Genomic DNA, 42,329 nt, shown 5'->3' on the forward strand with positions numbered 1-42,329 from the left:
TCCAGGCATCCGACGGCCACAACCTGGAGCGCCAGCTGGAAGTCGCCGCCGACGCGCTGCGCCTGCCGCCGTGGGACGCGAAGATCGAACACCTCTCCGGTGGTGAAAAACGCCGCGTCGCTCTCTGTCGCCTGCTGCTGTCCGCCCCGGACATGCTGCTGCTGGACGAACCGACCAACCACCTGGACGCCGATTCCGTCGCCTGGCTGGAACACTTCCTCCACGACTTCCCGGGCACCGTGGTAGCGATCACCCACGACCGTTACTTCCTCGATAACGTCGCCGGCTGGATCCTCGAACTGGACCGTGGCCACGGCATCCCGTTCGAAGGCAACTACTCCGGCTGGCTGGAATCCAAGGCCAACCGCCTGGCCCAGGAAGCCAAGCAGGAAGCCTCCCACGCCAAGGCCATGAAGGCCGAACTGGAGTGGGTGCGCCAGGGCGCCAAAGCTCGTCAGTCCAAGTCCAAGGCGCGCCTGCAGCGCTTCGAGGAACTGCAATCGCAGGAGTTCCAGAAGCGCAGCGAGACCAACGAGATCTACATCCCGGCCGGTCCGCGCCTGGGTGACAAGGTCATCGAGCTGCACAACGTCACCAAGGGCTACGGTGAGCGCGTGCTGATCGACAACCTGTCGCTGGCCATTCCCAAGGGCGCCATCGTCGGCGTGATCGGCGGCAACGGCGCGGGTAAATCCACCCTGTTCCGCATGCTGACCGGCAAGGAGCAACCGGACTCGGGCACCATCGAGATCGGCGAAACCGTGCAGATCGCCAGCGTCGACCAGAGCCGTGAAATCCTCGAAGGCAACAAGACCGTGTGGGAACAGGTGTCCGACGGCTTCGAGCAGATCAAGATCGGCAACTACGAAGTCCCGTCGCGCAGCTATGTCGGCCGCTTCAACTTCAAGGGCGGCGACCAGCAGAAGTTCGTCAAGGACCTCTCCGGTGGTGAGCGCGGCCGCCTGCACCTGGCCCTGACCCTGAAGCAGGGCGGCAACGTGCTGCTGCTCGACGAACCGTCCAACGACCTCGACGTGGAAACCCTGCGTGCGCTGGAAGAAGCGCTGCTGGACTTCCCCGGCGCCGCCATCGTGATTTCCCACGATCGCTGGTTCCTGGACCGCATCGCGACCCACATCCTCTCCTACGAGGACGACGGCAAGGTGACCTTCTTCGAAGGCAACTACACCGAGTTCGAAGCCGATCGCAAGAAGCGCCTGGGCGACGCGGCCTCGCAGCCGCACCGCGTGCGCTACAAGAAGCTGGCGTAAGCCACTTCGCCATGAAAACGGGGCCTTCGGGCCCCGTTTTCATTTCCGTGCCTTATTCAGCGACTGCGCTTGAGATCGTCCAGGGTGCGCCGCTGCTCCTCCAGTTGGCGCTGCAGTGTGTCGATTTGCCGCGCCTGGTCCTGCAGCGTGCGCTGCTGTTCTTCCAGCTGCCGCGACATGCGTTGCAGGTCGTCGGTGCTGAAGTTCGACTTGTGGATCACTTCGCTATCGAATGTATCCGCGACCACCAGTGCACCGGACTCGGTGAAGTTGCCCAGTTTCATGGCGGCGTGGGCGGGCAGGGCGAGGGCACAGGTGAGAGCGGCGAGGAGCACGATCGAGCGTATGTGCATCGGGAGCATCCTGAGAGGGTTGCGTTGTTTGAATGCAACTGTCTATTGATTTTGTATACAAAAATCTGGTTTTCTGCTGGTCCGGCAGAAGTGGGATTTATATTTTTGCACCATAAAGATTCATAAAAGCGTCACGCTGCACTATCTGAGTGCGACGTGGGTTGTTAGAGTCTGCCGGCAAAAAGCATCACATAACCAGAAAAGTACCGGTGTAGACATGACGCAATCCGTTGACTCGTTCCTCGAGCGCCTCAAGCGGCGCGACCCCGATCAGCCCGAATTCCACCAGGCGGTGGAAGAGGTGCTGCGCTCCCTCTGGCCCTTCCTCGAAGCCAACCCGCACTACCTGCAGGCCGGCATCGTCGAACGCATCGTCGAGCCCGAACGCGCGATCCTGTTCCGCGTGCCGTGGGTGGACGACGCCGGGCGAGTGCGGGTCAACCGCGGTTTCCGCATCCAGATGAGCAGCGCCATCGGCCCATACAAGGGCGGCCTGCGCTTCCACCCTTCGGTCAATCTCGGCGTACTGAAGTTCCTGGCCTTCGAGCAGGTGTTCAAGAACTCCCTGACCTCGCTGCCCATGGGCGGTGGCAAGGGCGGTTCGGACTTCGATCCCAAGGGCAAGAGCGACGCCGAAGTCATGCGCTTCTGCCAGTCGTTCATGAGTGAGCTGTTCCGCCACGTCGGCGCGGACCTCGACGTGCCGGCCGGTGACATCGGCGTCGGTGCCCGCGAAATCGGTTACCTGTTCGGCCAGTACAAGCGCCTGTCCAACGAGTTCACCTCGGTGCTGACCGGCAAGGGCATGTCCTACGGCGGCAGCCTGATCCGCCCGGAAGCCACCGGCTATGGCTGTGTGTACTTCGCCCAGGAAATGCTCAAGGCCCGCGCGAGCGGCTTCGACGGCCAGCGCGTGGCCATCTCCGGTTCCGGCAACGTGGCCCAGTACGCCGCGCAGAAGGTCATGGAGCTGGGCGGCAAGGTGATCTCGCTGTCCGATTCCGAAGGCACGCTGTTCTTTGAAGCTGGCCTGACCCTGGAGCAGTGGGAAGAAGTCATGGAGCTGAAGAACGTCCGTCGCGGCCGCCTCAGCGAGATGGCCGGCCCCGGCCTGCGCTTCATTGCCGGTGAACGTCCGTGGTCGCTCGCCTGCGACATCGCGCTGCCCTGCGCCACCCAGAACGAGCTGGACGCCAACGACGCGCGCACCCTGCTGGCCAACGGCTGCATCTGCGTGGCCGAAGGCGCGAACATGCCGTCGACCCTGGAGGCTGTGGATATCTTCCTCGAGGCCGGCATCCTCTACGCACCGGGCAAGGCCTCCAACGCCGGCGGCGTCGCCACCAGCGGCCTGGAGATGAGCCAGAACGCCATGCGCCTGGCCTGGACCGCCGGTGAAGTGGACCAGCGCCTGCACGGCATCATGCAGAACATCCACCATGCCTGCGTTGCCTACGGCGAGGAGAATGGCCGGATCAACTACGTGAAGGGCGCCAACATCGCCGGCTTCGTCAAGGTTGCCGACGCCATGCTGGCCCAGGGCGTCGTCTGACCGCTCCGCCAGTATGAAGAACGGGCCCGATGGGCCCGTTTTTCATTTCAGCTGTCGTATCGGTTGCCCTTGTAGGAGCGAGCTTGCTCGCGAATCTCTCGAAGCTGGCTTGGGGCTGTTTGCGAGCTGGCTTGCTCCTGCAGGTTCGTCGTCGAACCGCTCAGTCCACCGGTTTGGGGGTAGTCGCCGTGCTTGGCGGCAGCAGCGGGTACTCCACCTTCGGCTGCTTGCCGGTGGCGGTCTTGAGGAAGGCGACGATGTCGCCGACTTCTTCCGCGTTGAGCTGCTTGCCGAGCTGTGCGGTACCCATGATCGCTACGGCTTCCTCCAGATTCCAGACCTGCCCGCTGTGGAAGTACGGCGCGGTCAGGGCGATGTTGCGCAGCGGTGCAGCGCGGAACACGTACTGGTCATTCTGCGTCTTGGTCACCTCGAAGCGACCCAGGTCGCCGGTGGGCAGGATCTTGCCGTCCGGCTTCTTCACCAGCCCGAACGGGAAGTACGCCTGGCCGCCCAGGTTCACGCCGTTGTGGCAGCTGATGCAGCCGGCGCTCATGAAAGTCTGCAGGCCTTTCTTCTCCTTCGCGTCGAGGGCGGTTTCGTCGCCCTTGAGATAGAGGTCGAAGCGCGAGTCCGGGGTGATCAGGGTCGATTCGAAGGCCTGCAGTGCACGGGCCATATTGTCGAAGCTGACTGCCTGCTTGTCGCCAGGGAAGGCCTTGCCGAAGGCGGCGACGTATTCCGGCATGCTCTGCAGCGTGGCCTCGACGTTCTTCGGCGTGTTGTGCATCTCCACCGGGTTCTGCACCGGGCCCTTGGCCTGTTCTTCCAGGTCCTTGGCGCGACCATCCCAGAACTGTGCGACGTTGAACACCGCGTTGAACACGGTGGGCGAGTTGCGTGCACCCTTTTGCCACGCGTGGCCGCTGGACGCCGGTACGTTGTCCGCGCCGCCGGTGCCGATGTTGTGGCAGGTGTTGCAGCTGATCACGTGGCTGGCGGACAGGCGCGGCTCGAAGAACAGCTGCCGGCCCAGCTCGATCTGGTTCGGGTCGAGCTTGTCGCTGGGCTGCTCGGGGATTGGCTTGAAGATGCTGTTGGCCTGGTCGCGCAGGGCGTCGGCATTGGCGTGGGCCGCCGCCGTGCTCACCGCCAGCAACAGGCTGCCCAGGGCCAGTTTGAAGGGCTGCATGTGGAGTCTCCTTGTCTCAGGCTTTATTGGTTTTTTCTGAGTTCAAGAAGAGGCCACTACGGGATGGTCCGGCTTGACTGAAATCAACCGGCGGAGCCTTGCAGGTGCGGGAGGTTGCCGCAGCGGTCAGTTGCCGCGCAGGGCGTGGGACAGCGCACGGTCCTTCTGCTGTTCCCAGTCACGGTCCCGGTCGCTGTTGCGCTGCTCTTCGTACTGCTGGCGCTCCTGGCTCACGCGCATCGCCTGGCATTGCTGGAAGCCGTCGTTCCAGCCCAGGGCGTACTTCGCCTCACCGAGGTAGCGCGGCACGTTCTTGCGAAACTCACCGGTGATGGCGCCCGCGGCCTGGCGGCCACTGCCGCAGCCATCGTCGAAGCCATCGGCATAGGCTGGCGGATAGCCCTGGGCGATCAGGGATTCGTGGGTGGTTTCGCAGCCGGCGAGCAGCGCGGCGCAGAGCAGGACGAGGGCGGCGCGTGGCGCCATGGAGACTCCCGTGTGCCGGGGAGGCGGGCACACGCGCCGGGTAGGGTGATTGGGCGGCACTCTATCCGGCGTTTGGTGAGAAAAGCGTCAAGCTGGCGTGATACGGATGTGCTGGGCGGTTGTCGCCCGTGCCGTGCAGTCGATGCGCACCGGCAGGAAGGCTTCGACCACTGCGCGGTTGCTCAGCAGGTGATCGCTCAGCACCGGCGTGGTGAAACTGCCACCGCCGGCCAATGCCATGGGTAGTAGCAGCTGGTCGGCGAGATGTTCCTCGACGCTGGTGCCGCTGCGGCGCCAGTCATCGGCCTGGCGCAGTGCCTGGCTGGCGACTCGCTCGGCGCTGACGCCGGACTGGCCGAAGGCGCAGAACACCAGGCTCAACTGCTCGCACTCGATTTCCAGCAGCAGCGCATTGCCCGGCCCCTGGTCCTCCGGCAGGCGGACGACCTGAACGGAAGCGGCGTGCCAATCCTGATGCCGCTTCACTTTCTCCAGTTCGCGGTCCGCCACGTGGCCGGGGATGGCGGCCAGCACTGCACGGGCCGAGCGTGAGCGTTCGGCCCCCGCATCCGGCAGATGCAGCGGTTGCAGTTCACCTGGCATCACGCGCACCGCCAGTTCACCACCGCCCGCCGGCATGAAACCATGGCGCAGCAGTTCGAAGTCCACCTTCGCCCCCATGCGCCGCAGCAACGGCAACCAACTGCGCTCGATGAAATCCGCCGGCGGTGCCAGCGGGTTGTGCGTGCCGCCGCTGATCGCCAGGCTGCTCGGGCCATCGGCGAACAGCAGGGCGGGCAGCAGCGTCTGCAGTACCAGCACGGCACTGCCCGCGCTGCCGATGGCGAAGCGGTAGTCGCCGCCGCGAATTGCGCCAGGGCGGAAGATCAGGCTGCGCGAGCCCAGCTCGTCGCCTTCTACCGCCGCGCCGCAGATTTCCGCCGCCGCGCGCACCGCCGTCAGGTGCTGGCGCAGCAGTCCCGGCCGCGAGCGCCGGCCACGGATATTGACGATGCGCAGCGCCTTGCCGGTGATCATCGACAGGCTCAGCGCGCTGCGCAGGATCTGCCCGCCGCCTTCGGCGCCGTCGAGTTCGATCAGGTCGCTTTTCATCTTTCGTGTTTCCTTACCTGCTCGCGCAGGAAGCGATCCAGGCGTTCAGTGTCGTGGCAACCGCCGCGGGGCGCACCGAGGTTTTCCGCACGCTGCAGCTCTTGCTCGATCAGCCGGTGCAGGACCGGGCGCGCCGGGCCGTATTCGGCCTCGACCGCCTGACGCTTGAGCACCAGCAGTTCCTCGACTTCGGCGCGCTGCGCGGCATCGTCGAGAGTTGCTTCCATCAGTGTCTCGAAGACCATGGGCGGCATGCCCAGGCCCTGGTCGATCCATCGCACCGCCAGCAAGGGCCGCAGCACGTAGAGGTACTTCTTGTAGCGAACCTCCTCTCCCTGCAGGTAGCCACGGAAATTCTTCTTCGCCATCGACAGGTAGTGCGCCCGTGCGGCTGCGGGCGAGTAGAAGTCCCGTGCCAGTTGGCGCAGGCCGTCGGATGTCGCGGATTCACAGCGATACACCAGCGGTGAGTCCAGCCACTCCAGCAGCGTCGGGTTGGATTTGCGCAGCAGGCGCAGCGTCTTGCGCAATTCCCAACCGCTGAGGTCCAGCTCGTCGGTCAGTGGGCGCTCCAGCACGTCGCGCGGTTCGTCCACGCGCAGGTACCAGTCCGGTTGCTGCACATAGACGAAGCGTACGTCGTAGTCGCTGTCCGGAGAGGCGAAGCCCCAGGCGCGGCTGCCCGATTCGCAGGCGTAGAGCACGGTAACGTCGTGCTCCTGTTCCAGCCTTGTCAGTTCCTCCAGCACTCGCTCGCGCATGGCGTCGGGTAGTGGATGGCGGTCTTCCTTGTTCATGTCCTTGTTCCTTGTCTTGCAGTCGAGGTGGGCGGTTTGCGCCCGACTCGCTTTATCCCTTCACGCACACCACCTGACGCAGGGTGTGCAGCACTTCCACCAGCTCGCGCTGGGCGTCCATCACGGCGTCGATGTCCTTGTAGGCCATGGGGATCTCATCGATCACGTCCTTGTCCTTGCGGCATTCGACGTGGGCGGTGGCACGCACCTGGTCTTCTACGCTGAACAGCTTCTTCGCCTTGGTGCGGCTCATGGTCCGGCCGGCGCCGTGGCTGCAGGAGCAGAAGGCTTCCTCGTTGCCCAGGCCGCGGACGATGAAGCTCTTGGCGCCCATCGACCCCGGAATGATGCCGAGCTGGCCCTTCTGCGCTGACACCGCGCCTTTGCGCGTTACCAGTACCTCCTCGCCGAAGTGGCGTTCCTTCTGCACATAGTTGTGGTGGCAGTTCACCGCTTCCAGGCTGGCCTCGAACGGCTTGCGGATCACCTGCCGCGCCGCTGCGATCACGGCGCGCATCATCAGTTCGCGGTTCTGCCGGGCGAAGTCCTGGGCCCAATCGACGGCTTCCACGTAGTCGTCGAAGTGCTGGCTACCTTCCTCGAAGTAAGCCAGGTCGCGGTCGGGCAGGTTGGCGATGTGCTGGCGCATATCGGCCTGGGCCAGTTCGATGAACAGGTTGCCGATGGCGTTACCCACACCGCGCGATCCGCTGTGCAGCATGAACCAGACGCGGTTGGCTTCGTCGAGGCAGACCTCGATGAAGTGGTTGCCGGTCCCCAGGGTTCCCAGGTGCTTGCGGTTGTTGGTCTTCTCCAGCTTCGGGTACTTGTCGGTGATCGCCTTGAAGCGCCTGGCCAGTGCCTTCCACGCATCGTCGGCGTGCTCGGGCACGTCTTCCCAGGCGCCCTGGTCGCGGCGGCCGAAGGTCTTGCCGTGGGGCACCGCCTTCTCGATGGCGGTACGCAGCCCGTGCAGGTTATCCGGCAGGTCCGAGGCCACCAGCGAGGTGCGCGCGGCGATCATGCCGCAGCCGATGTCCACGCCTACGGCCGCCGGGATGATGGCGCCCTGGGTGGGAATCACGCTGCCGATGGTCGAGCCCTTGCCCAGGTGCACGTCCGGCATGACCGCCATGTGCTTGAAGATGAAGGGCATCTTCGCGGTGTTCATCAGTTGCTGTTTGGCGTCTTCTTCCACCGGCACGCCCTGGGTCCAGAGCTTGATCGGTTTGCCGTTGGCGACTTCCAGCAGTTGGAAGGTTTTCTCTTTCATGTCCATTTCCTTCGTTGCCGAGCAGGCCCTTGTCAGGCCTGCTTCAGCGTTACCAGTCCATTCAATACCTGATCCAGGCCGCCGAATACCGAGATGCGGTCGATTCGTTCGGCCACCCGTTCCAGGGTTTCCAACTCCTTCAGGCGCAGGGCGGTGGGGTTGTCTTCCATCACCTTGGCCGTGTTCAGCAGCGAGCGGGTCGCCGAGGTTTCTTCGCGGCGACGGATCACGTTGGCCTGCGCCGCTTTCTCCGCTTCCACCACCTGGGCCAGCAGGGTCTTCATCTCGCCCGGCAGGATGATGTCGCGCACGCCCAGGCCGCTGACTTCGATGCCGGTGCCTTGCAGCCGCTCCTTCAAGTAGGCGCCGACCGATTCGTCGATCACCTGCTTGTTTTCCAGCAGTTCATCCAGCGTGCGCGTTCCCACCGCCGCCCGCAGGCCGAATTGCAGCTCGCGGTAGAGGTGCTCCAACGGCTTGGACAGGCTGGAAAACGCCTTCAGCACATCGCTGTAACGCCAGTTGGCGGCCAGGTTCAGGCGCAGGCTCACCTTGTCACGGGTGAGGATTTCCTGCCCGCTGACCTCCAGCGCCTGGATGCGTGTATCGATCAGCTCCACGCTCACCTGGCGGTTGTAACGCCAGAAACCATACTGGCCGGCCGGCAATAACTCGACCACCGCGCCGTCGACCTTCAGCACGCCGACCTGGTAGGCCGGCACCAGGGTTACCAGCAGCGCCTCGGCGCCGATCACGCTGCGGCCGCGCAAGTTGCCCTGTATCTGCTGCAGCAGCGACGGTGCGACGCGGTACTCCTGGCTCAGGTCGATGCGCTCCAGGCGCTGCTCGGCCTGGCCCTTCCAGTACAGTTGGCGGCTGTCGGGTGCGAGGATCTCCACCAGCACACCGTCCTCGAAACGCAGGCCGGCCTCGTTCTCGGCCAGGTCCATGCGGGTGAAATAGCGTTCGACCAGCGCAGGTTCGGACTGGCGCAGGTAACCGGCCAGGCGGTGCTCGAACAACGGGGTGTTCAGGCTGAAGGTTTCCACGCTCAGGCGGTTGTACAGGTCCAGGTGGCGGTGGATACCCGGCTCGAGGATCGCCAGGAAATCGCCCTCGGAGTACAGCAGGCCACGTTCGTTCTTCTTCACGGTAAAGCGCTTCAGCAGTTTCATCTCGTTCTCTTCCTTCTTCTCTTTGTCCTTGGGTGCCGGTGTTCGCCGGCCCGTCGGGTGGCGAGGAGGGAGCCTGCGAGAGCCAGGTACTGCGGACTTCCTGTCCATTGCGCCGAATCCATCGGCCAGCACGTGTCTTGTCGCAGGCCCGGTCCTCGTACCGGGCGGGCCGGCGGTGGCTTCGGGTCCCTGGCATATCCGGCCTTCCTGGCCGCTTTGCGCCTGTCCCATCGCCCACCGGCGGGGTGTTGCCTTCATGAGTAGCTGCCTTGACAGGGCAGTGTTCGAGCGGGAGTCGAACCCGCGACAGGCCATTCCTTCGATGGCTGCTCTACCGGACTGAGCTATCGAACGGCGCGGGCAGGATTCGAACCTGCGACGGTTCCCTCGAAAGGGAGTGCTCTACCAGGCTGAGCTACCGCGCCATCGACCGTGACTGCTGCAGCGGCATGCACGAAGCCGACACCAGGGGTGGGCTCGGGCACCGGCGGGAGTGAAAGTCCCTGCCCGTGGGCTGCATCAGCGATGCGGTCGAGGGAGATATAGCGAGGGGCGTGCCAGGTTTGTTTTTGGTGGGTGAAGTATTTTTATAACTTTTTGATAAATAACGATTTATTTATTTTTATCACATGTGTTTCTGATTTCTCTGGTTGGTCGATATAGATGTTTATGGATATTGTGAGATCGTTATTTATCTTGATGGATAAAAGATGAAAGCCAAGAAAACGGTCGCCATCGGCTTCCTCGGTTCAACCCTGGACCGCGTCGGCAAGGGCGCGGGGCGCTGGCAGAAGTGGCGGCCCACGGTCGGGCTGTGCCAGCAGCAGGACCTGCTGATCGACCGCCTGGAACTGATCCACGGGTTGGATGCGCGGGATGTCAGCCTGGCCGAGCGCATCGCCGCCGACGTGCGGCATATCTCTCCGGAAACCGAGGTGCGCCTGCAGCCGATGGCGCTACGCAACCCGTGGGACTTCGAGGAGGTCTACGGCGCACTGCATGATTTCGTCGGCGGCTATGCCTTCGATACCGAGCACGAGGACTACCTGGTGCACATCACCACCGGGACCCACGTCGCGCAGATCTGCTGGTTCCTCCTGACCGAGGCGCGCTACCTGCCTGCGCGGCTGGTGCAGGCCTCGCCGTCGCGGCGCAAGGACGAGGCGCGGCAGCCGGAAGGGACGGTCGCGGTCATTGACCTCGACCTGTCGCGGTACGACCGCATTGCCACGCGCTTCCGCCGTGAGCAGGAGGAGAGCCTGGCGTTCCTCAAGTCCGGCATCGCCACGCGCAACGCCGAGTTCAACCGCTCCATCGAACAGATCGAGCGGGTTGCCGGGCGCTCCCGTGCGCCGATGCTGCTGATCGGCCCGACCGGCGCCGGCAAGTCGTTCCTCGCTCGCCGTGTCTACGAACTCAAGCGTGCGCGGCACCAGTTCCAGGGGCGTTTCGTCGAGGTGAACTGCGCCACGTTGCGCGGTGATGGCGCGATGTCGGCGCTGTTCGGTCACATCAAGGGCGCCTTCACCGGCGCGCAGAACGCCCGTGAAGGCCTGCTGCGCGCGGCGGACGGCGGCATGCTGTTCCTCGACGAGATCGGCGAGCTGGGCCTGGACGAGCAGGCCATGCTGCTCAAGGCCATCGAGGAGAAGCGCTTCTTCCCGCTCGGCTCGGACCGCGAGGTGGGCAGCGATTTCCAGCTGATCGCCGGTACCCACCGCGACCTGCGCGAGCGCGTCGCCGAAGGGCTGTTCCGTGAGGACCTGTTCGCCCGCATCAATCTCTGGACCTTCGACCTGCCTGGCCTGGCCGGGCGCCGCGAGGACATCGAGCCGAACATCGATTTCGAGCTGGAGCGCCACGCTCGCGAGCAGGGGCGGCTGGTGCGCTTCAATCGCGAAGCGCGCATGCGCTACCTGGCCTTCGCCAATTCGTCGCAGGCGCTGTGGAGCGGCAACTTCCGCGAGCTGTCGGCGTCCATCACGCGCATGGCGACCCTGGCCGACAGTGGGCGGGTCGACGAGGCGCTGGTCGAGGAAGAGATCGGCCGGCTACGCCGCTCCTGGGGCGCCACTCAGGCGGAAAGCCTGCTGCGGCCTTTGCTGGGGGAGGGCGCCGAGGCGCTGGACCTGTTCGACCGCCTGCAACTGGAAGCGGTGATCGGCGTCTGCCGGCAGGCGCGCAGCCTGTCCGACGCCGGTCGTCAGCTGTTCGCCGTTTCGCGCCAGGAGAAGCAGAACCCCAACGACGCCGACCGCCTGCGCAAGTACCTGGCGCGCTTCGGCCTGGATTGGGCGTCGTTGAGGGACTGAGGCGCAATGCGCCTCAGTAGTGGTACCAGCGCAGTTCCAGCATCACCTCGTTGCGCGGGCTGGCCTCGTGGCTGAACTCGCGTTGGGCGGATAGGCGCAGCCCCAGGTTGCGGCCCAGTTCGACCTGTTGGCCGAAGCTCAGGGTGCGGCGCACTTCGCCGTTGTGGAAGTAGTCGCCCTTGCCTTCCAGGCTGAGGTTGCCCAGCGGGTTGCTCCAGAGCACGCCGGTGTCGAAGCCCATGGCCGGGGCGATGGTGGCGGCGAAGTCCGGGTTGTTCTCGATGCGCGCGGTGCCCAGGGCATAGGCCTGCAGGTCGTCAGTCAGCTTCCAGCTACCGCCGGCGCCGCCGTTCAGGTGGCCGACCAGGGTGTCGTGGTCGTTGTCGCTGTGCTTGCCGATCACCCGCTCCCAGCCGCCGGCGACCTGCCAGGAGAGCGGTTGCAGCAGCTCGTTGCGCGGCGTCATGGAGCGGATGGTGACCAGGTCCAGTTGCTGCAGTTGCCAGCGGTTGCCTTCGTACTGGCGCAGTTTGAGCTGGCCGATCTCGATCTGCGCGCCCAGCGGGAAGCCATAGGCGTTGTCGTCGAGGTCGTGATAGGCCATGCGCAGGCCGTACTGGGCGAAGGCTTCGCCGTCACGGCTGCCGGCGCCCAGTTGCCAGGTGCGCGACTCGTGGCCGTTCTCCGGTTGGCCGGGACGTTCCACGTCCAGCGCTGGCGGCGGGTTGCGGTTGATCGCCTTGAGCAGGTTGTAGCTGCGCGAGGCGGTGGACTGGTCGCGTTCCTGGCCAGTGGCGCGGTAGCGCACCAGGCGGAAGGCGGTGTCCTGCACCAGGGCCTGGCGGTCAGGGGGCAGGGCGGCGAATTCGGAGCTCTGCAGCTGGCTGTCGTCATCGGCGATGTGTCGCGCCAGTACTTTCTCGTCGTGGCTCAGCGGTTCGCCGCGGGCCAGCAGTTCGCGTTCGCGGGAGGGGCGGTAGTCCACACGATCGATCAGCCCGGCGTCCTTCACCGCGCGCACGGTGTCGGTGGGGATTGCCGTCAGCGGGAAGTGGTCGGTGAGTTCGGTGCCGGGGCGGGCGATCTCCAGCAGCTCCAGCAGGCGGAAGGAGCAGTTCTCGTCGAAGAAGTAGTACTTGAAGCGGATCTGCTTCAGCTCCCAGACGTGCTCGACCATGCGCGCGGTTTCTTCCGGCGTCAGGTTCAGGCGGTATTCCCAGAGGTCGCGATTCTCCAGGCGGCTGTATTCCGAGAGCTTCTCGCGGTAGGGCACCAGGGCGAACAGGCCGGGGTAGCCGCCCATCAGGCCTTTCCAGGCGTAGAGGATGCTGTTGTCCATGCCCTCGATGTAGGCGCCGAAGTTGAGCGCGTAGCTGAGCAGGGCGGTGTTGTCGGAGTCGACGTCGGCCTGGTCGATGCGCAGCAGGGTGTGGCCGAACATCGAGGACGGGCTGTTCAGGTAGGCGGCGGGGAACACCAGCACGGCGCTGTGCGGGTTGATGTCGTGGTACCAGGTGGTGAATTCCTTGCACTCGACCGCCGGCAGGTCATCGAGTTGCAACTGCTGGCGCAGCCAGCGGGTGCGCGCCGGGTAGACGCACTGGGCATGCTTGTCGCCGAGGCTGGCCGGGGCGTAGAGGGCCTTCACGGTGGCGGCCAGTTCCGACTGCGGATGGCGGTCACCGTCCTTGGCGAGGAAGAACTTCGGGTCGTCGACGAAGCTGCGCCAACCGCCGAGCTTGGCGTGTTCGTAGTGACCCAGGGCCAGCCAGTAGGGTTCGTCAGCCAGCGTCTGCAGGCGTTGTGGGTCGATCGCCGGCGAAGCCAGCAGTGGGGTGCAGGCGCACAGCGCCATCCAGGGCAACAGGCGTTTGGGCATCGAGTGGGCTACTGGAAGGGAAGGGTGAGCCCGCCCGGAGCGGGCGGGCTCGCGTTGGCCATCAGGCCTGTTCGGCGTACTTGGCCAGGGTGCTGTCCTGTTTCAGGACAGCCTGGGTGTTGGCGTAGACGTCCTCGGCAGTGACGTCGGACTTGTTGAAGATCTGGGCGAAATGCTCGTGGGTGACCTGGGCGAAGTGCGCACGGTCCTCGGGCTTCACGCCCAGTACCACGGCGTAGGTGGTCAGCGCTTCGCCGTCACCCTTGGCCATGTCTTCGGACAGCTCGTCCATCATGCTGCTGAGCACGATCATCGGCTTGCCGCCATAGGTCAGCGCGCCATTGGTGTGGCAGCCGTTGGTGCCGGTGGTCATGCCGAAGGTGTTGTTGCCGCTGGTGCCGTTGGTGGTGGCGGCGAGGACGTGGGTCGCAGTGCCGCGCTGGCCCTTGAACAGCATGTTGCCCCAGCCGCAGCCGTCGCTGCCGGGGGCATCGGCGAGAGCGCTCAGGGAGGCGGTGGCGAGGAGGGTACCGAGCAGAATCCTTTTCATCGTTTTTCTCTCTTTTTGAGGTCGGGGACCGTTGAACAGTCGCTGACAGCAAAACAGCGCCTGCCAGAGCTTTTCTCCAATGCCTTGCGGGTGTCAAGGCAACCGCTGCCGCAGTCAGTATGGCCGGGGCCGGCTGAAGGGCCTGGATGACTTGCTGTTGATCGGCATCAGCGGCGGAAGTCTTGGAACCGACCACACTTGAATCAGTTCCCCTTGCGAGGATGTAGTCATGGTCGATTTCGATCCGCGGCCAGCGCTGGACCAGTTGGCGGCCGAGTATTCCAAGCGTGCCGAAGCCATTCGCCGCGATCTCGGTCGCAGCCACTCGCCGGACTTCGCCGAGCAGGCCCAGCAGCGGCAGAACGACGATGTCCTGCGCGCTCTGCTGGCCGAGGCGGAGGCGGGTATGCGCCTGGTGGGCATGGCGCGCCTGCGCCTGGCCGACGGCACCTACGGCGAGTGCGCGCGCTGCGGCGAGGCCATCGAGGAGCGGCGCCTGCGTGCCCTTCCGGCCGCCGAGCACTGCCTGCGCTGCGCCGACGCAGTGGACTGAAACTGTCACCAATACTGCCTTGCCAGTGGCGCGCGGGCGGCGCGAGAATGCGGACGAATCTCCGCGGCCTCGCGCCGCTCGAAGCAAGGACCTCCAATGCCCGATTCCGTTGCTGCCGGCCTGCGCCTGGCGCCCGATGAACTGACCCGCCCCTTCACTCCCGAACAGTTTCCCTTCAAGACCACCGAAGAACTGGAGCCTTTCCTGGGCGTGCTCGGACAGGAGCGCGCGGTCGAGGCGCTGCAGTTCGGTGTGGCGATGCCGCGTCCGGGTTACAACGTGTTCGTCATGGGCGAGCCCGGTACGGGCCGCTTCTCCTTCGTGCAGCGCTACCTGAAGGCCGAGGGCAAACGCCTGCCGACTCCGGCCGACTGGGTCTACGTCAACAACTTCGACGACTCCCGCGAACCACGCGTGATCGAGCTGCCGCCGGGCAGTGCCGCCGAGTTCGGCGCCGATATCGATCACCTGATCGACAACCTGCTGTCCACCTTCCCCTCGGTGTTCGAGAACCCGGCCTACCAGCAGAAGAAGAGCGCCATCGATCGCGCCTTCAACCAGCGCTACGACAAGGCCCTGGATACCGTCGAGCGCCTGGCCCTGGAGAAGGAAGTCGCCCTGTACCGCGACAGCGCGAACATCGCATTCACCCCGATGAAGGACGGCAAGGCGCTGGATGAGGCCGAGTTCGCCCAACTGCCGGAAGAGGAGCGCGAGCGCTTCCACGCCGATATCGCCGACCTGGAAGAGCATCTCAACGAGGAGCTCTCCAGCCTGCCGCAGTGGAAGCGCGAGTCCAGCAACCAACTGCGCCAGCTCAACGAGGAAACCATCACCCTGGCGCTGCAGCCGTTGCTGGCGCCGCTGGTGGAGAAGTACAACAACAACTCCGGGGTCAGCGCCTACCTGCAGGCCATGCAGCTCAACCTGCTGAAGACCGTGGTCGACCAGCTGGTGGACTCCGAGCGTACCGACCCGCAGCGCAAGCAGAGCCTGGAAGAGCAGTACGCGCCTAACCAGGCGATCGCCCACCACGCGACCGGTGGCGCACCGGTGGTGTTCGAGTCGCACCCGACCTACGACAACCTGTTCGGCCGTATCGAGTACGCCTCTGACCAGGGCGCGCTCTACACCAGCTACCGCCAGCTGCGCCCCGGTGCGCTGCACCGCGCCAACGGCGGTTTCCTGGTGCTGGAGGCAGAGAAACTGCTCAGCGAGCCATTCGTCTGGGATGCCCTCAAGCGCGCACTGCAATCGCGCCAGTTGAAGATGGAGTCGCCCCTGGCCGAGCTGGGTCGCCTGACCGCCATGAGCCTGACGCCCCAGGTGATCCCCCTGCACATCAAGGTGATCATCATCGGCTCGCGGCAGATCTACTACACGCTGCAGGACCTGGATCCGGACTTCCAGGAAATGTTCCGCGTGCTGGTGGATTTCGACGAGGACATCCCGCTCGCCGAGGACAGCCTCGAACAGTTCGCCCAGTTGCTCAAGACCCGCACTTCGGAAGAAGGCCTGGCGCCGCTCACCCGTGAAGCCGTGGCGCGCCTGGCCACCTATAGTGCTCGCCTGGCCGAACACCAGGGCCGCCTTTCCGCGCGCATCGGCGATCTGTTCCAGTTGGTCAGCGAAGCGGACTTCATCCGCCAGCTGGCCGGCCAGGAAGTGACCGACCTGGGCCACATCGAGCGTGCCCTGAAAGCCAAGGAAACCCGCACTGGCCGCGTCTCGGCACGGATTCTCGACGACATTCTCGCCGGCATCATCCTGATCGACAGCGAAGGCGCTGCGGTGGGCAAGTGCAACGGCCTGACCGTGCTGGAAGTCGGCGACTCGGCCTTCGGCATGCCGGCGCGCATTTCCGCCACCGTCTATCCGGGCGGCAGCGGCATCGTCGACATCGAGCGCGAGGTCAACCTCGGCCAGCCGATCCACTCCAAGGGCGTGATGATCCTCACCGGCTACCTCGGCAGCCGCTACGCCCAGGAATTCCCCCTGGAGATTTCCGCGAGCATCGCGCTGGAGCAGTCCTACGGTTACGTGGACGGCGACAGCGCCTCGCTGGGCGAGGTCTGCACGCTGATCTCCGCCCTGTCGCGCACGCCGCTGCGCCAATGCTTCGCCATCACCGGGTCGATCAACCAGTTCGGCGAAGTGCAGGCGGTCGGCGGGGTCAACGAGAAGATCGAAGGCTTCTTCCGCCTCTGCGAGGCTCGTGGCCTGACGGGCGAACAAGGCGTGATCATCCCGCGCGCCAACGTCGCCACCCTGATGCTCGACGAGCGCGTGCTGCAGGCGGTGCGCAACGGCCAATTCCATATCTACGCCGTGCGCCAGGCCGACGAGGCGCTGAGCCTGCTGGTCGGCGAGCCGGCGGGTGCGCCGGATGCCAAGGGGCACTTCCCCAAGGGCAGCGTCAACGCCCGTGTCGTCGAACGCCTGAAGGAAATCTCCGAACTGGGCATGGACGAGGAAGAAAAGGAAAAGCCGGCCAAGGAGCCCGCCGCCAAGCCCGCCAGCAAGCCGAAGGCGCCGGTGGAGAAGGCCCCAGTAGATAAAGCTCCGGTCGACCAGGCTCCGGTGAAAAAGGAACGTGCCCGCAAGAAGAAAGACGCCGACTGAGTGCGGCCAGGGCAGGGCGCCGGTCGGGACATTCCACCGGCGCCATTTTCATGCCGTTGCCCGCAAGATAGCCGGATAAATCCGCACTTTCGCGTGTCAGAACCTGGGTGTAGTCTCAATCTCAGGACAACCGCGAGGGTGCCGCCATGCCGCGTAACCTCTGCCTTATCCGCCCCTGTCTGGGGCTGACCACGCGCATCGAGTGCGAGATCAGGCCGCTGGCCGGAGAGAATGGACTCTGGACCTTGTTGTGCGCTGCCGGCATGTCCGGTGCGCAGCCCACCGCCATCAAGGCGCAGGGCCCGTTCTGCGGGCCTTTCGTGGCCGAAGGTGTGCTGGAAGCAATCTCCGACTGCCTGGCCCAGCAGGGCTACATCGTGGCGGACGATCCCCCCATCTGGCAGTTGCACCTGCAAGGCGAATTGCGCCGCCTGAACGGCGAGCGTTCGCGCCATGTCGGCAACGTCCAGTTCCGCCCCGAAGGTTGAGGCTCCCAATGCGGAGAGAGCGATTGGGTAGTCCCTGCACGATCCGCTGGAGGCCGCGGGGCGCCAGGCCGCTGCGGTTTCATACCGTGGCCGCCCCCTATTTATCCACAGACATATTTATCCATAGAAAGCCGGGATAACTCGCAAAAGCCTTCCGCTATACTGCGGCGGCCCTTTCCCAAGACTTTTCCTACGAGAGCCATGGAACGATTCATCGAGAATTCCCTGTACGCCGCGCGCTGGCTGCTGGCGCCCATCTATATTGGCCTGTCGCTGGCTCTGCTGGCGCTGACCATCAAGTTCTTCCAGGAAATCTTCCACATCCTGCCCGGCATCTTTTCCATTGCCGAAGCTGACCTGGTGCTGGTGATCCTGTCGCTGATCGACATGGCCCTGGTCGGCGGCCTGCTGGTGATGGTGATGTTCTCCGGCTACGAAAACTTCGTGTCGCAGCTGGATATCGACGAAGGCAAGGAAAAGCTCAGCTGGCTCGGCAAGATGGACGCCAGTTCGCTGAAGAACAAAGTGGCGGCCTCCATCGTCGCGATTTCCTCGATTCACCTGCTGCGCATCTTCATGGACGCCAAGAACATCGAAGACAACAAGCTGATGTGGTACGTGATCATGCACCTCACCTTCGTCCTCTCGGCCTTCGCCATGGGCTACCTGGACAAGGCTACGCGCCACGACCACTGACGCCCTGCTGCGCCATCCACGCCGCCCGGCCGTTGCAAAACGGACGGGCGGTTGCGTTTTCACCTTGCGGTGAGCGCCTGCTGGTCAAGACTTTCCGCGGGGATCAATCCGCAGGAGGTGCAGCACATGAATCTGCAGGAACTGACCAGCCGCTCCGTCGCCGGCGACATCGACGAGATCAACCTGGTGTCGCTGGAGGGTGATATCTACGTGCTGGAGGCACGCATGGGCGCGCGCTTCTATCCAGTCCAGGACGAGGCCGGGCATGTCATCAGCGTGCGCTCCGTTGCCCATGCGCGAGAAGTGCTCCGCGCGTTGCCCAATGTTCCCTTCCATCTGGTACATGCCGTGGTGCACGACGAGATGTGCGGCATGGACGATGAGCGCGACATCGGCGCGGGTGTGACCATCCCGCTGCATTAGGTTCCGGGCGCTGGGCACGTCCCGCTGCGCGAGGCTTGCGCGGTGGGGGCGGCGGTGCATCTGTGCTAGGCTGGCGGCCCTTTTTTGAACCCCCAGCGGAGCGCCGCCATGAGCGAACTCAATCTTTCCACCGACGAAGCCCGCGTCAGCTACGGTATCGGCCGTCAGCTGGGCGACCAGCTGCGCGAGAACCCGGTCCCGGGCATGACCCTCGACGCCATCCTCGCTGGCCTGTCCGACGCCTACGCCGGCGCCGAAAGCCGTGTTCCGGGCGAAGCCCTGTCCGCCAGCTTCCAGGTGATCCGCGAGCGCATGCAGGCAGAAGCCCAGGCCAAAGCCGAAGCTGCCGCCGCCGTCGGCCGCGAGTACCTGGTGGAAAACGCCAAGCGCGAAGGCATCACTGTCCTGCCGTCCGGCCTGCAGTACGAAGTGCTGGTCAGCGGCGAAGGCGCCAAGCCGTCCCGCGAAGACACCGTGCGCACCCACTACCACGGCACCCTGGTCGACGGCACCGTCTTCGACAGCTCCTACGAGCGCGGCCAGCCTGCCGAATTCCCGGTGGGCGGCGTGATTGCCGGCTGGGTCGAGGCCCTGCAACTGATGAACGCCGGCAGCAAATGGCGCCTGCATGTGCCGAGCGAGCTGGCCTATGGCGGCCAGGCAGTCGGCAGCATTCCGCCGCACAGCGTGCTGGTGTTCGACGTCGAGCTGCTGGAAATCCTCTGATCCCACGAGGGTTCACTGCGGAGTGCCATCCCTGGCCGCTCCGCAGGAAAAGGGGCGCTTCGGCGCCCCTTTGTGCATCCGCCTCCCGGGCGGCGGAGCACCGGCGACGCGTCCTGCGCCGCCGCAATCTTTACACTGCATTCGCTCCTACAGCCGTGGTTGTGGTCGACTAGCGCAGCGCGCGGGCGTAACAGAACAGGAACAGGTTGCGCACCAGTTCCTTGAGCACCAGCGGTTCGCTGGTACTGAGTTCGGACAGCTCCAGGCCGCCCTGTTCGCGTAACTCATCCAGGGCCTCTTCTTCCAGCACCGCGCAGACTTCCCCGGTGTCCCGATGCAGGATGCGCAGATAGGGGTGCGGGCGATCCAGCCAGGCGTCGATCATGTAGGTCATGGCATGTTCCTCCGTGCAGATCTTTTAATGAGAATAATTCTTATTATCTCAATAGCAAGCCTGAATTGGAAAAAATTTCGCGCCGGTGACGTTCTGTTGTTCCCGATCAACGGACAGGCAACAAAAAGCCCGCCGCGGCGAACCGGGGCGGGCCTTTGTGAAACGGCGGATCAGTGCGTGCGGGCGACCGAGAATTCCGCCAGTTCGATCAGTGCGGCTCGGTATTCGCTGTCTGGCAGCGCCTTGAGGTGCTCGATGGCGCGGGCGGCATACTCGCGTGCCAGGTTGGCGGTGTAGTCCAGAGCACCGGCGGCTTCCACGGCGGCGCGGATGCCTTCCAGGTCCTGGCTGCCGCCCTGCTGGATGGCCTTGCGTACCAGCGCAGCCTGCTCCGGGGTGCCATCGCGCATGGTGGCGATCAGCGGCAGGGTGGGCTTGCCTTCGGCGAGGTCGTCGCCAACGTTCTTGCCCAGGCTGGCAGCGTCACCGCGGTAGTCGAGCAGGTCGTCCACCAGCTGGAAGGCGATGCCCAGGGCATCACCGAACAGACGCAGTGCCTCGGATTGCTCCGGCTGGGCGTTGGCCAGCGCAGCGGCGCTGTGGGTCGAGGCCTCGAAGAGCATCGCAGTCTTGCCGCGGATGACTTCCATGTAGGTTTCTTCGGTGGTGCTGGCGTCGCGGACCTTGGACAGCTGCAGCACTTCGCCTTCGGCGATCACGCGGGTGGCCTGGGAAATGATGCGCATCACCGGCATGGAGCCCAGTTCCACCATCATTTCGAAGGAGCGCGCATAAAGGAAGTCGCCCACCAGCACGCTCGGTGCGTTGCCCCACTGGGCGTTGGCGGTGGCGCGGCCGCGGCGCAGGCCGGAGGCGTCGACCACGTCGTCATGCAGCAGGGTGGAGGTGTGCAGGAATTCGATGGTGGCGGCCAGCAGCTTCAGGTCGTCGCCCGAATAGCCCAGTGCCTTGCCCGAGAGGAGCACCAGCAGCGGGCGCAGGCGCTTGCCGCCAGCGGAGATGATGTAGTCGCCGATCTTTTCCACCAGGGGAACGCGGGAAGTGAGTTGGCGACGGATGATGCCGTCGACGGCGGTGAAGTCGTCCGCCACCACGCGATAGAAAGCCTGGGGTTGCATTAAAGACAGCGCTCCTCGTAGATTGCGCGGCATGCTAGGTGCCGCGGGGAATACCTGTCAAGGCGAGGCCCCATGGGGCTTGATCCGCGCCGAGTGTTTGCGTAGAATCGCGGCCCCGAACTTCCCTGGCATATCCTGCCTTACGCAATTGCACGGGCGTCCTTTCCGGCCCCATGCAGCCATGCCGACCGATTCCTCTTTCTATAAAGCGTCGGGTGAGCAGGTCTAACGGAGACATCCAGATGTACGCAGTAATTGTTACTGGTGGCAAGCAATACAAAGTCACCGAAGGCGAATTCCTCAAGGTCGAAAAACTCGACGTCGCCACCGGCGAAGCGATCAACCTGGATCGCATCCTGCTGGTTGCCAATGGCGATGACGTCAAGATCGGCCTGCCGGTGGTAGAAGGCGCGAAAGTGACTGCAGAAGTGGTTTCCCACGGTCGTCACGACAAAGTGCGCATCATCAAGTTCCGCCGCCGCAAGCACCACATGAAGCGTCAGGGCCACCGCCAGTGGTTCACTGAAATCAAGATCACCGGCATCCAGGCCTAATTCCTCTTCAGGAGAATTGACTCATGGCACACAAAAAAGCTGGCGGTAGTACCCGCAACGGCCGCGACTCAGAAAGCAAACGCCTTGGCGTGAAGCTGTTCGGTAGCCAGGCTGTCAAAGCAGGCAACATCATCGTGCGTCAGCGCGGCACCCAGTTCCACGCTGGCTACGGCGTTGGCATGGGCAAGGATCACACCCTGTTCGCTAAAGTCGACGGCGTGATCAAGTTCGAAGTGAAAGGCGCCTTTGGCCGTCGCTATGTAAGCGTCGTCGCTGCCTAAGCGAGCTCTCACTGAAAAAGCCCTGTCTCGCGACGGGGCTTTTTTGTTTCTGGCGTTTCCAGGCGAGGTGCTGTCGGTTCGGGCGTTTGCGCGGACTTGGCTGTATCCTATGCTCCTTTTCTTATTTTCAACCCGCCGCGAGGCGGGAGGCGTTCGCAATGAAATTCGTCGACGAAGTATCCATCCACGTGAAAGCCGGTGACGGCGGCAACGGCCTCATGAGCTTTCGCCGCGAGAAGTTCATCGAGAAAGGCGGTCCCAACGGCGGTGACGGTGGTGACGGCGGCTCGGTGTTCCTCGAGGCCGACGAGAACCTGAATACCCTGGTGGACTACCGCTACACCCGTCGCTTCGACGCCCAGCGTGGCGAGAACGGCGGCAGCAAGGACTGCACCGGGGCCAAGGGTGACGATCTCGTCCTGCCCGTGCCGGTCGGTACCACCATCATCGATGCCAATACCCAGGAAATCATTGGTGACCTGACCGTTGCCGGTCAGCGCATCATGGTGGCCCAGGGTGGCTGGCACGGTCTGGGTAATACCCGCTTCAAGTCCAGCACCAACCGCGCGCCGCGCCAGACCACTCCAGGCAAGCCTGGGGATGCGCGTGATCTGAAGCTGGAGCTGAAGGTGCTGGCGGACGTTGGTCTGCTCGGCCTGCCGAATGCCGGCAAGAGCACCTTCATTCGTGCGGTGTCCGCCGCCAAGCCGAAGGTCGCCGACTACCCCTTCACCACCCTGGTGCCGAACCTGGGCGTGGTCAGTGTCGGTCGCTTCAAGAGCTTCGTGGTCGCCGACATTCCCGGCCTGATCGAAGGTGCCGCTGAAGGCGCCGGCCTGGGTATCCGTTTCCTCAAGCACCTGGCGCGTACCCGCCTGCTGCTGCACATCGTCGACATGGCGCCGCTGGATGAAAGCGACCCGGCCGATGCCGCGGAAACCATTGTCCATGAGCTGGAGAAGTTCAGCCCGGCGCTGACCGAGCGCGACCGCTGGCTGGTACTGAACAAGATGGACCAGATCCTCGAGCCCGAGGAGCAGGAGCGTCGCAAGCAGGCCGTGGTCGAGCGACTGGGCTGGGAAGGTCCGGTCTACGTGATCTCTGCGCTGGAGCGCGAGGGCACTGAGAAGCTGAGCCAGGACATCATGAAGTACCTCGACGAGCGTACCTTGCGCATCGAGGAGGAGCCGGCCTTCGGTGAAGCCCTGGCGGCGCTGGATCAGCGCATCGAGGACGAGGCTCGCGCCCGTCTGCAGGCGCTGGACGATGCCCGTGCCCTGCGCCGCGCCGGCCTGAAGAATGCCGACGATGTGGATGACGATGATTTCGAGGATGACGAAGACGACGGCGATGGGCCGGAAATCTTCTACGTGCCTTGATCGGAGCGGCGCCCGCCGGTCCGGATGAAACGTGTGAAGCCTGACTTCTAAGGTTGAGGGTATGCGTGAGAGGGTCACTGGCGCCAAGCGCTGGGTAGTCAAGATTGGCAGTGCGTTGCTGACCGCTGATGGTCGCGGTCTGGATCGCGACGCCATGGCGGTATGGGTCGAGCAGATGGTCGCGCTGCATTGCGCGGGCGTCGAGCTGGTGCTGGTGTCCTCGGGCGCCGTCGCAGCGGGCATGAGTCGCCTGGGTTGGGTTTCCCGACCTAGTGACATGCATGAGCTGCAGGCTGCCGCTGCCGTGGGGCAGATGGGGCTGGTGCAGGCCTGGGAGTCCAGCTTTGCTGTGCATGGCCTGCAGACCGCGCAGGTGTTGCTGACCCACGATGACCTGTCCGACCGCAAACGCTACCTGAACGGGCGCAATACCCTGCGCACGCTGGTCGATCTCGGCGTGATCCCGGTGATCAACGAGAATGACACCGTGGTCACCGATGAGATCCGCTTCGGCGACAACGACACGCTGGCGGCGCTGGTGGCCAATCTGGTCGAGGCTGATCTGCTGGTGATCCTCACCGATCGTGACGGTATGTTCGATGCCGACCCGCGCAATAATCCCGACGCGCAGCTGATTTTCGAAGCCCGTGCCGATGATTCGGCGCTGGATGCGGTCGCTGGCGGTACTGGCGGTGCGCTGGGTCGTGGTGGCATGCAGACCAAGCTGCGTGCGGCTCGTCTGGCGGCGCGTTCCGGAGCGCATACCGTCATCGTTGGCGGTCGTATCGAGCGTGTGCTGGATCGCCTGCGTGTTGGTGAGCGTCTCGGCACGCTGCTGACTCCCGAGCAGAGCCGCAAGGCGGCGCGCAAGCAGTGGCTGGCCGGTCACCTGCAGATGCGCGGCACGCTGGTGCTGGATGATGGTGCGGTGAAGGCTGTCGCTCAGGATCACAAGAGTTTGCTGCCGGTCGGTGTGAAGGCCGTGCAGGGCAGTTTCCGTCGCGGTGAGATGGTCGTCTGTGTGGATCAGCAGGGGCGCGAAATCGCTCGCGGACTGGCGAACTACAGCGCACTCGAGGCGCAGAAGATCATTGGCCAGCCGACCGATGCCATCGAGGGCCTGCTGGGCTATGTTGATGGGCCGGAACTGGTGCACCGCGACAACCTGGTTCTCGTCTGAGGAGTGTGCGCATGCGCAAGGGATTGATCGCAGCACTGCTGTTGTTGCCGGCGCTGGCGCGGGCCGATGTGGTCGGCGAAGTGTCCACCGTGTTCAAGTGGGTCGGGCCGGACGACAAGATTGTCGTCGAGGCCTTCGACGATCCGAAGGTGGAGGGTGTAAGTTGCTATCTGTCCCGGGCCAAGACCGGTGGTGTGAAGGGCGGGCTGGGGCTGGCGGAGGATCGCGCCGAGGCGTCGATCTCCTGTCGTCAGGTCGGGCCGATCCGCTTTGCCGGCGAGCTTAAGGATGGTGAGGTGGTGTTCCAGCAGCGCACCTCGCTGGTGTTCAAGACCATGCAGGTGGTGCGCTTCTTCGACAAGAAGCGCAATGCACTGGTCTATCTGGTCTACAGCGACCGGGTGATCGAGGGTAGTCCGCAGAACGCGGTGACGGCGATTCCGATCATGCCGTGGCCTGAGAAGTAAGAAGGAAAAGGGCGGATTGACCGCCCTTTCTTTTTGCCTGAAGGAAGCCGTCCTGTGGATAAGTGTCAGGCAGGCAAATCGCAGGCAATAAAAAACCGGCCCTGAGGCCGGTTTTTCAAGAACGGAACGCTTACGCGGTGGCCAGAGCCTTCACGTGGGCGTTCAGGCGGCTCTTGTGGCGAGCGGCCTTGTTCTTGTGGATGATGCCTTTGTCGGCCATGCGGTCGATGACCGGTACGGCAGCAACCAGAGCGGCCTGGGCCTTCGGCAGGTCCTTGGCGTCGACTGCTTTGACTACGTTCTTGATGTAGGTACGAACCATGGAACGCAGGCTGGCGTTGTGGCTGCGACGCTTCTCAGCCTGTTTGGCGCGTTTTTTGGCGGAAGGTGTGTTGGCCACCGTCGAGCTCCTCGAAAAAAACTTGGGATGTTGCGAATAAATTAAGGCCGCGAATAATGCCGTTGCATCAAGGCCTTGTCAAGGGTATGAGCTGCCTCCGACGAGCGGTGCGACAGGCGCACGCTCTCCGGCGGATGGGGTGATTTATTCGCCCCGCAGCCCTACACTGCTGCGCTTCGCCTGGCAGTCGAGCAATCGCTCTAGGCCAGTGCCGTGCCCGGCAGGGGCGGCCATTCTACCAGTTCTGGACGCTATGAACCTACTCAAGTCGCTGGCCGCGGTCAGCTCGATGACCATGATCTCGCGGGTGCTCGGCTTCGTGCGCGACACCATAGTCGCCCGCATGTTTGGCGCCGGCATGGCCACCGACGCTTTCTTCGTCGCCTTCAAGCTGCCCAACCTGCTGCGCCGGATCTTCGCCGAGGGCGCGTTCTCCCAGGCGTTCGTGCCGATCCTGGCGGAGTACAAAACCCAGCAGGGCGAGGAGGCGACGCGCACCTTCATTGCCTATGTGTCCGGCTTGCTGACCCTGATCCTGGCGGTCGTTACGGCGCTGGGCATCCTTGCCGCGCCCTGGGTGATCTGGGTGACGGCGCCCGGCTTCGTCGACTCGCCGGAGAAGTTCGAGCTCACCAGTTCCCTGCTGCGGGTGACCTTTCCTTATATCCTGCTGATTTCGCTGGCGTCCCTGGCGGGGGCGATCCTCAATACCTGGAACCGCTTCTCGGTGCCGGCTTTCGTGCCGACCCTGCTGAACGTCAGCATGATCCTGTTCGCGCTGTTCCTGACGCCTTACTTCGACCCGCCGATCATGGCGCTGGGCTGGGCTGTGCTGGCCGGTGGTCTTGCGCAACTGCTCTACCAGCTGCCGCACCTGAAGAAGATCGGCATGCTGGTGCTGCCGCGCCTCAATCTGCGCGATTCCGGCGTGTGGCGCGTGATGAAGCAGATGGGGCCGGCGATCCTTGGCGTCTCGGTCAGTCAGATTTCGCTGATCATCAACACCATCTTCGCCTCCTTCCTGGTGGCGGGTTCGGTGTCGTGGATGTATTACGCCGACCGACTGATGGAGTTGCCGTCCGGGGTTCTCGGCGTGGCGTTGGGCACCATCCTGCTGCCGTCGCTGGCCAAGACCTACGCCAGCGATGACCGCCACGAGTACTCGCGCCTGATGGATTGGGGGCTGCGCCTGTGCTTCCTGCTGGTGCTACCGTGCTCCCTGGCCCTGGCGGTGATTGCCGAGCCACTGACCGTCGCGCTGTTCCAGTACGGCAAGTTCAGCGCCAACGACGCCCTGATGACCCAGCGCGCGCTGATCGCCTACTCGGTCGGCCTGCTCGGCATCATCCTGGTGAAGGTGCTGGCGCCGGGCTTCTACGCGCGGCAGAACATCAAGACGCCGGTGAAGATCGCGCTGTTCACCCTGGTTTCCACCCAGCTGATGAACCTAGTGTTCATCGGTCCGCTCAAGCATGCGGGCCTGGCCCTGGCGATCAGTCTCGCGGCCTGCCTGAACGCGGGGCTGCTGTTCTGGCAACTGCGCAAGCAGCAACTGTTCGAGCCGCAGGCCGGCTGGGGCAGGTTCATCGCCAAATTAGTCGTAGCTGTACTGGTGATGTGCGCCGTGCTGATCGGCATGATGCACTTCATGCCAGCCTGGGATCAGGGCGGCATGCCGATTCGCCTGGTGCGCCTGGGCGCGCTGGTGGTGGCCGGTGTGGTCGCCTATTTCGGTATGCTGGCGCTCCTGGGCTTCCGCCTGCGGGACTTTTCCCGCCGGGCGGTGCTGTAGCCTTCGCCGGGTAAAGCATTGCATCCGTTTGCGGCGACGGCATTTTGCCTGTCGCGCCGCGGCGGGTGCGGGTATAATCGACCACTTTCTGAGCAATACGCGCGCTATGCAGCTGCTTCGAGGCCTTCACAACCTGCGGCCCCTGTCCGGGGGCTGTGTCGCCACCATCGGTAACTTCGACGGCGTCCATCTCGGCCACCAGGCGATCCTGGGGCGTCTGCGCGAGCGTTCGCTGGAGCTGGGCGTACCCAGCTGCGTGGTGATCTTCGAGCCGCAGCCGCGCGAATATTTCGCGCCCGATGCCGCGCCGGTGCGCCTGAGCCGCCTGCGCGAGAAGCTCGAATTGCTGCGTCAGTACGGCGTCGATTTCGTGCTCTGCCTGGCCTTCAACCGCCGCCTGCGCGAGCTGTCGGCCGCCGAGTTCGTCCGCCAGGTTCTGGTGGAAGGCCTGCGGGTCCGCCATCTGGAAGTGGGCGATGATTTCCGCTTCGGCTGTGACCGCTCCGGCGACTTCGCCTTCCTGGTGAATGCCAGTGCGGAGCAGGGCTTTACCGTCGAAGCCGCGACCACGGTGGAAGTCGACGGCATGCGCGTCAGCAGCTCGCGTATCCGCAAAGACCTGGCCGACGGTGACCTGCACATGGTCGAACGCCTGCTGGGTCGCCCGTATCGCCTGAGCGGCCGCGTGCTGCACGGGCAGAAGCTGGGGCGCACCCTGGGTTCGCCCACTGCGAACATCCAGCTCAAGCGCCGCAAGGCGCCGCTCAATGGCGTCTACCTGGTCAGCACTCTCGTGGCTGGCCAGCGTCGCAACGGGGTTGCCAACATCGGCACCCGGCCGTCCGTGAATGGCGACGGTCGGCCCCATCTGGAAGTGCATCTGCTGGATTTCGCCGGCGATCTGTACGGCCAGCACCTGGATATCACGTTCCACCAGAAGCTGCGCGATGAGCAGCGTTTTGCCTCGCTCGAGGCACTCAAGGCGGCCATCCTCGCCGACATCGCCGCCGCCCGGGCCTACTGGCTGGGCCAACCGCTTGATTGAAGATCCTGAACAGGCCCTGAGATGACCGATTACAAAGCCACTCTGAACCTTCCCGAAACCGACTTCCCGATGAAAGCCGGGCTGCCGCAGCGCGAGCCGCAAACCCTTAAGCTCTGGAACGACATTGGCCTGTACCAGAAGCTGCGGAAGATTGGCGAAGGTCGCCCGAAATTCATCCTGCACGATGGCCCGCCCTACGCCAACGGCAGCATCCATATCGGTCACGCGGTCAACAAGATCCTCAAGGACATCATCGTCCGCTCCAAGACCCTGGCTGGCTACGACGCCCCTTATGTGCCGGGCTGGGACTGCCACGGCCTGCCGATCGAGCACAAGGTCGAGACCACCCACGGCAAGAACCTGCCGGCGGACAAGACCCGCGAGCTGTGCCGCGAATATGCTGCCGAGCAGATCGAAGGGCAGAAGGCCGACTTCATCCGCCTGGGTGTGCTGGGTGACTGGGACAATCCCTACAAGACCATGAACTTCTCCAACGAGGCCGGCGAAATCCGCGCGCTCGCCGAGATGGTCAAGCAGGGCTTCGTGTTCAAGGGCCTGAAGCCGGTGAACTGGTGCTTCGACTGCGGCTCCGCCCTGGCTGAAGCCGAGGTTGAATACGCCGACAAGAAGTCCGACGCCATCGACGTCGCCTTCCCGGTGGAAGACGAAGGCAAACTGGCCGCCGCCTTTGGTCTGGCCAGCCTGCCCAAGCCGGCCGCCATCGTCATCTGGACCACCACCCCCTGGACCATTCCGGCCAACCAGGCGCTGAACGTCCACCCCGAATTCACCTACGCGCTGGTCGATACCGGCGAGCGCCTGCTGGTGCTGGCCGAAGATCTGGTCGAATCCTGCCTGCAGCGTTATGGCCTGGAAGGCAAGGTCATTGCCACCGCACAAGGCGAAGCGCTGGACCTGATCCGCTTCCGTCATCCGTTCTACGAGCGCCTCTCGCCTGTCTACCTGGCCGAGTACGTCGAACTGGGCGCTGGCACCGGCGTGGTTCACTCCGCGCCGGCCTACGGTGAGGACGACTTCCGTACCTGCAAGCAGTACGGCATGGTCAACGACGACATCCTCAGCCCGGTGCAGAGCAACGGCGTGTACGTGGCCGACCTGCCGTTCTTCGGCGGCCAGTTCATCTGGAAGGCCAACCCGAATATCGTCGCCAAGCTCGACGAAGTTGGCGCGCTGCTCAAGCACGCGGCCATCAACCACAGCTACATGCACTGCTGGCGCCACAAGACCCCGCTGATCTACCGCGCCACCGCACAGTGGTTCGTTGGCATGGACAAGCAGCCGCAGACCGGCGCCACCCTGCGCGAGCGCGCGCTGGAAGCCATCACCGAAACCGAGTTCGTGCCCAACTGGGGCCAGGCGCGCCTGCACGGCATGATCGCCGGCCGTCCGGACTGGTGCATCTCGCGTCAGCGCAACTGGGGCGTACCGATCCCGTTCTTCCTGCATAAGGCCACCGGCGAGCTGCACCCGCGCACCGTCGAGCTGATGGAAGAAGTTGCCCAGCGCGTCGAGAAAGAAGGCATCGAAGCCTGGTTCAAGCTCGACGCCGCCGAACTGCTGGGCGACGAAGCCGCGCAGTACGACAAGATCAACGACACCCTGGACGTCTGGTTCGACTCCGGCACCACCCACTGGCACGTGCTGCGCGGCTCCCACGCCGAGCTGGGCCACGCCAGCGGCCCGGCCGCCGACCTCTACCTGGAAGGCTCCGACCAGCACCGCGGCTGGTTCCATTCCTCGTTGCTGACCGGCTGCGCCATCGACGGCCACGCGCCGTACCGCCAGTTGCTGACCCACGGCTTCACCGTGGACGAGTCCGGCCGCAAGATGTCCAAGTCCCTGGGCAACACCGTGGTGCCGCAGACCGTGATCGATAGCATGGGCGCCGACATCCTGCGCCTGTGGGTCGCGTCTACCGATTATTCCGGCGAGATCGCCGTTTCGCAGACCATCCTGCAGCGTAGCGCCGACGCCTACCGTCGTATCCGCAATACCACGCGCTTCCTGCTGTCCAACCTGTCCGGCTTCGACCCGGCCAAGGACCTGCTGCCCAACGACCAGTTGCTGGCCCTGGACCGCTGGGCCATCGACCGCGCGCTGCAGCTGCAACGCGAGCTGGAAGAGGCCTACCGCGACTACCGCTTCTGGAACGTCTACTCCAAGGTGCACAACTTCTGCGTGCAGGAGCTGGGCGGCTTCTACCTGGACATCATCAAGGACCGCCAGTACACCACCCAGGCGAACAGCGTTGCCCGCCGTTCCTGCCAGACCGCGCTGTTCCACATCGCCGAGGCCCTGGTGCGTTGGATCGCGCCGATCATGGCCTTCACCGCCGAGGAAATCTGGAGCTTCATGCCGGGCGAGCGCGCCGAGTCGGTGATGCTGACCACCTGGTACGACGGCCTTTCGGAACTGCCGGCCGACGCCGAACTGGATCGCGCCTACTGGGACGAGGTCATGGCTGCCAAGGCCGCCGTGAACAAGGAACTGGAGAACCTGCGCAGCGCCAAGACCATCGGTGGCAACCTGCAGGCCGAGATCACCCTCTACGCTGAAGACTCCCTGGCCAAGCGCCTGGAGAAGCTCGGCAACGAGCTGCGCTTCGTGCTGATCACTTCCGCTGCCACCGTCGCGCCGCTGTCCGCAGCGCCCGCCGATGCGGTAGCGAGTGAACTGCCGGGCCTGAAACTGCAGGTCGTGAAGTCGTCCCACGCCAAGTGCGGCCGTTGCTGGCACTTCCGCGCGGACGTCGGCAGCAATGCCGCGCACCCGGAACTGTGCGGCCGCTGCGTCGAGAACATCGAAGGTGCCGGCGAGGTTCGTCACTATGCCTAATGCCGATCGCTTCGGTCGCCTGCCCTGGCTGTGGATTACCGTGCTGGTGTTCGTCCTGGATCAGGTCTCCAAGGCCTTCTTCCAGGCCGAGCTGACCATGTACCAGCAGATCGTGGTCATCCCGGACCTGTTCAGCTGGACCCTGGCCTACAACACCGGCGCCGCGTTCAGCTTCCTCGCCGACAGCTCGGGCTGGCAGCGCTGGCTGTTTGCCCTGATCGCCATCGTGGTCAGCGTCGTGCTGGTGGTCTGGCTCAAGCGCCTCAAGCGCGGCGAGACCTGGCTGGCCATCGCCCTGGCCCTGGTGCTGGGCGGCGCGCTCGGCAACCTGTACGACCGCATGATCCTGGGCCACGTGGTGGACTTCATCCTCGTCCACTGGCAAGACCGCTGGCGCTTCCCTGCCTTCAACCTGGCCGACAGTGCCATCACCGTCGGCGCCATCATGCTGGCGCTGGACATGTTCAAATCGAAAAACTCCGGAGAGACCGCCAATGGTTGATGTCCGTATTGGTGGTGATTCCCAAGTCACCCTGCATTTCGCCCTGAAGCTCGAAGACGGCAACGTCGTCGACAGCACCTTCGACAAGCAGCCGGCCACCTTCAAGGTCGGTGACGGCAACCTGCTGCCGGGCTTCGAGCAGGCACTGTTCGGCCTCAAGGCCGGCGACAAGCGCACGCTGACCATCGAACCGGAAGCGGGCTTCGGCCAGCCAAACCCGGCCAATGTGCAGGTGATGCCGCGCGACCAGTTCCAGGACATGGAGCTGGCCGAGGGCCTGCTGGTGATCTTCAACGATGCCGCCAAGACCGAGCTGCCGGGCATCGTCAAGGAATTCGACGAGCAGCACGTCACCATCGACTTCAACCATCCGCTGGCCGGCAAAACACTGGCCTTCGAAGTCGATATCATCGATGTACAGCCAGCCTGAATGAGCGGGCGGCCCGCACGCTGCGGGCCGTTTCGCACCAGGCGAAGTATTCCTACCGGCCCCTCGTGGGCCGGCTTGCGTAGCACCCGAGGCCACCATGCAAATCAAACTCGCCAATCCCCGCGGCTTCTGTGCCGGCGTCGACCGGGCGATCGAGATCGTCAACCGCGCCCTCGACGTCTTCGGCCCGCCGATCTACGTGCGCCATGAAGTGGTGCACAACAAGTTCGTGGTGGAGAACCTGCGCAACCGCGGCGCCGTGTTCGTCGAAGAGCTCGACCAGGTGCCGGACGACACTATCGTCATCTTCAGCGCCCACGGCGTTTCCCAGGCCGTGCGCAAGGAAGCCGAGAACCGCGGCCTGAAAGTCTTCGACGCCACCTGCCCGCTGGTGACCAAGGTGCATATGGAAGTCGTGCGCTACAGCCGCGACGGCCACGAGTGCATCCTGATCGGCCACGAAGGCCACCCGGAAGTCGAAGGCACCATGGGTCAGTATGACGACTCCAATGGCGGCGCCATCTACCTGGTAGAAGACGAGGCGGATGTTGCCGCGCTGCAAGTGCGCAATCCGGAGGCACTGCATTTCGTTACCCAGACCACCCTGTCGATGGACGACACCTCAAAGGTGATCGACGCCCTGCGCGCGAAATTCCCGCATATCCAAGGCCCGCGCAAGAACGACATCTGCTACGCCACCCAGAACCGCCAGGATGCCGTCAAGGAACTGGCCGACCAGTGCGACCTGGTGCTGGTGGTTGGCAGCCCGAACAGCTCCAACTCCAACCGCCTGCGTGAACTGGCGGAGCGCATGGGCACGCCTGGTTACCTGATCGACGGCGCCGAGGACATGCAGAGGGAGTGGTTCGATGGCGTGCAGCGCATCGGTATCACCGCCGGCGCTTCGGCCCCGGAAGTGCTGGTGCGCGGCGTGATCCAGCAATTGCGCGATTGGGGGGCGGAGCCTGAAGTTGAACTCGACGGGCGAGAGGAGAGCATTACCTTCTCTATGCCAAAGGAACTACGCGTCAAGGCGCTCTGAGCGCGGATAAGTCCTGGCAAGAAAAAAGCCCGATCAGTTGATCGGGCTTTTTTATTGGGCACTTACTTCCAGCAGTCTGTGACGCTGGCGCCCGTAGCGCTTACGCCTTTGACTCCGGCGCCGTTGAGCGTGAGGTTGCCGCAGGCTGTATCAGCAACCTGGGGGCCCGCTCGTGTGGCCGTCAGGATGTAGCCGCTGTTATCGGTGCCAACGCTCAAGGTGTACTTCCCGGTGTCCGACTTGACTGCCGTCGAGCTACCGGTGCCCGTGGTGTTGCGCATACCGAGCTTGCCCAGATCGGTAGCGCTGACGACATAGGCGTAGTTCTGGGCGTAGTAGCGCTCCTGCCGTGCAGCAGCGTCATTGAGCATTGACTGAGCTTCACTGCGATTCGCTCGCAGAACATAGTTTGAATAGCTTGGGTAGGCGATGCCCGCCAGGACGCCGATAACCGCGACCACGATCATCAACTCCATCAGCGTGAAGCCTGCGGACATGCTTGCAGAGGTTTTCATCGTGCTTCCTCAGGGATGGCTCGCCAAGTCTGGCGCCCGGTGGAGGTCGGGCCAGAGCTGTACATCATGCCGCTGCCCAAACCTGGAGAGGTGTAAATTTCACCATTGTTGGTAGTGAAACCACCTGCGCCGGGCTTCTTGTAACCCGACACCACGCTGTTACCACTACCGTAGGTGTCACCATCATTAATGGTCTTGTCATTGTTCAAGTCGAACACGTTGTACTTGGTCCGACCACCTGTGTACGGGTCGAGACCATAGATCCACGAGTCGACACCTTCCTTGCATGGGTCGGCATTGGGGGTCAGCGTGTTGACCAGTAGTGTCGTGCCGCGAGTCGACATCGGGTTGATCATCATTTCGCCGCTCAGGGTACTCGAGCCATCGATCTTCAGGTCCAGGACCCAACCCCACTTGTTCACGCTGCTGTCCGTCGTGTCGGTGGCGTTGGTGGTGTACCACTGGATCGAGTTCTGACTGACTGTGCGAATACCCTCTACGTTGGTATTGCTGGCGAATGGATTGTTCGCAGCTTCCTCGGTGATGGTCTGGGTAACAAGATTGCTGCGCGCCAGTGCCGGATTAGGGGCCGAAGTGCTTTGCGCGCGGGTCTTGCGGTCCCAGATGCCGTAGATGCTCTGGGCTCGGGTCGAATCGACGTTGCCGTCAGTGGTTTCGAAGTATTTACCGGTTCCGAAGATCACGAGGTAGCCCAGGGTCGTCGGATGCCGTACCAGCGACGGTGCCGCCATGATGGTCTGTGCGGTCGCGCCGGTAGCGCGGCTGTCCTTGGCGGTGTAGAGCGGCTTTCCACCGTAGGAGACGGCGAAGTCATTGGCATTGCTTGTGGAATCCACAATCCCCCCGGTGCCGCGCTTGAAGGGATCGGTTCCGCTGTTGTCGCGGGCGCTAGCGGGGAACAGATCGAAGCGCCAGAGGTTGCCTTGCAGGTCGCCCGCGTAGGCGTAGTCGGCCACGCCATCGCTGTTGTTATCGGCCAGCTTCACGCTGGACATGCCGTTGGCCTTGGTGATGTCGCCGGTGACGACCAGCTCCTTGATCATGTCACCGGTTTGCACGTCGAAGATCATCAGCGATGCCTTGTCGGCGTCGGTTGCGCTCTGGTTTCCGTAGCCGTTGCCGGTGACTACCGCCCATTTGCCGTTGTGCAGGCGGGCAATGGACGGCGTGGGGAAGGTGTAGCCCATGTTGGTGTAGGTGCTGCTGGTATCGAAGCTCTTTTCCCAGAGCAGGGTGATGGCATCCGGATTGGTAATGTCCAGCGCGAACATCGAGCGGCCGCCAGCGCGGAGGGTACCGACCAGAACGGTATGCCAGGCATCGCCGTAATAGACGTCCGATACCACAGGCGTGCCGTCGACAAAGAACTGGTGAGCGCCGCCCTTGTACTTCTTGGCGGGTAGCTTGTAGAGGTTCTCGATCACGGCACTGGGCACGTAGGAGAAGACTTCGGCGCCGGTGCGGGTGTCGAAACCATGAAGCATGCCGTCGTTACTGCCGACGTAGACCATCGGACGGCGGGCCGGGTTGCCGCCCTCCGCGCTATTGGCGGTACGGAACGCCGCGTATTTGCTGCTTCCATCCGTGGTGGCACCATCGATCGAGTCGGCAAGATAGGCCAGATACTTCGGTGTGCCGACGAGTACCGGCGACGAGTTGATGATGTCGCCAACGACGCTGCTGCGCTCGCGGAACTGGCCGGAGGCGCTGCCTTCGTTGCTCTGGTCGCCACGTACGTAGGCGACGCGCTGCGCACCCTTGGTATCGGCAGTGGAGTTGGTGGTGTCGTAGTCGCGGTTCAGCAAGGTCTGCTGGGCCGTGCTGAGGTTCGCCCAGGTGAAGTCCTTCAGCTTGCTGGTGCCCGAGCTGCTGAACATCTTGATATTGCGGGTTGAGGCCTGCACGCCGTTGAGGGTCGTTGCCAGGTCCCAGGATTGGGTGCGAGCCCCATTGCTGTCGATGGTGTATTTGATCAGGTTGCCGGACCAGTCTTCGCTGTTGAACTGGGTCTCGTAGACCTCGCGAGTAATGGTGTCCTCTACCACCGAGGCAGTTACGCCCGGGGCACTGGCCGATGCAGTGCGGTTACTAATGCGGTTGATAATCGTGCGGAAGGCTTCGACGATCTTGTCCGGGCTGTCGGCGCTGAAGAACTCGCCGCGGGAGTTGATTGCGGTGTGCCAGAGGTCGTAGACGTTGTTGGCGCTGTCCGCACTGGCTGCCGGCCAGGCGGTGCCATTCTTGAGCGCGGTGTAGCCCGCGCCACCATAGGTGTCGCCACTCCACGGAATGCCCGGCTTGTCGAGGGCGCTGGTCAGGCCCAGGCCGATGGTGTAGTTCACCAGATGTTGCCAGGTGGCCGGGTCGTTCCGCGGGTCCCAGTACTCGGCGGTCGCATCGCTGGTGTTGGGGGCGACCAGAAGCGGCTTCACATCGTTGTCGAGACTGGTATTGGCGTCAGTCGCCCAGTAGTGGAAGGCCAGATCGGCCAAGGTGTTCTGGGTCGCGTCGTTGAACGGCGCCTGCTTGCTGTAGGTCTTGCCGTCGGGCAGGGTCGTGTTGTTCTGGTCAGGCTTGAGGGTGGCGCTGGTGGAGCCGTTGTCGCCGTTCCACATACCGTCAGTCATCATGATCTGATAGCTGGGGCGGCAGGCGTAGGTCGGACTTTGCACCGTGGTGCCGCGGCCGCCACTGGAGGTGAACGGGTTGGGGTCATATGCCCAGGCGTCCGAGGTCTTCAGGAACTCGCCGGCACGGCTCATGGCCAGACGCAACGAGGTGCCGTCCACGAAGGGAACACCCGTCAGCCAGGTGAAGAAATTGCCGCGGTGCTGATCGGAAAACTTGCGGAAGTAGTTCGTGCCGCAACTGCTGGAGTTCAGAGTGGTGCAGCTGTTCAGCGTCTGCCAGGTCAGGCGGATGCTGGTGGGCAGGCTGTTGAAGGCCAGGTTCGCCGCGCTGAGGGTGGCGAGGGCCCGAGTACGGTAGAACGAATACCAGATGGCGAAGTTCTGGCGTTCGTCCGTATTTCCTACACCGGAGGTGGCGGATACCGTGACCAGTCGATAGCAGTTGTCGTCGGCAGTGCTGGAGGTGCAGCCAGTCAGGGTCGAGTCATAGACGTAGTAGTACGCCGGTACTCTGCTCTGAGTACGATCTGGTCGGCTGACTGTGGTGGTGGTCGTGACGGTGGTCGTAGCGTTGACGATGAGTGTGTAACGGGTGCTGCTACCGCTGTTCTTCTTACAGCTGACAAAGGCGTAGGTGGTGGTCGTGGTGGTGTCGACCTTGGTGGTGTTACCGTCGCTCCCCGTCGTCGTGTTGGAGTTCGTCGAGGTATCAGGGGCCACCACGTTGTTGCTGGGGCAGCTACGCAGGTTGGTACTGTAAGTGTAGTTGTTGGTGACTTGCGGATTGCCTGTCGTGGTGTTCTGACTCAGGACCTTGGGGCCGAAGTCGGCGTCAGGGTTCTGGACGTACTGACGCCAGCCGTAAGTAGGGTCGGTGGAGGTGAAGCTGGAGCCGGGGGCGCTGGCTGGGTCGGAGTTGCGTGTGACCCAGTAGGAGGTGCTCAGGTCCGTGGTGCCAGTACTGGTCTTCAGACCGTTGGAATAGGCCGCCGTAAAGGAAGTCGAGTAGCCCGGATTTGCCCGCGAGCCGTCACTGTTCACCTTGGTTGGGATCAGATAGGTCACTGCCGGATTGTAGTACATCGGGTTGAACACAGCTGCCTTGAAGCGCCGGTAGGCGCCATTGTCACCCATGCTGTCCGGCGCGAAGGCGTAACGCATACTGCCCGAGTCATCCAGGGTGAGGACGAGGTTGGGGGCAACCGATTCGGAAAGGATCAACGGCGACTGCGCAACGTTGAGCAACGTTGCCTGAGCTTGTTGAGTGCCGCCGAACAGCGCCAAGCAGGTCAGCAGGCTGATCGCTGCTTTGCGAGAGAAAGTCGTGAGTCTCATCAACGGTCACCGTTGTCGAAAAGTTTGGCGGTGGTCGAACGCAGGTAAGCGGCATTGCTCGTGGTGGTCGTCGAAGCCTTGGCATTGACTTCGTAACGGAACGTGCCCGTCTGGTTCATCATGTTGCCGTACTCGGGATTCTCGGCTTCGCCGGATTCCGCACCGCCTGGCGCAGGCAGTGCGTACCAGACGATGGGCATCCTGCTATCGGCTTGCGTACCGTCCTTGGGGTAGTACGCGCGTGACAGGCCGGCTGTTGCGAACAGCAGCGAATAGGTGGCGGTGTTATTGCGCAGCTTGAGCAGGCACGGGTCCGGTACCGTCCCGGCGGCTGCTGTTGCGCAGGACGCTGTCGGCTCCAGAGGACGCAACCGGTTGATCATCGAGTATTCGCCATCGCGCAGACCTGCCTCGGCACCGTTCGACAGACGCTGCTGTTCCACGAAGTTGGCAGTAATGCGCGACTCCAGCGCCACTTCTCGAGTGCTGGAGAGTGCCAGCAGGGTGACCAGCAGCAGGATAACCAGCGCGATGAACAGCGAGGCGCCGGTTTGCTTGTTCCGCGAGCCGTAAGACTTGCTGAGGGGCTTTGCGGTCATCATGGCGTCAGATTCCTGAGAGTGACGGTGTTCTGGCTGAATTGATAAAGCTGGCTCTTGTCGGCGTTTTTCAGCGCGGTGACTTCAGCGGCTGTAGCGCCGCTGTAATCCTTCCAGTTCTGCAGGGCGTTGTCGGCAGTACTGGCATCGCGCACATAGTTGGAACTGCTGCGAGTCAGCGTGATGAATCGCACAGCAAGAATCGGCTGGGTCGTAGTGGGGCTCGCCGTGTATTGAGTGATGTTGCGCGGGCTGGCGGCGCTACCGACGCCAAAAACGAAGCGAAGGTCCGCCAGGCCGCTCATCATGATCGCGTCCTTGGTCGTAGTGCCGGCCTGGCGTGTGCACACCAGATTGTTGTTGGCACTGTCGAACCAGATCCGCTCTACGAAGTTCTCGGTCGACTTGGTGTAGGGTGATGTGAAGTCGGCGGCGGTTGCGACTGCGTTGCCCTGGCAGTCTCGATCATTGCTATCGCGTGGCTGGTAGCGGATGCAGACCGAATTTGCGCTGATGCGCATCACGGTCTGGCCGGCGGCGAAGTTGCAGCCTGACAGGTTTTCCGCCTTGAATGCCGAATCGATCGGCTCATCCGGGCGGCGGCGGTAACCTGCCTTCGCTAGCTCCTGCTGCAGGAAGATCAGCGAATAGCGAGAACCTTCCTGATTCTCCGACTGGCTTTGCTGGAAGGTATAGCTGCGCTTGTTATCGATGTAGATCTGAGTAACCCCTACGATGAGAAAGCTGCTGATGGCCAGCGCGACCATCAGTTCGATCATCGAGAGGCCGCGCTGCAGGTGTCGGTTGTTCATCTCGAATTCCTAGATTTCGGTGCGCAGGCGGTAGTAACAGGTGGTTGCTGTACTGTTATCCATGCACTCTCCGGGCTTGACGGTCCATGCCAGCTGGATCTCTACGGCCGAGCCGTCGCCACAGCTATTGGCGTTAAGCGATCGGCAAACGTAAAAGTCGCTGGTGAGCAGCGAGCTGGCACCGGGCAGCAGCTTTCCGGCCTTCTGTCCCCAGCAGGCCAACTGTTCTGACTGAACATTGGAGGGGGAGCTGCAACCGGCGGTAGGGACGTCGGGGAAGGCGCTGTTGGCAGCCTTGTAGAACCCAGAGCTTGCTGGCAGGCCGGTCGGGTTGGCACGAATCATTTCGACCAGATCGTTGGCCAGCGCGGCGGCAGTATTGCGCTGCACTGAATCCTGGGTGTAGCTCACGGTCCGTCCTTGCAGAGCGACCATGCCGAGCACGCCGATGCAGACCAGCACCAACGTGATGAGTACTTCGATCATGCTGAAGCCGCGGATATTCTTCATCGTGGATCTCACGAGGGGGTGCAGGAGCTCAGGGCAGCGCTACCGTCCTTACCCTGGGCGTTGAGTTTCACGAAACCGCTGGCCTGAATGCTCAGCTTGTAGCCGGACGAGGCCGTGCTGTTCGCGCAGGCAATGAGGTCTGCTGAGCCGCTGGCGGTGCCATTCGAGCGGAAGGTCAGGCTGGTTACCGATGCTGACACCGTGACGCCGGTGGGTGGGGTAAATGAACGCAGGACCGTTGCACTGGCGTCGGTGCAACTCTTGCGAACACTCCATACGCCGCTACTGGCACAGATATTCATGCTCTGATTGTTCTGTACCGCCGTACTTCGCGCGTACTGAATCAGACTTGCCAGTTCGTTGCTGGCTGATTGAAGGCGGGAGTTGGTGATGGCGGTACTGAAGCTTGGTAGTGCAACGGCGACGAAGATCGCCGCGACAAACACCACCATCATCAGCTCGATAACGGTAAACCCCGCCGATGCCTTACGGCGCGACATGGCGCATTCCTCGCTTTTTAGATAGCGGCAATGCTGCCTTGTCTTGTGGGAAATGTCCTTTTTCTATAGATGACCGTTCGCGATAGGGCGATATCCGGTCATGTGCGCCGGGTTTATGTGAACTGTGTTGCTGAGGAACTGCGAAGTCGATCAGCGGGAGCAGAACTCCTCGGTGCCTCCTGATTCCGTGCGAATGCGCCCCACTTTGTTGAACACGACGCGAAAGCTCGACTGACCCTCACCGCAGATGGTCAGTGTGCTCGAGTGAAACGCGCCATTGGGCTGGATGGCGTTGCCGCGTGGGGTGAAGTGAATGTAGCGGCGCGAGGTGTTGTCGGTGCGGATGCTGATGCCGTTCAGTGGGCCGTGGGCGGCAAGCGGTGATTGCTGGGGTTCTCGTGTTCCGCGGTTGCCGGAATCGGCGAAGACCTCCCAGCCGGCGGCCCAGTCGCCGCTGATTGCAGCGATGCTGGTCGGTTGCCCGCTGTGTGCGGCGGATTCTCGGGTGTAGTCCAGGGCGTTGCGCAGCTCCTGGGCAGCAGTACTGGCGCGCTGGTTCTTCAGCATTTCGCTGAATGACGGTGCTGCGATGGACAGTGCGATGGCGAGGATCGCAAGCGCGGAAAGCAGTTCGATGAGGGTGAAACCTTTTCCTCTGGGCATGGTTCATTTCCGGGCGACCGAGATGGGGGAAGTATTGGCGGCAACCCGGTTGGCGCTTGTCGTCGAACTGGACATGGTGTGTAGGAGCGGTCCGATGCCGCATCGACTTCCGTCTTGCTCCGTCAAGGATCCAGGCCCGGTATAGTGTGCGGCCGGCGATGGGCCGTTGATTTTCCTGTGATGTGGGGCGTGGTATGCCGGACATGATCGTGGTGGGCGGTGGGGTAGTCGGGATGCTGACTGCCTGGACTCTGGGTCAGGCAGGTGCCGAGGTGGTGCTGCTGGAGAAGGGCGAGACCGGGCGCGAAGCGTCCTGGGCTGGCGGTGGCATCGTCTCGCCGCTTTATCCGTGGCGCTACAGCGCGGCAGTCGCCAACCTGGCCCACTGGTCGCAGGACTTCTACCCGCGGCTGGGTGACCGACTGCTCACCGATACCGGGCTCGACCCGGAAGTACATGTCACGGGCCTCTACTGGCTGGACCTCGATGACCAGGCCGAAGCTCTGGCTTGGGCCAAGGCCCATGGTCGCCCGCTTGCGGAAGTGGACATCGGCGCCGTGCATGACGCCGTCCCAGTGCTGGGGCAGGGCTTCGAGCGTGCCGTATACATGTCCGGGGTAGCCAACGTGCGCAATCCGCGCCTGGCCAAGTCGCTGCGCGAGGCGCTGCTGCGACTTCCGAACGTCAGCGTGCGCGAGCAGGTCGAGGTAACCGGCTTCCTGCGCGAGGGCGAGCGTGTGAACGGCGTGCGCACTGAGCAGGGCGATTTCATTGCCGATTCAGTGGTGCTGGCGGCCGGTGCCTGGAGCGGCGAGTTGTTGGCGAAGCTGGGCCTGCAGCTGCCGGTGGAGCCGGTGAAGGGGCAGATGATCCTTTACCGCTGCGCCCCGGACTTCCTCTCCAGCATGGTGCTGGCCAAAGGTCGCTACGCGATTCCGCGCCGCGATGGGCACATCCTGATAGGCAGCACGCTGGAGCATGCCGGTTTCGACAAGACTCCGACGGGTGAGGCCTTGAGCAGCCTGCGCGCCTCTGCCGAGGAGCTGATCCCCGCGCTGGCGGGCAGGGAGCCGGTGAATCACTGGGCCGGGCTGCGTCCGGGCTCGCCGCAGGGCATTCCCTTTATTGGCGAGGTGCCCGGCCATCAGGGCCTGTGGCTGAACACCGGTCACTATCGCAATGGCCTGGTGCTGGCGCCGGCGTCCTGCCAGTTGCTGGCGGACCTGATGCAGAAGCGCTCGCCGATCATCGAGGCGGCGCCCTACGCGCCGGAAGGGCGCCTGGTGGCGACGCCCATCGTCTAGGGGCGGCTGGGCTGGGGATCAGTCGATCCCCAGTTTCTTCAGGCGATAGCGCATGGAGCGGAAGGTCAGGCCCAGGCGCTGCGCCGCCGCAGTGCGGTTCCAGCGAGTCTCTTCCAGGGCCTGCATGATCAGCTTGCGTTCGATGTCTTCGAGGTAATCCTCAAGGTTGTCGATCTGCGCCAGGCTGGCTTCGCCACCGCCGTCCGGGGAACTGGTCTCGGCCAGACGCAGGTCGTGGGGCTGGATAACGTCGTCTTCGCAAAGCGTGTAGGCGCGCTCGAGCATGTTCTCAAGCTCCCGCACGTTGCCCGGGAAGCGGTAGCTCTTGAGCTTCTCCAGGGCATCGGCGCTGACCGAGGCGGCCGTCAACCCGCTGTCGCCGGCGAGGCGTTTGAGTACGCGATCGGTCAGCAGCGGGATGTCTTCACGACGCTCGCGCAGGGGCGGAACCCGCAGTTCGATGACGTTCAGGCGATAGTATAGGTCCTGACGGAAGCGCCCGGCGGCCACTTCGGCGG

Annotated in this window: 41 protein-coding genes and 1 tRNA gene; 21 read left to right on the top strand and 21 right to left on the bottom strand. The window is 63.6% G+C overall.

Features of this window, described 5'->3' with window-relative positions; genetic code table 11:
* Positions 1 to 1,271: energy-dependent translational throttle protein EttA (gene ettA / locus A6723_RS27590; protein ID WP_064979908.1), on the top strand; the 1,271-nt coding region annotated here is incomplete at its 5' end.
* Between the two features lie 56 nt (positions 1,272 to 1,327).
* Here the strand turns inward: ettA and A6723_RS27595 are convergent.
* Positions 1,328 to 1,624, bottom strand: coding sequence for a hypothetical protein (locus tag A6723_RS27595; RefSeq protein WP_256233772.1), 297 nt, complete (start codon positions 1,622 to 1,624; stop codon positions 1,328 to 1,330).
* A 217-nt stretch (positions 1,625 to 1,841) separates the two neighbouring features.
* Between A6723_RS27595 and gdhA the strand changes: the two genes are divergently transcribed.
* Positions 1,842 to 3,176 carry an NADP-specific glutamate dehydrogenase gene (gdhA, locus tag A6723_RS27600; RefSeq protein WP_054908407.1) on the top strand — a complete coding sequence of 445 codons (1,335 nt, stop codon included), beginning with the start codon at positions 1,842 to 1,844 and terminating at the stop codon, positions 3,174 to 3,176.
* Between the two features lie 160 nt (positions 3,177 to 3,336).
* Here gdhA and A6723_RS27605 read toward each other — a convergent pair whose 3' ends face one another.
* The 7 genes from A6723_RS27605 to A6723_RS27640 form a co-directional block, all read right to left on the bottom strand.
* Positions 3,337 to 4,368, bottom strand: coding sequence for a cytochrome-c peroxidase (locus A6723_RS27605; protein WP_054908408.1), 1,032 nt, complete (start codon positions 4,366 to 4,368; stop codon positions 3,337 to 3,339).
* 126 nt (positions 4,369 to 4,494) lie between these two features.
* A complete protein-coding gene (locus A6723_RS27610) occupies positions 4,495 to 4,854 on the bottom strand; it encodes a hypothetical protein (RefSeq protein WP_064979909.1) in 360 nt (119 codons plus the stop codon).
* Positions 4,855 to 4,941: 87 nt separating this feature from the next.
* On the bottom strand, positions 4,942 to 5,967 hold the full coding sequence (gene rtcA, locus A6723_RS27615) for an RNA 3'-terminal phosphate cyclase (RefSeq protein WP_054909915.1): 1,026 nt from the start codon (positions 5,965 to 5,967) through the stop codon (positions 4,942 to 4,944).
* Positions 5,964 to 6,764, bottom strand: coding sequence for a nucleotidyltransferase domain-containing protein (locus A6723_RS27620; protein ID WP_054909916.1), 801 nt, complete (start codon positions 6,762 to 6,764; stop codon positions 5,964 to 5,966). Before A6723_RS27620 ends, rtcA begins: the two co-directional genes overlap by 4 nt.
* Before the next feature lie 52 nt (positions 6,765 to 6,816).
* A complete protein-coding gene (locus A6723_RS27625) occupies positions 6,817 to 8,037 on the bottom strand; it encodes an RtcB family protein (protein ID WP_054909917.1) in 1,221 nt (406 codons plus the stop codon).
* Between the two features lie 32 nt (positions 8,038 to 8,069).
* On the bottom strand, positions 8,070 to 9,212 hold the full coding sequence (locus tag A6723_RS27630) for a slipin family protein (RefSeq protein ID WP_054909918.1): 1,143 nt from the start codon (positions 9,210 to 9,212) through the stop codon (positions 8,070 to 8,072).
* 352 nt (positions 9,213 to 9,564) lie between these two features.
* Positions 9,565 to 9,637, bottom strand: a tRNA-OTHER gene (locus tag A6723_RS27640).
* A 285-nt stretch (positions 9,638 to 9,922) separates the two neighbouring features.
* Here A6723_RS27640 and rtcR point away from each other — a divergent pair.
* Positions 9,923 to 11,524 carry an RNA repair transcriptional activator RtcR gene (rtcR, locus tag A6723_RS27645; RefSeq protein ID WP_054909919.1) on the top strand — a complete coding sequence of 534 codons (1,602 nt, stop codon included), beginning with the start codon at positions 9,923 to 9,925 and terminating at the stop codon, positions 11,522 to 11,524.
* 13 nt (positions 11,525 to 11,537) lie between these two features.
* Here rtcR and A6723_RS27650 read toward each other — a convergent pair whose 3' ends face one another.
* Both A6723_RS27650 and A6723_RS27655 read right to left on the bottom strand, forming a co-directional pair.
* Positions 11,538 to 13,403: a DUF4105 domain-containing protein gene (locus A6723_RS27650; protein ID WP_054909920.1), complete on the bottom strand. Its 1,866-nt coding sequence runs from the start codon at positions 13,401 to 13,403 to the stop codon at positions 11,538 to 11,540.
* A 61-nt stretch (positions 13,404 to 13,464) separates the two neighbouring features.
* A complete protein-coding gene (locus A6723_RS27655) occupies positions 13,465 to 13,953 on the bottom strand; it encodes a DUF3015 domain-containing protein (protein ID WP_038803701.1) in 489 nt (162 codons plus the stop codon).
* A gap of 229 nt (positions 13,954 to 14,182) precedes the next feature.
* Here A6723_RS27655 and A6723_RS27660 point away from each other — a divergent pair, with 229 nt between their 5' ends.
* The 6 genes from A6723_RS27660 to A6723_RS27685 all read left to right on the top strand — a co-directional run bounded on the left by A6723_RS27660 (position 14,183) and on the right by A6723_RS27685 (position 19,461).
* On the top strand, positions 14,183 to 14,506 hold the full coding sequence (locus A6723_RS27660) for a TraR/DksA family transcriptional regulator (RefSeq protein ID WP_024763072.1): 324 nt from the start codon (positions 14,183 to 14,185) through the stop codon (positions 14,504 to 14,506).
* Between the two features lie 96 nt (positions 14,507 to 14,602).
* Positions 14,603 to 17,128: a Lon protease family protein gene (locus tag A6723_RS27665; RefSeq protein WP_054909921.1), complete on the top strand. Its 2,526-nt coding sequence runs from the start codon at positions 14,603 to 14,605 to the stop codon at positions 17,126 to 17,128.
* Positions 17,129 to 17,274: 146 nt separating this feature from the next.
* On the top strand, positions 17,275 to 17,616 hold the full coding sequence (locus A6723_RS27670) for a hypothetical protein (protein ID WP_054909922.1): 342 nt from the start codon (positions 17,275 to 17,277) through the stop codon (positions 17,614 to 17,616).
* 201 nt (positions 17,617 to 17,817) lie between these two features.
* Complete coding sequence (locus A6723_RS27675; protein ID WP_054909923.1) at positions 17,818 to 18,312, top strand: TIGR00645 family protein; 495 nt, start codon at positions 17,818 to 17,820, stop codon at positions 18,310 to 18,312.
* A 126-nt stretch (positions 18,313 to 18,438) separates the two neighbouring features.
* Entirely contained in the window at positions 18,439 to 18,735 is a 297-nt protein-coding gene (locus A6723_RS27680) for a DUF6482 family protein (protein ID WP_037014909.1), read from the top strand.
* A 108-nt stretch (positions 18,736 to 18,843) separates the two neighbouring features.
* Positions 18,844 to 19,461 (top strand): FKBP-type peptidyl-prolyl cis-trans isomerase, encoded by a 618-nt coding sequence (locus tag A6723_RS27685; protein WP_054909924.1) that lies wholly within the window; start codon positions 18,844 to 18,846, stop codon positions 19,459 to 19,461.
* Between the two features lie 169 nt (positions 19,462 to 19,630).
* Here the strand turns inward: A6723_RS27685 and A6723_RS27690 are convergent, their stop codons facing one another.
* Together A6723_RS27690 and A6723_RS27695 are read right to left on the bottom strand one after the other, a co-directional pair.
* Positions 19,631 to 19,855: a hypothetical protein gene (locus tag A6723_RS27690; RefSeq protein WP_024763077.1), complete on the bottom strand. Its 225-nt coding sequence runs from the start codon at positions 19,853 to 19,855 to the stop codon at positions 19,631 to 19,633.
* Positions 19,856 to 20,025: 170 nt separating this feature from the next.
* Entirely contained in the window at positions 20,026 to 20,994 is a 969-nt protein-coding gene (locus A6723_RS27695) for a polyprenyl synthetase family protein (protein WP_054909925.1), read from the bottom strand.
* A 242-nt stretch (positions 20,995 to 21,236) separates the two neighbouring features.
* On the opposite strand from A6723_RS27695, the gene rplU reads away from it, so the two are divergent.
* From rplU to A6723_RS27720, 5 genes are all read left to right on the top strand, one after another.
* A complete protein-coding gene (gene rplU / locus A6723_RS27700) occupies positions 21,237 to 21,548 on the top strand; it encodes a 50S ribosomal protein L21 (protein ID WP_015475683.1) in 312 nt (103 codons plus the stop codon).
* Positions 21,549 to 21,571: 23 nt separating this feature from the next.
* Positions 21,572 to 21,829, top strand: coding sequence for a 50S ribosomal protein L27 (rpmA, locus tag A6723_RS27705; RefSeq protein ID WP_017521622.1), 258 nt, complete (start codon positions 21,572 to 21,574; stop codon positions 21,827 to 21,829).
* Positions 21,830 to 21,987: 158 nt separating this feature from the next.
* Positions 21,988 to 23,208, top strand: a complete 1,221-nt coding sequence (cgtA, locus tag A6723_RS27710) for an Obg family GTPase CgtA (protein WP_054909926.1) — start codon at positions 21,988 to 21,990, stop codon at positions 23,206 to 23,208.
* Positions 23,209 to 23,269: 61 nt separating this feature from the next.
* Positions 23,270 to 24,388 (top strand): glutamate 5-kinase, encoded by a 1,119-nt coding sequence (gene proB, locus A6723_RS27715; RefSeq protein WP_054909927.1) that lies wholly within the window; start codon positions 23,270 to 23,272, stop codon positions 24,386 to 24,388.
* Positions 24,389 to 24,399: 11 nt separating this feature from the next.
* Positions 24,400 to 24,855 carry a CreA family protein gene (locus tag A6723_RS27720; protein ID WP_054909928.1) on the top strand — a complete coding sequence of 152 codons (456 nt, stop codon included), beginning with the start codon at positions 24,400 to 24,402 and terminating at the stop codon, positions 24,853 to 24,855.
* 130 nt (positions 24,856 to 24,985) lie between these two features.
* On the opposite strand, the gene rpsT is transcribed toward A6723_RS27720, so the two are convergent.
* The gene (gene rpsT, locus A6723_RS27725; protein WP_009617555.1) at positions 24,986 to 25,255 is read right to left on the bottom strand and encodes a 30S ribosomal protein S20; all 270 of its coding nucleotides are present in this window, start codon (positions 25,253 to 25,255) and stop codon (positions 24,986 to 24,988) included.
* Between the two features lie 253 nt (positions 25,256 to 25,508).
* On the opposite strand from rpsT, the gene murJ reads away from it, so the two are divergent.
* The 6 genes from murJ to ispH all read left to right on the top strand — a co-directional run bounded on the left by murJ (position 25,509) and on the right by ispH (position 32,922).
* Positions 25,509 to 27,047, top strand: coding sequence for a murein biosynthesis integral membrane protein MurJ (gene murJ, locus A6723_RS27730; RefSeq protein WP_054909929.1), 1,539 nt, complete (start codon positions 25,509 to 25,511; stop codon positions 27,045 to 27,047).
* A 106-nt stretch (positions 27,048 to 27,153) separates the two neighbouring features.
* A complete protein-coding gene (gene ribF, locus A6723_RS27735; protein WP_054909930.1) occupies positions 27,154 to 28,092 on the top strand; it encodes a bifunctional riboflavin kinase/FAD synthetase in 939 nt (312 codons plus the stop codon).
* Between the two features lie 21 nt (positions 28,093 to 28,113).
* Complete coding sequence (gene ileS / locus A6723_RS27740) at positions 28,114 to 30,948, top strand: isoleucine--tRNA ligase (RefSeq protein ID WP_054909931.1); 2,835 nt, start codon at positions 28,114 to 28,116, stop codon at positions 30,946 to 30,948.
* A complete protein-coding gene (gene lspA, locus A6723_RS27745) occupies positions 30,941 to 31,450 on the top strand; it encodes a signal peptidase II (protein WP_054909932.1) in 510 nt (169 codons plus the stop codon). The genes ileS and lspA overlap by 8 nt, the downstream gene beginning before the upstream one ends.
* Entirely contained in the window at positions 31,443 to 31,880 is a 438-nt protein-coding gene (fkpB, locus tag A6723_RS27750; RefSeq protein WP_054909933.1) for an FKBP-type peptidyl-prolyl cis-trans isomerase, read from the top strand. Before lspA ends, fkpB begins: the two co-directional genes overlap by 8 nt.
* A gap of 97 nt (positions 31,881 to 31,977) precedes the next feature.
* Complete coding sequence (gene ispH / locus A6723_RS27755) at positions 31,978 to 32,922, top strand: 4-hydroxy-3-methylbut-2-enyl diphosphate reductase (RefSeq protein ID WP_054909934.1); 945 nt, start codon at positions 31,978 to 31,980, stop codon at positions 32,920 to 32,922.
* A 62-nt stretch (positions 32,923 to 32,984) separates the two neighbouring features.
* On the opposite strand, the gene A6723_RS27760 is transcribed toward ispH, so the two are convergent.
* From A6723_RS27760 to A6723_RS27790, 7 genes are all read right to left on the bottom strand, one after another.
* A complete protein-coding gene (locus A6723_RS27760; protein WP_054909935.1) occupies positions 32,985 to 33,437 on the bottom strand; it encodes a type IV pilin protein in 453 nt (150 codons plus the stop codon).
* The gene (locus A6723_RS27765) at positions 33,434 to 37,423 is read right to left on the bottom strand and encodes a pilus assembly protein (protein WP_054909936.1); all 3,990 of its coding nucleotides are present in this window, start codon (positions 37,421 to 37,423) and stop codon (positions 33,434 to 33,436) included. Before A6723_RS27765 ends, A6723_RS27760 begins: the two co-directional genes overlap by 4 nt.
* Positions 37,423 to 38,025, bottom strand: coding sequence for a PilX N-terminal domain-containing pilus assembly protein (locus A6723_RS27770; RefSeq protein WP_236200424.1), 603 nt, complete (start codon positions 38,023 to 38,025; stop codon positions 37,423 to 37,425). Before A6723_RS27770 ends, A6723_RS27765 begins: the two co-directional genes overlap by 1 nt.
* Positions 38,022 to 38,834: a PilW family protein gene (locus tag A6723_RS27775; RefSeq protein WP_054909937.1), complete on the bottom strand. Its 813-nt coding sequence runs from the start codon at positions 38,832 to 38,834 to the stop codon at positions 38,022 to 38,024. The genes A6723_RS27770 and A6723_RS27775 overlap by 4 nt, the downstream gene beginning before the upstream one ends.
* A 9-nt stretch (positions 38,835 to 38,843) precedes the next feature.
* On the bottom strand, positions 38,844 to 39,344 hold the full coding sequence (pilV, locus tag A6723_RS27780) for a type IV pilus modification protein PilV (protein WP_054909938.1): 501 nt from the start codon (positions 39,342 to 39,344) through the stop codon (positions 38,844 to 38,846).
* Between the two features lie 8 nt (positions 39,345 to 39,352).
* Entirely contained in the window at positions 39,353 to 39,844 is a 492-nt protein-coding gene (locus A6723_RS27785; protein ID WP_054909939.1) for a GspH/FimT family pseudopilin, read from the bottom strand.
* 150 nt (positions 39,845 to 39,994) lie between these two features.
* Positions 39,995 to 40,507 (bottom strand): GspH/FimT family pseudopilin, encoded by a 513-nt coding sequence (locus A6723_RS27790; protein ID WP_054909940.1) that lies wholly within the window; start codon positions 40,505 to 40,507, stop codon positions 39,995 to 39,997.
* 194 nt (positions 40,508 to 40,701) lie between these two features.
* On the opposite strand from A6723_RS27790, the gene thiO reads away from it, so the two are divergent.
* Complete coding sequence (thiO, locus tag A6723_RS27795; RefSeq protein ID WP_054909941.1) at positions 40,702 to 41,811, top strand: glycine oxidase ThiO; 1,110 nt, start codon at positions 40,702 to 40,704, stop codon at positions 41,809 to 41,811.
* An 18-nt stretch (positions 41,812 to 41,829) separates the two neighbouring features.
* Here thiO and A6723_RS27800 read toward each other — a convergent pair.
* Positions 41,830 to 42,329 (bottom strand): helix-turn-helix domain-containing protein (locus A6723_RS27800; RefSeq protein WP_139093084.1); only part of this gene is annotated, 500 nt, incomplete at its 5' end.

Origin of the sequence: Pseudomonas sp. AU11447 (genome assembly GCF_001672555.2) — a bacterium.
GTDB lineage: Bacteria > Pseudomonadota > Gammaproteobacteria > Pseudomonadales > Pseudomonadaceae > Pseudomonas > Pseudomonas nitroreducens.

What these genes read in the sequence shown, in the direction of transcription:
- A6723_RS27595 (WP_256233772.1), bottom strand. Translation starts at nt 1,624, where the DNA reads ATGCACATACGCTCGATCGTGCTCCTCGCCGCTCTCACCTGTGCCCTC.
- gdhA (WP_054908407.1), top strand. Translation starts at nt 1,842, where the DNA reads ATGACGCAATCCGTTGACTCGTTCCTCGAGCGCCTCAAGCGGCGCGAC.
- A6723_RS27605 (WP_054908408.1), bottom strand. Translation starts at nt 4,368, where the DNA reads ATGCAGCCCTTCAAACTGGCCCTGGGCAGCCTGTTGCTGGCGGTGAGC.
- A6723_RS27610 (WP_064979909.1), bottom strand. Translation starts at nt 4,854, where the DNA reads ATGGCGCCACGCGCCGCCCTCGTCCTGCTCTGCGCCGCGCTGCTCGCC.
- rtcA (WP_054909915.1), bottom strand. Translation starts at nt 5,967, where the DNA reads ATGAAAAGCGACCTGATCGAACTCGACGGCGCCGAAGGCGGCGGGCAG.
- A6723_RS27620 (WP_054909916.1), bottom strand. Translation starts at nt 6,764, where the DNA reads ATGAACAAGGAAGACCGCCATCCACTACCCGACGCCATGCGCGAGCGA.
- A6723_RS27625 (WP_054909917.1), bottom strand. Translation starts at nt 8,037, where the DNA reads ATGAAAGAGAAAACCTTCCAACTGCTGGAAGTCGCCAACGGCAAACCG.
- A6723_RS27630 (WP_054909918.1), bottom strand. Translation starts at nt 9,212, where the DNA reads ATGAAACTGCTGAAGCGCTTTACCGTGAAGAAGAACGAACGTGGCCTG.
- rtcR (WP_054909919.1), top strand. Translation starts at nt 9,923, where the DNA reads ATGAAAGCCAAGAAAACGGTCGCCATCGGCTTCCTCGGTTCAACCCTG.
- A6723_RS27650 (WP_054909920.1), bottom strand. Translation starts at nt 13,403, where the DNA reads ATGCCCAAACGCCTGTTGCCCTGGATGGCGCTGTGCGCCTGCACCCCA.
- A6723_RS27655 (WP_038803701.1), bottom strand. Translation starts at nt 13,953, where the DNA reads ATGAAAAGGATTCTGCTCGGTACCCTCCTCGCCACCGCCTCCCTGAGC.
- A6723_RS27660 (WP_024763072.1), top strand. Translation starts at nt 14,183, where the DNA reads ATGGTCGATTTCGATCCGCGGCCAGCGCTGGACCAGTTGGCGGCCGAG.
- A6723_RS27665 (WP_054909921.1), top strand. Translation starts at nt 14,603, where the DNA reads ATGCCCGATTCCGTTGCTGCCGGCCTGCGCCTGGCGCCCGATGAACTG.
- A6723_RS27670 (WP_054909922.1), top strand. Translation starts at nt 17,275, where the DNA reads ATGCCGCGTAACCTCTGCCTTATCCGCCCCTGTCTGGGGCTGACCACG.
- A6723_RS27675 (WP_054909923.1), top strand. Translation starts at nt 17,818, where the DNA reads ATGGAACGATTCATCGAGAATTCCCTGTACGCCGCGCGCTGGCTGCTG.
- A6723_RS27680 (WP_037014909.1), top strand. Translation starts at nt 18,439, where the DNA reads ATGAATCTGCAGGAACTGACCAGCCGCTCCGTCGCCGGCGACATCGAC.
- A6723_RS27685 (WP_054909924.1), top strand. Translation starts at nt 18,844, where the DNA reads ATGAGCGAACTCAATCTTTCCACCGACGAAGCCCGCGTCAGCTACGGT.
- A6723_RS27690 (WP_024763077.1), bottom strand. Translation starts at nt 19,855, where the DNA reads ATGACCTACATGATCGACGCCTGGCTGGATCGCCCGCACCCCTATCTG.
- A6723_RS27695 (WP_054909925.1), bottom strand. Translation starts at nt 20,994, where the DNA reads ATGCAACCCCAGGCTTTCTATCGCGTGGTGGCGGACGACTTCACCGCC.
- rplU (WP_015475683.1), top strand. Translation starts at nt 21,237, where the DNA reads ATGTACGCAGTAATTGTTACTGGTGGCAAGCAATACAAAGTCACCGAA.
- rpmA (WP_017521622.1), top strand. Translation starts at nt 21,572, where the DNA reads ATGGCACACAAAAAAGCTGGCGGTAGTACCCGCAACGGCCGCGACTCA.
- cgtA (WP_054909926.1), top strand. Translation starts at nt 21,988, where the DNA reads ATGAAATTCGTCGACGAAGTATCCATCCACGTGAAAGCCGGTGACGGC.
- proB (WP_054909927.1), top strand. Translation starts at nt 23,270, where the DNA reads ATGCGTGAGAGGGTCACTGGCGCCAAGCGCTGGGTAGTCAAGATTGGC.
- A6723_RS27720 (WP_054909928.1), top strand. Translation starts at nt 24,400, where the DNA reads ATGCGCAAGGGATTGATCGCAGCACTGCTGTTGTTGCCGGCGCTGGCG.
- murJ (WP_054909929.1), top strand. Translation starts at nt 25,509, where the DNA reads ATGAACCTACTCAAGTCGCTGGCCGCGGTCAGCTCGATGACCATGATC.
- ribF (WP_054909930.1), top strand. Translation starts at nt 27,154, where the DNA reads ATGCAGCTGCTTCGAGGCCTTCACAACCTGCGGCCCCTGTCCGGGGGC.
- ileS (WP_054909931.1), top strand. Translation starts at nt 28,114, where the DNA reads ATGACCGATTACAAAGCCACTCTGAACCTTCCCGAAACCGACTTCCCG.
- lspA (WP_054909932.1), top strand. Translation starts at nt 30,941, where the DNA reads ATGCCTAATGCCGATCGCTTCGGTCGCCTGCCCTGGCTGTGGATTACC.
- fkpB (WP_054909933.1), top strand. Translation starts at nt 31,443, where the DNA reads ATGGTTGATGTCCGTATTGGTGGTGATTCCCAAGTCACCCTGCATTTC.
- ispH (WP_054909934.1), top strand. Translation starts at nt 31,978, where the DNA reads ATGCAAATCAAACTCGCCAATCCCCGCGGCTTCTGTGCCGGCGTCGAC.
- A6723_RS27760 (WP_054909935.1), bottom strand. Translation starts at nt 33,437, where the DNA reads ATGAAAACCTCTGCAAGCATGTCCGCAGGCTTCACGCTGATGGAGTTG.
- A6723_RS27765 (WP_054909936.1), bottom strand. Translation starts at nt 37,423, where the DNA reads ATGAGACTCACGACTTTCTCTCGCAAAGCAGCGATCAGCCTGCTGACC.
- A6723_RS27770 (WP_236200424.1), bottom strand. Translation starts at nt 38,025, where the DNA reads ATGATGACCGCAAAGCCCCTCAGCAAGTCTTACGGCTCGCGGAACAAG.
- A6723_RS27775 (WP_054909937.1), bottom strand. Translation starts at nt 38,834, where the DNA reads ATGAACAACCGACACCTGCAGCGCGGCCTCTCGATGATCGAACTGATG.
- pilV (WP_054909938.1), bottom strand. Translation starts at nt 39,344, where the DNA reads ATGAAGAATATCCGCGGCTTCAGCATGATCGAAGTACTCATCACGTTG.
- A6723_RS27785 (WP_054909939.1), bottom strand. Translation starts at nt 39,844, where the DNA reads ATGTCGCGCCGTAAGGCATCGGCGGGGTTTACCGTTATCGAGCTGATG.
- A6723_RS27790 (WP_054909940.1), bottom strand. Translation starts at nt 40,507, where the DNA reads ATGCCCAGAGGAAAAGGTTTCACCCTCATCGAACTGCTTTCCGCGCTT.
- thiO (WP_054909941.1), top strand. Translation starts at nt 40,702, where the DNA reads ATGCCGGACATGATCGTGGTGGGCGGTGGGGTAGTCGGGATGCTGACT.